The sequence below is a fragment of the Bacillus cereus group sp. BfR-BA-01331 genome (assembly GCF_022663915.1).
GTDB lineage: Bacteria > Bacillota > Bacilli > Bacillales > Bacillaceae_G > Bacillus_A > Bacillus_A mycoides.
Map to the genome: position 1 here is coordinate 115,344 of NZ_JAKUGJ010000010.1, position 57,671 is coordinate 173,014.

Here is a 57,671-nt window from a genome sequence, read left to right on the forward strand (position 1 = left end):
GTGAATTATTCTTATCACCAATCGGATTATCTATGGTAAGTGCAATCGCACCTCTTAAATTAGCATCTTTATTAATGGGTGTATGGTTAGCTGGTACTGGCTTTGCAAACTTATTAGCAGGACAATTAGCTGCTTTCACTCAATCTTTAGGATATTTAGAAGTATTCGCAAGCATCGGTGTTATCGTAATCGTGCTAGGATTAGTACTTCTTATGTTCTCTAAGAAAATTGCACATATGATGGAATAGTGAATAAAAAAGACGCTTCTACAATTAGAAGCGTCTTTTCTATTACATCTCTTCTAAAGCCGTCACATCCACGTGAACGCTCTCTCCTGGGTTGGATACGTCATACACTTGAGCACTACCCTTCTGCTCATCACAGCTCTCAATCCATACGGGGACTCCCTCGTATGTAACATCAATTCTACTTGAAGAAGATAATATCTGTTTCACACGTTTTACATCCATTATATTATTCCTCCTTTGGCTTACAACACTCCTTTCTATCTTTTCATATCCCTTCAGAATATATTCCGTCAATTTAGTACTTCAACCGATAGTTTGTTTCTTTCTAACGCGCTAATATATACGCTCTCAAATCTTCCTATTATTAGATCCTTTCCAAATAAAAAAAGACGTATATTTCACACGTCTTCTTTCCATAATATTCAAAAATTAAGAAAATAATGTTTTTACTACTTCACTTACTTTATCGTTATGAATTTGATAGTACACTTCTAACCCGCGTCTCTCAAAGCGTACTACTTTATTTTGTTTTAATTTCGTTAAATGCTGCGAAACAGTTGATTGCGGAATTTCTAATACCTCTTGTAATTGTGTTACATTACATGTTCCACGCTGCATCAGTTCCATTACTAAACGTAGACGAAGTGGATGAGCTAATGCTCTTAACATCTGTACGTCTTCTTCTGAAATACGACAGTCAAATTGGTTTTGGTTCATAAAATTCCCCTCATTTTCATTTTTTATTTTCTCTTTATTTATTTATATATCTGTTCTTATATTTCCTGTTACGACATAACTTTATCAACCTATAATGCTGAGAAAATTTTCCGACTTTTATCAGCACACAGTTCAAGAAAAAATCCCACCTGATTTTGAATATTATACTATATGATACAATAAAAAAGCAAAACAAAGGGCTAGCAATACTTTGCTTACAAACGTTGTTTTATCAGGCTTTTTGTTATATTTTCACCTTACTGAAATGTACAGTAATGATATTGTAAAATACCGTCCATAATTGATAACCTATCGTAAAGTAATTTGACCATATTTAACCACTTTGTTACGATAAAAAGGAAATTTAAGTAAGGAGGATGATGTAATATTAAAAAATGGTTTATTATTGCGTTAATTAGCATTGCCGTTGGCTGGACTATTATCGATCACTTCCTATTAGACAACAAAGAAGATATAGCTTCAAAATCAAACACCCCCATTGGAACTGAAGTTGGCAATGTTGCCCGCAATTTCCTTCTAGAAACAACCACTGGTCAAGAAGTTCGTCTTACAGACTATAAAGGAAAAAAAGTAATATTGAATTTTTGGGCAAGCTGGTGTGGTCCATGCAAAATAGAAATGCCTGATATGGAAAAGTTTTATCACGATATTAAAGATATGGGGATTGAAATTGTCGCTGTAAATGCGACAGCTACTGAAAAAGACCCGAACAATGTAAAACAATTTCTTGAAGAAAACAAATATACCTTTCCCGTCCTATTAGATCAGAAAGGACAGGCAAGTGCCGCATATCAAATTATCAGTATTCCAACATCTTTTGTCATCGATTCAAACGGTGTCATTCAATATAAGCATGTAGGACCAATGACATATGAAAAAATGAAAGAATATGTAAATAATTTATAGAAGCGTAATCAAATCAATTTGATTACGCTTTTTGTCTACTTTATGAACAAAATGTTACTTTTAATACTATTATGGAATAATTATACTTTTTCACGTTGACAATAGTGTTGAAGGAGAATATACTAAGCATGTAAGTTGATTGTGAATTGTTTCACAAATAATGTGAATTTCTTCACATATAATAGATAGGAGTTGTCATTAATATGAGTACTTGGACACAAATTTATGACCCATTAAACAATATTTGGTTATCTGCACTAATCGCAGCACTTCCAATCTTCTGTTTCATCATTTGTTTAATGGGACTCAAAATGAAAAGTTACATCGCTGGGCTTTATAGTGTGATCGTCGCTATTATTCTTGCTATATTTGTTTATAAAATGCCCGCAACTGTAGCTGTAGCATCTGCCGGATTCGGTGTTTTATCTGGATTTTATCCAATTTGTACTATCGTTATCGCAGCCATTTTCCTTTACAAATTAACTGTTAAAACAGAGCAATTCAACATAATTCGCGATAGTATTTCAAGCATTACGAATGATCAACGTTTACAAGTATTATTAATCGCTTATTCTTTCGGTGCTTTCTTAGAAGGCGCAGCTGGTCTAGGGGTTCCAGTTGCTATTACAGCTGCATTACTTGTAGGTATGGGCTTCAATCCATTAAAAGCAGCAGGTATTTGTTTAGTCGCTAACATCGCTGGTGGCGCTATGGGTGCTATGGGGATTCCAGTTACAGTACCAGCACAATTAACTGAACTTGACGCATTAACTATTGGTCGTCAAACTGTTCTTATTTTACCTTTCATTAGCATTATTTTACCTTTCTTACTTGTTTCAATGGTCGATGGAATTAAAGGTATTAAAGAAACTTGGCAAGGTATTCTTGTAAGTGGTGTTTCTTTCGCAATTACTCAGTTCCTTGTAACTTACTTCTTAGGTGCAGAACTTACTAATATTTTCGCAGCCGTTGTAAGTATGGTCTCTCTGGCATTATTCTTACGTGTTTGGCAGCCAAAATCTTCTGCTAAAGAAGAAAAACAAGAAGAAAAAAAATCTCATACATTCAATCAAATTTTATATGCTTGGTCTCCATTCGTATTCTTAACTGCATTCGTAACAATCTTTAATTTAAAACCGATTAAAGCTTTATTTGCTCCGGATGGTCCATTAGCAAACTTAGTATTTAACATTCAGTTCCCTGGTCTTCATAATATGGTTATGAAAACTACACCAATTACAAAGGCTGATACACCTTTCGCAGCGGTTTTCAAATTCGATGTATTCTCTTCTACAACTACTGCAATTGTATTAGCAATTATTGTTTCACTTATCGTTTACCGCGTAAAAGGTAAAATGGTTAAAGAATTAATAGTAGAAACAATGAAAGAACTAAAAGCTCCAGTATATACAATTTGTAGCGTTATCGCTTTAGCTTACGTAGAGAACTACTCTGGTATGTCATCTACACTTGGACTTGCATTCTCTTCTACTGGTAATGCATTCCCAGTTCTTTCTCCAATCTTAGGATGGATTGGCGTATTCATTACAGGATCAGTAGTATCAAGTGGTTCATTATTCGCACCACTTCAAGCAGTAACTGCAGATCAATTAAACATCGTTCCTTCTACACTCGTTGCATTAAACGTAGTAGGTGGTACAATGGCGAAAATGGTTTCACCACAATCTGTAGCAGTTGCTTGTGCAGCAGTTGGACTAGTTGGTCAAGAATCTGCCTTATTTAAAACAGCAATGAAATACAGTTTAATCTTCTTAGCTGTTATTAGCTTACTTCAATTAAACGCTGTATTTAATATCTTCTAAAAAAAAGCACCGATCCAAATGGATCGGTGCTTTTTACATTACATTTTTTTAGTCTTTAATAAAGAAGCACCAGCAATTTCAGGATGCGTCATTTCGTATGGATCCAAAATAATATCAAGCTCTTCTGCTGTAAGTACACCATGTTCTAAACATAGCTCCCTAACAGACTTTCCTGTCGCAATTGCTTCACGTGCAATGCGAGAAGCTGCTTCATAACCAATATGAGGATTCACTGCTGTAATAACTCCAACACTTTTTTCAACATATTGCTTAAGCAACTCTTCATTCGCTGTAATTCCCTTTATACAGTATTCACGGAATACACGGAAACCGTTATTCATAATACTGATGGATTGAATTAAATTAAATACTAATACCGGCTCCATTACATTTAACTCTAATTGTCCAGCTTCTGACGCTAAGCAAATTGTATGGTCATTTCCAATTACTTGGAAAGCAACTTGGTTAATTACTTCTGCCATAACTGGATTTACTTTACCCGGCATAATAGATGAACCTGGTTGACGAGCTGGTAATTGAATTTCCGCCAACCCAACACGTGGACCAGACGCCATAATACGAAGGTCATTTGCAATTTTAGACATATTCATCATACATACTTTTAGTGCTGCAGATACTTCTGTATATGCATCTGTGTTTTGCGTCGCATCAACTAAGTGCTCTGCACCAACAAGAGGGAAACCACTAAAAGTTCGTAAATGCTTCACAACTTGTTCTATATAAGTAGGGTTTGCATTTAATCCCGTACCGACAGCTGTCGCACCCATATTAACTTCGTATAAATGTTGACGAGACTGTTTAATTCTTTTTATATCACGCTCTAGCACTCTGCTATATGCTTCAAATTCTTGTCCAAGGCGAATTGGAACTGCATCTTGCAAATGCGTACGCCCCATTTTAATAACGTGATCAAACTCTTTTGCTTTATCATGAAAAGCAGAGTGAAGTTCTTCCATTGTAACAAGAAGTTCTTCCAGCATCATAAGAGTTGCTATATGAATCCCAGTTGGGAACGCATCATTTGTTGATTGAGCCATGTTCACATGAGTGTTTGGGCTAATTTTCGCATATTCACCTTTTTCGTATCCCATACGCTCTAGCGCTCTATTAGCAATTACTTCATTAGTATTCATATTAATTGAAGTCCCTGCTCCGCCTTGAATCGGGTCTACGATAAATTGATCATGGAACTTTCCATCAACAATCTCTTGTGCCGCTTCTGCAATTTCTTGTCCGATATCTTTAGCTAAGTAACCTGTATCTATATTCGCAAGCGCTGCCGCTTTTTTTACAATTGCCATTGCCGTAATGAGTGACGGATGAATGCGGTATCCTGTAATAGGAAAGTTTTCTACGGCACGTAATGTTTGTACACCATAATAAGCTACACTCGGTACTTCCTTTTCACCTAAAAAATCTTTTTCTATACGTATATCCTTCGTTGCTATCATTTTTCATCACCTATACTTTTCATTCTAAATCCTTATCTAAAGAATTCGCCCTATAAAATACGAGTATCATTAAATGAATTCTTCAGTATCCACTTTCACTATATAGCACCTTTTTTGAAAGCGCAAACATTTATTTTTCTATATATACTTTTTATTAAAGTTTATATAATAGAAAATCCATTCATTCTTCTACTTTCTTTATTTCAACTCGCTTAATTTGATGCATATCCTTTTCAAGAACTTTAAAAGAAAAGCCGTGTTTTTCAATAATATCTCCTTCAGCAACGATTTGCTTTTGTACCATAATCCAGCCACCAATTGTATCTACATCATCAGCGATTAAGTGTATGCCAAATAAATCATTTACTTCACTAATAAGCACTTTTCCCTCTACGATTTTACACCCTTCACTTATATGCTCTATAGGCGGGTGTTCATCTTCATCGTATTCATCTCGGATTTCTCCAACAATTTCTTCTAAAATATCTTCTAGTGTAACGATCCCCGCTGTACCACCATATTCATCATATAATACAGCTAATGGAATTCGTTTTCTTTGCATTTGTAATAGCAAATCATGAATAGGGATATTTTCTAACACTTCAATAACTGGTCTTGTATATGGCGTAATCGAGCACCCCTCGTCTCGATTACCATCCATATAACGAATAAATAAATCCTTTACATTAACCATCCCAATAATTTCATCTTTATCTTCACCAAATACGGGATATCTCGTGTACTTTTCTTGTGCGATTATTTTAATATGTGTTTCAAATGGTTCGTCCTCATATAAACCTACAACTTCCGTACGAGGTACCATAATTTCCTTTGCGACTCTATTATCGAATTCAAAAATATTATTTACATATTTAAATTCCCTTTGATTAATCTCTCCACTCTCATAACTCTCAGATAAGATTAATCGTAATTCTTCCTCCGAATGAGCTACTTCATGTTCAGAAGCCGGATGTAATCCGAATAACCCTGTTACAAGCCTTGCAGAACCATTTAAAGCCCAAATAAACGGATACATTACTCGGTAAAAGTAAATAATTGGCTTCGATAATAATAAGCTAACTTGCTCTGCCCTTTGTATAGCAAGCGTCTTTGGAGCAAGTTCACCAATGACAACATGTAAAAACGTAATAACTGCAAAGGCAATAATAAATGAAACTGTACTTGCAATTGCAGGAGATAAGTGTAGTTTTAAAAACAACGGCTCGAGTATATGTTTTATAGTGGGCTCTCCTAACCACCCAAGCCCTAAAGCAGTAATTGTAATACCTAACTGACATGCTGATAAATACTCATCTAAATTCGAAGTTACTTTTTTAGCTGCCAATGCTCCTCGTCGTTTTTCACTAACGAGTTGATCAATACGACTGCTACGCACCTTAATAATTGCAAACTCAACAGCCACAAAAAATGCTGTTAACGCAATAAGGATGGCTACCATCAGTAATTTTAAAATATCCACATATGTCCTTTAGCTTTCTTAGCTAAAGTTACACCTCCTTTAAAAAAGAAGTTTCACTTTAGTTTCTTCATTTATTTGAAAGCAACCCTATATAAAATTCACCAATTTCAAGCCTCATACAATTCTAAAGGCAAGCCATCAGGATCTTGGAAAAAGACAAATTTTTTATCCGTAATTTCATCCATACGTATCGCTTCAGTCTCCACACCGCATTGTTTTAAATGGTTTACAGCTTCTTCTATATTTGTAACAGCAAATGCTAAATGTCTAAGTCCAGCTGCTTCTGGAAAACTTGAGCGCTTAGGTGGACTAGGAAATGAAAATAATTCAATTTGATACTCTTCCCCTACACATAAATCTAACTTATAAGAATCTCGTTCTTTTCTATATACTTCATTTATCGCTTTAAAACCTAATATCCGAGTATAAAAATCCTTTGACAGTTCATAATTCGAACAAATAATTGCAACGTGGTGCACTCTACATATATTCATGCTCTCTCTATTCCTTTCTTTACCAAAGATGCATATTCTCCCTTAAAATGAAAAACATATATAGCAGAATATCTCTTTTAGGGGGCTTATTATGAAATTTATCACTTTTTTCGTTGGACTTATCGTTGTTTTTCTCCTTGCCTACATCGCTAGTAACAATAAAAAACATATTAAATTCAAGCCAATTTTCATCATGCTTATTATACAGTTAATTTTAACCTATTTATTATTAAATACAGAAATTGGCCTCATCCTTATTACGATAATTTCCAACCTGTTTACAAAGTTACTCGACTATGCTGCATCTGGTATAAATTTTGTATTTGGAGGTCTTGCAAACAAAGGTGAAATGCCATTTTTCCTTAATGTATTATTACCGATTGTGTTTATTTCCGTCTTAATTGGCATATTACAACATTTCAAAATACTACCATTATTTATTCATTGGATTGGTTTCTTTCTTAGCAAAATAAATGGTCTTGGGAAATTAGAATCTTACAATGCCATCGCTTCCGCTATTGTCGGCCAATCAGAAGTTTTTATTACGGTAAAAAAACAATTAGCTCAAATCCCAAAACATCGACTTTATACACTTTGCGCCTCTGCTATGTCTACCGTATCTATGTCCATTGTTGGTGCCTATATGACGATGATCGAACCAAAATATGTAGTAACCGCACTCGTTCTGAACTTATTTAGCGGTTTTATTATCGTACTCATTATTAATCCTTACGACGTTAACGACGACGAAGATATTTTAGAAATAAAAGGTGAAAAGCAAAGTTTTTTTGAAATGCTCGGAGAATACATCCTTGATGGTTTTCGCGTAGCAATTGTCGTCGGCGCTATGCTCATTGGATTCGTCGCATTAATGAGTTGTATTAATGACCTATTCCTCATTATATTCGGCATTACTTTCCAACAACTAATAGGCTATGTATTCGCCCCTATTGCATTTCTTATCGGCGTACCAAGTTCTGAGATTGTCACAGCTGGTAGCATTATGGCAACAAAGCTTGTAACAAATGAATTTGTAGCAATGATGGATCTTAGTAAAATTTCCAGCACTCTCTCTATCCGTACAGTTGGTATTATTTCTGTCTTCCTCGTTTCTTTTGCCAACTTTTCTTCCATTGGAATTATTTCCGGTGCTGTAAAAGGGTTAAACGAAGAACAAGGAAATGTTGTTGCCCGGTTCGGCTTAAAATTACTATACGGAGCTACTCTCGTTAGTATTCTATCTGCAATTATTGTAAGTATTATGTTGTAATTAGGTAAAATTTTATCATTTTCTTATCCTTATCTTTTGTATACAATAACGAATAGATGTCTCATAAATAATCGAGACATCTATTTTTTATACATGTACAATCCATTTTATTTAGCGTAAAATATTTTTTATGTGTTTTAATACGCTTCTAGATATATACACTTTGATAGTTTTAAAGGAGAACAAATGATGAAATCCGACGTTAACAAAAATAATCGAACCACAAAAAAACAATTAAAGAAAAAACGCCTACTTTGGTTCATTCTCATTCCATTACTTATTGTAGCAATGGGAGCAGGAGGCTATTCCTTCCATATATACAGTAAAGCAAAATCTGTCTTAAGCAATGCCTATTCTGAACTCGGCCGGGGAGATAAATCCAGCAAACGTGAAAAAGCTGTTAAACCTATGACTGACAACATTTCTGTCCTTATTATGGGTGTTGATGAAAGTGATATCAGGGAAAAAGGTTACGGAAAAGCAACTCGTACGGATGCATTATTACTTGCAACAATTAATAAAAATGATAAATCAGTTAAACTTGTCAGCATTCCACGTGACTCACGCGTCTACATTAAATCACGTGATAAATATGATAAAATCACACACGCACACGTATTTGGTGGTGTAGACAGCACAATTGATACAGTAGAAAACTTTTTAGATGTCCCAGTTGATTACTATGTAAAATTTAATTTCAAATCCTTTATCAAGATCGTTGATTCTCTAGGTGGTATAACTGTCGACGTTCCCGTTGAGTTCACAGAACAAAATAGTAGCGACGAAGCAGATGCAATTCACCTCAAAAAAGGACGTCAACATTTAAATGGAGAAGAAGCACTTGCACTAGCTAGAACTCGCCATATTGACAGTGATTATATGCGCGGTCAACGACAACAACTTGTTTTAGAAGCTATTGCTGAGAAAGCACTATCTCTCAATTCCATTAATAAAATCGGAAGCCTATTAGATGCTGTCGATACAGACTTAAAAACAAATTTAACTTTTGATGATATGATGACTATTGCAAAAAATTCAATGGATTCAAATTTAAAAATGGATAAATTGCAAGTGGAAGGTACTGATAAATATATAGGTGGTATTTATTATTACGTTCCAAACGAAAAGAGTGTTAATGATATATCGACAACACTTCAAGAACATCTCGGTGTTACGAATAAAAATGAGCATAAAAAATTATAATAAAAAGGCTGCTAGATTTTTCTAAGCAGCCTTTTTATTATAATTTTCAACATATTTCTCATTCATATTGTGACAAAAAGAGACAATTATTACAGCAGTGTAACATTTTTTATGAAAACATTACACACGTAGTGAAAATAATAGTATACTAGGACGTACATAATGTTATTTTCATCATTTTTATACAAAAAATGTAATACATATATTTATACAAATTTTTCTGGGGGGAAATAAATGAAGCTAAGCAAAATCCTGATCGGTTCCGCTTTCGCTGGTGGCATATTACTTTGCGTTGGTGGGGTTGGTGGATATCAATATGTATCCAAATTAAATAATCAACTAAATACAACTGCACTACCAAGCACTACATTTGAAGGTATTTCTCTTGATGGAAAAAATAAAGCAGATATTCAAGCCCTTGTTAATCAAAAGGTGAATGAACTAAATCAAAAACCTCTTAACTACGTATTCCAAAATGATAAGCAAAATTACACGTGGAAAGATTTAGGAGTAGATTATAAAGAGAAGGATATTGTCGACAATATCTTTAAAGAACAAGAAGGGAACGTAATGAATCGTTACAACATGCGTAAGCAAGCTGAAAACGGTGAAGTAAAACGTGACTATAAATTAACACCACAATTAAATACAACAACTTATGAAACCTTTATAAAGGATAAATATAATGAAACATTAAAAAATCCTGTCAACGCCGAATTAAGTGTTGAAGGCTCTACAGTAAATATTAGCCAAAGTCAAAATGGGGAAAAAATTGATAAAGGAAAATTAACCGATTTAACAAGCGCAGCTATTACTTCTGGCACATCCGATGTTGTATTACCAGTTACACTAATAAAACCTGAACGTTCTACAGAAGATATACAACAAATGGGGATTAAAGAAGTGATTGCTGAATACTCTACCCCAATGGCTGGCCGTAATGGAAATCAGTCCTATAATGTAAATAAGTCAGCTAATACTTTAAGTGGAGTTATTGTAGCACCTGATGAAACGTTTAGTTTTAATGGCCGTGTTGGCGTAACTGATGCTGCACATGGTTATAAATCCGCAGCAGTATATTCACAAGGTAAAGTTATACAAAGTGCAGGCGGAGGTGTTTGCCAAGTAAGTAGTACTTTATACAGCGCAGCTTTAAGGGCAGATTTAGGAATTGTTTCTCGAAGCAATCATTCTATGCCCGTAAATTATTTACCACTTGGGCAAGATGCAGCAGTAGCAGATTATGGTCCGGATTTAAAATTTAAAAACAATACAGGTAAGCATATTTACATTCAAGCATTTTCAAATGGCGGTAGTATTACTACACGTATTTTCGGTACAAATACTGGTAAAAATGTTGAAGTTTCTTCTCAAGTAGTTAGTAATACTGGTGATAAAATAACAGCGGTTACGTATAAAAAAGTAACACAAAACGGTGAAGTACTCTCAAATGGACAAATTTCAAAAAGCGTATATAAAAGTGCCCCAAAACAATGAGATAATATCAAACGGACAAATTTCAAAAAGCGTATACAAAAAGGCGTGATCTACTCACGCCTTTTTCTTTTGCAATAATAGTAAAAAATTTTCCAGATGATCTTTCGTTTCTTCTAAAGACCACACACGATTGCCTTGCTTCGCAGCTAATACGCACGCTTCTTCCCACGCGTTCTTTTTCTTCATATTTACTAATTCATCGCGTAATTTCAAAACAATCTCTTCGTCCTCTTGCTCTATAAACTCTTCCATCACGCTTACTATTTCATCCTCATGAATACTTAACGTACAGTACGATTTAAGAAAGTATTGTAATGTTGGATACATATATACTCCCCCCTTTATTTATCTGATGGATAAGAAGTAATAATCTTAAATCCTAGATTTCCTGATTTATCTCTCGCTAAAACAGTAACAGTCTTTACTAGCTTGTCTTTTACATTCATATTTTTCTTTATTACTGTTTTTCCAACTGGGAATGAATGAGTTGTATTCAATACAAGACGAGCCTCTTTAGAGTTTTTCAACCAATCCTGAATTTCTTTATCATGTTGTTTTAAACTATCTTTCACAGCCTTTGTCGCTGTTTCCTTATCATAGTATGTACTTGCCGCTGAAACTTTATCTGTCTTCAAACGATTCTTCAAATCCTCTTCCGATTTGCCTACATGCCTTTCAATCGTATGACCATTTTTAGGTGGCCCTTCCATTTCATCTAAAATATTATCACTAATTTTTTCTACTGATGTAGAATGATCCTCTTTTGGTTTTTCTGTTTTTTGTTCTTTTCCTGCACATCCACTTAAAATCAGCATTAGTGCCAATACACTACTCAAGAAAAGACTACTTAATCGTTTCATCGTATCACCTCTTCCATGATTATTATCGTAACCCCACTAAAAGTCAATTTCACAAAGAAAAAATGTATACGGTTTTAAAATCCTCATTCATTTTGCTATATTTTCCACCCCCCTTTCATCAAATCACTGTTTTTCGCCCTTTTAAAAATATACCCCCATATTTTTGAAATTATTTCCCGGATGAAAACACCAATCAAAACACTACATAAACCCTTTAAACATAGGGTTTATGTAGTGTTTTTCAAATAAGTTAAATATACCCCTATTTTTATATACCCAATACCTACATAAGGTATACAAACCCCTTTCTATCAACTGTTTTCTACATTATGTAAATTTACACTTGCCTATATAATAGAAATATGGTGTAATGCAAAAAAAGATAAAGGATTTTATAAAATGGTTGAAACAATTCAAAACTTCTTAACAGATTATTATTCGATCGCAATTCCACTTAGTATCTTAATCAACATCATCATCAGTCTTTTAGGTTTTATCCCTAGTATTTTTTTGACCGCTATTAATATACAACTCTTCGGTGTAACAAATGGTACAATCATTTCGATCGCAGGTGAGGCATTAGGGGCTATTATCTCGTTTTATATTTATCGTATAGGCCTTCAAAGGTTCACTCACGATAAAGTAAATAAGTATCCAAAGGTAGAACGCCTTCTTTACGTAGAAGGCAGAGAGGCATTTCTACTCGTCCTATCTTTTCGTTTTATTCCTTTCATTCCGTCCAGTATCGTTACTTTATTTGCAGCTCTAGGCAAGATGTCATTACTCTCTTTCAGTATTGCCAGCACAATAGGGAAAATACCGGCCTTATTGATTGAAGTATATTCTGCATATCATGTCATAAACGGAACAAATGAAGCGAAGTGGATTATAACAATCGCGGGTTGTGTTGGATTATTTTATTTGTGGAAAAAATGGAGAAAAAAATAAAGAAGGAGCATAGGCTCCTTCTTTATTTTTGAGGTATTTTATTAATAACTATCCCTTAAAGCCTTAGTTTACACCAACAGCACTAAATGATTGCTTAACTGCTGCTACTTCTGCAGAGCTAGCACCATATAAATCAGCTGCAGCTTGTACTGCACCAGCACGAGCTTGACTAAATGTAGTAGATTGCGTGAAATACTGTGTATTTGCACGGTAGTAAATCGCACCTAATTTATCTTTACCGATACCAGTTACAGTTACACCAGAATGCGTACCACCATTTGCTAATAAATAAGCTTGTTTGTTAATAATACCACTGTTTGTATGAACGCCACCGTTATCACTTGAACCAGTGTAACGCTTAGAATAATGGTCTGGATCACCATATTTCGTTGGATCACTCATAGAACGCAGTGCATCTCCTGCTTTACCAGGCGTGTAAATATCTTCACCAATCTCCCAATCCGGGTTACGGTTATCATAGAATTCTACTAACGTACCAAAGATATCAGAAATTGCTTCATTTAATGCTCCTGATTCATTTTGATAAATTAAATTCGAGCTATTTTCCGTAACTGCATGCGTTAATTCGTGACCAATTACGTCAATACCACCAGATAATGAAGTGAATGTTACACCATCACCATCTCCGTATACCATTTGTGAACCGTTCCAGAATGCATTATTATACTTACTTCCGTAATGAACAGTTGATTTTAATGGTGCTCCTGCATCATTAATAGAATTTCGGTTAAATGTATCTTTATAGTAATCATATGTTTTACCTGCATAGTAATGAGCATCTACTGCTGCTGCATCATACGCTGCATTGAAAACATTATCTGCATCTGCCCATAATGTTCCTGGTAACGTCGAACGATTTTTCGCATCATATGTGAAAATTGTTGCTCCGCGCGTATTATCTTGCAAGTAGTAAGATGATCCAGATAACGTTGTATTAAGCGATTTCGTATCTCCTAATACACCTTTACCAGTTCCTACTTTATTCGTTCCTGTTACAGGCTTTATAACCGCTTTCGCATCCTGTTTAGGAGCATCTTGTTTAACAGGAGACTTATCATCATTTGTTACATGATCAATTGTATTAAACTTATTTAATACTTTACCGCTTTCCGCCTCAATGAAATAGTAGTAATTTCCTGGGCTTGGATCTAAGAAGTTTAGATTTACAACGTATGCATATGTCGTTTCTTCACCGTTTTGATATACATATAAGTCCGCTTTTGGTTCTACCTCATATTTAGGTGTTACTCCTAAATCTTGCTGCGCGATTTCAATTGCTTTTGCGCCTTCAATCTTATTTTTGTTTTTTAACTTTTCCTTTTTGTCTAAATCAGGCGCAACTGTTCCAGACAATACCTTTAAAGAACCATCTTTACTTACGTGAGCTACTTGAGTAGATCCCCATACAGGTACTCCCTCGTAAACTTGTTGCATACGTACTACTGTTGAATCAGTTACAGCGTCTTTTTTCACTTGTTTCACTTTGAAAGAATCTTGCGCACTCTTTTCCCCTAACTTATAATCACCTTTTGCCGCGTTTAAGTAATCAAACACAACAGATTCCGCTTTCTTACCAGTCGCTCCAGTTAGATCACCAGAAATAAACTCAGGTGACTGTACCGTCTCATTGTACTTCTTAGTAGAGAGTACATTTTTAGAATCCGCAAATGCAGAGCCTGTCCCTCCGAACGTAGTAACTGCCATTCCTGTCGCTAACACTAACGCTAAACTCTTTCTTTTCATATAACCTTCCCCCTAATAAAAAATTTTTGAAAAGAGTAGTTTCATATTAGCATTATGTTTCCACTATTAATATACTAAAAATTCAATTAATTGTTTTCTCAAGTTTTGTAGAATTTTGAGGAACAAATATTGAAAAAAAAACCCTTTCCGTTGGGAAAGGGGTTTTTTTATAAATTAATTTGTTCAACTGTTTTAGCTTCTTGCCCTAGAGTATCCGGCTTCCAAGCATACTGAATATCCAATACTACAGCTGCAATTGCCATAACCACAAATGTTCCTGCAATTAACTTTTTCATACTGTCCCTCCTCTTTACTCTTCTAATAAAGTAATCGCTAATTTATAATAGCGATTACTTTCTTTAAAATCTGAGCATTCTTCTAAGTATTCAGCAAGTTCTAAGTATACTTTCTTTAAATCTTTTATATTTTCCTCTGTTTTAAAGAAAGGAACTACTTCTGTTTCTAGAAATTTTTTATAGAGGTCTCTTTCTTCAAAATATTTATATCTTAAATTTAACAATAAATATAACATCCCTTTGTATCTATCATCTTTCCTTGCGGCAAGGATACCTTTTTCAATCCATTCAGCCGCTTCCTCAAGTTCTCCTAATTGAATACACTGTAACGAGAGCTCATACATGGCATCAATATAATTCATATCCTCTTCTTTTTTATACTTTAAGCATTCTATATAATACTCTTTCGCCTTGGCATAATTTTTTTGTCGGTAGTACAGATAACCAATATTATTTAAAGCAATAGAAAGAATATTATCTTTATCAGCAAAAGAAGTTGCTTCTCTTATGATATGATTATAGATTTCCATAGCTTCATTATATTGTTTTTTTCTAGTATAACTAAACGCAATTAAAAACTTACAATTAATTATATTTCTAAATTTATATTCACTTTTAAAACCTTCTAATGCCACATTAGCAAAATATAATGTCATATGGTCTATTTCCATCTGACTATATGTCAATGCCAAATTATAATATATTCCTGTTTCATAATATCCTAACTCTTTCGCCATCGATTCCGTCTTTAACAGATATTCCAATGCCTGCGTATATTTGTACTGCACAGAATATAATAATGCCTTATTATACGTATATAACATCTTCTGAAAAGGCGAGTATTTCTTATACACTTTCTTCAATCCATCCAATTCTTCTTCAACAGCAGGGAGATCCCGCTTCATCATTAAATAACGTGTATACAGCAGTTTATAATAATTTATAATTTCAAAATCCAACACATGCTTCATTTCACCTTGCAACTCTTCGTATATGCGCTCTACTTGTTGCTTGTCCAAATGAACTAATGCATTCAACCACTCGTCCAACTTCACCTTCACATCTTCTTCTACATCTCTCAAATCCGTCACAGCAATTTCTAGTCTTGTGCAGAGCAATTGTAGAATTTCTTCTGATGCTTCAATCTTTCCATTTTCGATCTTACTTAAGTATGAGACAGAACAAATGCCCTGACATAATTCTTCTTGTGTCATTTTTTGCTGTAGCCGTTTATAAAAAACTTGCTTGCCTATTTTTTCTAATGTTTGTTGCATTGTCCTCCTCCATTCTCATTACCCCCATTACTCTAATAATACATAAAATCTCGAGAAATATAAATTGATAAATGTAAATTTTCTAAAAAATATGCATTATTTCATTTTTTTCTCCCTTGACTTCAATCCCCTATTACTTCTTTGCTACGAAAGGGGGAAAATTGGTATACTATAACCAAATTGCGGAGGTGTTTTCACAATGAATCATTATAAAGACGATAGTTACGCCTTACATACAGATTTATATCAAATCAACATGGCTTATACATATTGGAAAGATGGTATTCATACTCGCCGTTCTGTTTTTGATCTATACTTTCGAAAGCTTCCATTCGAAAACGGCTATGCTGTTTTTGCTGGTCTTGAAAAAATTGTAGAGTACATAGAAAATTTCAGCTTTACCGAAAGTGACATCGCTTATTTAGCAGAGCTGCAATTTGAAGAAGACTTCCTTCATTATTTACAAAACATGAAATTTACTGGCACGATTCGTAGTATGCAAGAAGGCGAAGTTGTTTTTAATAACGAACCATTATTACGTGTTGATGCACCGCTTGGCGAGGCACAAATAATTGAAACTGCCCTCTTAAATATTGTAAATTACCAAACATTAATTGCTACAAAAGCTGCACGTATGAAGCACGCTGCAAATAATGATGAGCTTTTAGAGTTCGGTACAAGACGCGCTCATGAGTTTGATGCTGCCCTTTGGGGAACACGAGCTGCCTTTATTGGTGGGTTTTCATCTACAAGTAACGTTCGCGCAGGGAAACGCTTTGGCATCCCTGTAGCTGGCACACATGCCCATTCTTTCGTTCAAGCATATCGCGATGAATATGTTGCATTTAAAAAATATGCTGAAACACATAAAAAATGTGTATTTCTTGTCGATACATACGACACATTAAAATCTGGTGTTCCAAATGCGATTCGTGTTGCAAAAGAGTTCGGGGATCGTATCGATTTTTATGGCATTCGCCTTGATAGTGGTGATATGGCATATTTATCAAAGGAGGCCAGAAAACAACTTGATGCAGCTGGATTTACAAACACAAAAATTATCGCTTCTAGCGATTTAGATGAATATACGATTATGCACTTGAAATCTCAAGGGGCAAAAATTGATGTATGGGGTGTTGGTACAAAACTGATTACATCCTTTGAGCAGCCAGCATTAGGGGCCGTTTATAAACTAGTCGCTATTGAAGATACTGACGGAAAATTAAATGATACGATTAAGATTTCATCTAATCCTGAAAAAATTACAACCCCAGGACTTAAACGAATTTATCGTATTATTAACCGTGTTAACGATCATGCAGAGGGCGATTATATTGCTTTAGAGTCAGAAGAACCCGGAAAAGAAGAGCGTTTAAAAATGTTTCATCCAGTTCATACATATATAAGTAAATTCGTAACAAGCTTTGAAGCACGCGAACTGCATCAAGATATTTTCATTAACGGTAACAGAGCGTATGAATTACCTAATATATTAGAGATTCAAAAGTATAATGAACGCAGCCTCTCACTATTTTGGGAAGAGTATATGCGAACTTTAAACCCAGAAGAGTACCCTGTCGATTTAAGCCAAGAATGTTGGGATCATAAAATGAATTATATTCAAACTGTTCGAGAACAAGTTGAAAAAAACATACAAAAATAAAGTGAAGCTTTAATCAGTGGGGTTTTGTCCCTCCCCCACTTCTCCATTTTTCAATACTATATAGATATTTGTAAAAAATATATTAAAATAATAAGAAGAATGTTGTTTTTTTGAAATTTTATATATTACATTATTTAAAAACAAAATAATATTTGATATTATTTTCTTGAGTCCATTTCAACAAAATAACCAATAAAAAAGAGGACGCAATTGCGTCCTCTTTTTTATAAATCTTTTACTCTTAGTACACGCATTGCATTTAATACTGCAAGTAACGTCACACCAACATCTGAGAAGACTGCTTCCCACATTGTTGCAATACCAAAGGCACCGAGTAATAACACTAACCCCTTTACCCCTAATGCAAATATAATATTTTGCCATACGATGCTACGTGTACGTTTTGCAATTTTTACTGCTGTCGCAATTTTTGAAGGCTCATCAGTCATAATAACGATGTCAGCAGCTTCAATTGCTGCATCTGATCCTAAACCGCCCATCGCAATACCAACGTCTGCCCTTGCTAGTACTGGCGTATCATTAATACCATCACCGACAAATGCAATCTTTTCTTTACCGCGTTTTGCTGCATCAATTTTTTCGATTTCTTCTACTTTTTGGTGTGGTAATAATTCGGCATGGACTTCATCTAAACCTAATTCTTTACCAACAGCTTCACCAACTGATTTTGCATCACCAGTTAACATAACTGTCTTCTTAATACCTAGTTCTTTTAACTTTTGAATTGCTTGTTTTGAATCCTCTTTTACCTCATCAGAGATAACGATATAACCTGCATATTTACCATCTACAGCAACATGAACTAGTGTACCTACTGTATTTGGTTGCTTAAATGTAATGTTTTCTTTGCTCATTAATTTAGCATTACCTGCGAAAATTTCTTTTCCTTGTACTTTTACAACCGTACCATGACCAGAAATTTCACTATAGTCTTCAATAGCATTTTCATCGATTGATTTTCCATATGCATTTCGAATAGATTGTGCAATCGGATGATTTGAATATACTTCTGCAAATGCTGCATATTCTAATAGCTCTTCAGCTGTGATACCTTCACTAGGCTCCATCTTCGTAACTTTAAAGACACCTTTTGTTAATGTTCCTGTTTTATCAAAAACGATATATTTCACATCATTCAATGCTTCTAAATAGTTACTTCCTTTTACTAAAATACCACTTTTAGATGCCCCACCAATACCGCCAAAGAATCCAAGAGGAATCGATACAACGAGCGCACATGGACAAGAGATTACTAAGAACACTAAAGCTCTATAAATCCAATCGGAGAATGTAGCACCCTCTAAAATAAGTGGTGGAATAAATGCCATTATTGCTGCTGTTATAACTACAACAGGAGTATAATAACGTGCAAACTTCGTAATAAAGTTTTCTGTTGGCGCTTTTTTGCTACTTGCATTTTGTACTAAGTCTAAAATTTTCGATACAGTGGATTCACCGAACTCTTTTGTAACTTCGACAATTAATACACCATTTTGGTTTACAAAACCACTTAATACGTCATTACCAACTTCTACTTCCCTCGGTACAGACTCACCTGTTAACGCTGAAGTATCCATCATTGATGTTCCCTCAACTACTTTCCCGTCTAACGGTACTTTTTCACCTGGTTTTACGATAATATACTCACCAATTTGCACATCTTCTGGTGATACTTGTTTCGTTTCGTTTCCAACTTTCACATTCGCATAGTCAGGACGAATATCCATTAATGACGTAATTGATTTTCGAGAACGATTTACTGCAATACTTTGGAACAGTTCCCCTACTTGGTAAAATAGCATAACTGCTACCGCTTCTGGATATTGTTGAATCGCGAAAGCTCCTAAAGTTGCAATTGCCATTAAAAAGTTTTCATCGAACACTTGGCCACGAGTTATGTTTCTTGCCGCTCTCCAAACGATATCTCCACCTATTAATAAATAAGCAAGGACGAATAATGGAATTGTTATCATTTGCGGTAATCCGGCTAATGCAGCAATTCCTGTCAAAATTCCACCGACTACTAATCGTCCTATCATCTTTTTCACATTACCATCACCATGATCATGGTCGTGTCCTTTTTCCTCTTCACGAACAACTTTTACATCAGGCTCTAACTTTTGAACAACATTTTTTATATTTTGTACAGTCGATTCAAGTTCTCGTTTATTTGCAACTTCTACTCGTAATTTCTTTGATACGAAATCAACAGTCGCTTCTGAAACCGTTGGCATTTCCTTTACCTTATTTTCAATCTTCATTGCACAATTTGCACAGTCTAAGCCTTCTAATACAAATACTTCTTTTACTGATTTTGTTTTTTGCTCTTCTTGTACTTTAATATGCGGCTCTAATTTTGTAACAAGTTGCTTCGCTTCCGTAACAACTTGATTTTCTTTATTTTGCGGTGTTTCTAAAAGCATCGTTTTTGTTGCAAAGTTTACGGAACAAGATGTTACCCCTTCTATATTCCCAACACCTTTTTCAATTTTCATTGCACAATTTGCACAATCTAAACCTTCTAGCATAAGTTTCTTTTTCACTAATGCTTCTGCCATCGTTCTCCCTCCTCGCTTTTTTATTCTTCCTCGTTTACGTGTTCAAACGCTTGCTCGAAGATATGAATTACGTGTTGATCAGCTAATGAGTAATAAACTACCTTTCCTTCTTTACGGTTCTTTACAAGCTTTGCTTGCTTTAATACACGAAGCTGATGTGAGATTGAAGATTGCGTCATTCCTAATAAATAAGCTAAATCACAAACACACATTTCAGCTTCAAATAATGCATGTAATATTCTCGTACGTGTACGGTCACCTAATACTTTAAATAATTCTGCTACTTTACTTAAACTTTCATCAGTCGGAATTGTTTGTTTTACTTGATCCACGATTTCCTCGTGAATTACCGTTTGAGAACATGCTTCCTGTTGCGTTTCTACTTTATTTTCAGCCATCACAGCTCACCTCTTTATTTGAACATATGAACAACTATTCATATGTCTTATACCTTTATTATATGAGCGTCCATTCATATGTGTCAATGAATTCTCATACATTTTTTAAAACATTTCGTTCACATTTCAAAAGAAACATATAAATATTTTCCGCATCTATCATGCTCTTCATACAAAAAGGATGCACGAAAACTACCATGCACCCCTTCTTATTTATTAACTTTTACTGCATCCACAATTAACGAAGCAAATCCTAATTTACCATCTTGATTTCTATGATCAAAACGTTTCGATCGATAAATAAATCCACCGTTCTCTTCCCAATCACTATAATGAAACTGGCCATTCTCATCACAGTATTCTAAAGGCTTTACTTGAAAACCTGCTGCTTCAAACATAGATGTAATCGTTTTGTAGTTATGTACAATTTTATGACTTGCAGCTGGATGATCTAACGGGCCAGGTCCTCCCACTTGCACACCACGCTGATACTCTTCATTTGGGAAAAATGCATCCGGCACTGCACAGCGAATATATCCATTATACTCCAAAAACTCATAACAAACTTTAGCTGCTTCTATACCTTCTTCATACGATAAATGCTCCCATACGTGCTCAGCTAAAATTACTGATAAAGAATTAGACGGAAATTTATTAATCCACGTTTCTCTTTTTAATAAATGTAATTCTTTTTCATTCGTATGTAACCACCCTGGGTTATTATTATATCCCTCTGCTCCAACGACAACTTTCGTCTCCATCTTTCCACCCCTTCTTATATTCCGACATAAAAATTCGACAACATAACATTGGTCTCCTTTATTTCCCCAAAAGAAAAAGCCTTGCGCGCTCCCTAGACGCACAAGGCTTACTAACTTTATATCCCTTTAATTAGCTTTTTCTAAACTATCTTGCGAACTTCCATCGTCTTTTAAATGACTATGTTTTTTCGAATAAACAAAGTATACAACTACTCCGATTGCTAACCAAACACCGAAGTATATCCATGTTTTTAACGGTAGATTTACCATTAAGAATAGACAGCTTGCAACTGAAATAATCGGTAAGATTGGTACAAGTGGTACCATAAATCCACGTTGTAATTTCGGGTGCGTTTTACGAAGAATGATGACAGTTACACCAACCATCGCAAATGTTAATAACGCTCCAATATTCGCTAAATTCGACAATTCTTTTAAATCGATAAATCCGGCAATTAAAGCACTACCAATTCCTGTTAACCAAACTGAAAATGTTGGTGCTTCCGTCTTCTTGTTAATTTTCGCAAAAGATTTTGGCAATAAACCGTCACGGCTCATCGCGAAGAATACACGTGTCGTAGCGTAGATGTATGCGAAAATTACAGCCATAATACCAATTACAGCTCCAATAGCGATTACACCAGCCACTTTATCTTGTCCTACAACTTCTAATACATAGGCCATCGCTTCAGGTACATCTAATTCCTTATAAGAAACCATACCTGTCATAACGAGACAAACTACAACATAAATGATTGTACAAATGACTAATGAAGCAATAATACCAATCGGCAAATCACGTTGTGGATTTTTCACTTCTTCAGCAGAAGTTGCTAATGCATCAAATCCTAAGAATGCGAAGAATACTGCTGCTCCTCCGGCAAAGACTCCACTTAAGCCGTACGGTGCAAATGGTATCCAGTTTTCTGGTTTCACGTAGAATACACCAACTGCAATGAATAAAACAACAATACCAATTTTAATTAATACCATTATGTTATTCACACGCTTACTTTCTTTTGTACCTCGTGATAATAACCAAGTTATCACCAACGTAACGATAACTGCGGGTAAGTTCACCATACCACCTTGCGATGGAATCGTTAACAACGCTTTTGGAATTTCAAGTCCCAATCCACTCACTAAATTATTGAAATAACCTGTCCATCCGCCAGCTACTGCGGCAGTCGTTACGACATATACGGATAGCAATGTCCATCCCATTAAATGGGCAACAAACTCACCAATTGTTGCATATGAATATGTGTACACACTACCTGAAACAGGAAGTGCAGATGCAACCTCTGCATAACATAAAGCTGCAAATCCACAAACAATTGCTGCAATCATAAACGAAAAAATAACTGCTGGACCAGCATCTCTTGCTGCTACTAATCCGGTTAATACTAGAACTCCTGTACCAATTATCGCACCAATCCCTAGCATTGTTAGGTCAAATGCCCCTAGCGTTTTCGTCAAAGTTTTACTTTTACTTTCCCCTAACAATTGCGTAACGGATTTCTTTTTAAATAGGTTGGCCACGATGAATGCCCCCTTTTACCAAGAAGAGCTAAGAGGTATTATCTCTTAGCTCTTATCATGTTGTTTTATATATTGTTCGATTTTGTTTTGTATAATGCTTCTATTAGCAAGATACTGTTTCTGCTTCTAATAATTCTTTAGCACCTTTGTACTCTACACCGTGAGCTTCTGCAACTGCTTCGAATGTTACATAGCCTTCTAATGTATTAATACCTTTTAATAATGCAGTGTTGCCTAGGCAAGCTTCTTTGTAGCCTTTGTTAGCAATTTGTACTGCATATGGTACTGTTACGTTTGTTAATGCAAGAGTTGATGTACGTGGAACCGCACCTGGCATGTTCGCAACTGCATAGTGAACAACGCCGTGTTTTTCATAAGTTGGGTTATCATGAGTTGTAATACGGTCAGTTGTTTCGAAAATACCACCTTGGTCAATCGCGATATCTACAACAACAGAACCTTGTTCCATTGATTGAATCATTTCTTCTGTTACAAGTTTTGGCGCTTTTGCACCTGGGATTAATACTGCACCGATTACAAGATCAGATTCTTTTACAGCTTCTGCAATATTGTAAGGATTAGACATTAAAGTTTTTACTTGGTTTCCGAAAATGTCATCTAATTGACGAAGACGTTCTGCACTTAAGTCGATGATTGTTACATCCGCACCTAGTCCAACTGCAATTTTAGCAGCATTTGTACCAGCTTGTCCACCACCGATAATTGTTACTTTACCACGTTTAACTCCTGGAACACCTGCAAGTAAGATACCTTTACCGCCTTTGTTTTTCTCAAGGAATTGCGCACCGATTTGTGCAGCCATACGACCAGCTACTTCACTCATAGGTGCAAGTAATGGTAATGAACGGTTTTCTAATTGTACTGTTTCATATGCGATAGCAACAACTTTCTTCTCGATTAACGCTTTTGTTAATTCTGGTTCTGGAGCTAAGTGTAAGTATGTGAATAAGATTAAACCTTCGCTGAAGTGTTTGTATTCGCTTTCAACTGGTTCCTTAACTTTCATAACCATTTCCATGTTCCAAGCTTCTTCAGCCGTATCAACAATTTTCGCTCCCGCTTCAACATACTGAGCATCTGTGAAACCAGATCCTACACCTGCGTCCTTTTGAATGAATACTTCGTGATTGTTACGAACTAAATGTACAACACCTGCTGGTGTCATTGCCACACGGTTTTCGTTGTTTTTAATTTCTGCTGGTACCCCAATACGCATAATGAAATGCCCCCTTATAATTAACAGAAAAAAGGAATTCTTTTTTCTTTTTTAAATAATTAATAACTTATGTCCTTATTCTAGCATAACTTAAAAGTTATGAAAACGCTAACATACTATTTTTTTAAAGTTTATATATTTAGAATAGTGTAAATATATAAAACATTGATTTTATTGGGTTCTCCGTACCACTCCATCATCTATTACTCTATTTCTATTATATCCATTCAAAATGCATAGTAATTATTTATTATTTGACAATAATGTAACAATGTAAAAAAACTAAGCAATGACGTATACATATACACTTATTACTTTGTTCAATACTTTAGAAATATATTCTTTTCACAAAAAAACAGCTACTGGCATTTAGCCAGCAGCTGGATAACTTATAAATAACTTTGAAAATAGATCTTCTGTCGTCTCACTAATTTTATCAAACATATCACTTTCACGATCTTCTTGCTCTTTTAACATCTTAATTGTTTCACGTGCATCTTCAGGATAATCGGTAATGATACCATCTACGTTTAACTTATAATATCCCTTTAACCTTTCCATATCATTTACCGTCCATACGTAAATTGGCTTGTTTAGCTTCCTTGCTTCTTTTACTAATTTCTTATTTAACATGTATTCTTCTGCTACATAAAAATCAGCCTTCACATTCTTTAAGTTAGCTCTACTCGCATACAGTATATATCCTACTTTTATATTTGGATTTGCACGTTTAAACTCTTTAATAAGCGGATAGTGTAACGTTTGAATGACACATTGCTTCTCAAATTCATTATCTTTAATCGCTTTTAATACTTTGTTTACGAAATCTTTTTCGCCACCATGAAGCTTCACTTCAATATTAAGTTTGATTTTTCCTTTTGCCAGCTTAATGATCTCATCAAGTGTACTTATTTGTCCTGAAAAACCATCTTGACTAAGGGTAAGCTGTCTTAACTCCTCCATCGTTAAATCTGACACATGAACATTAGCATTAGCAAGACGTTTTAGCTTCAAATCATGTATAACTGCTAGTTCACCGTCTTTTGTTTGCAGTACATCAATTTCAGCGTAGTCTGCTTTGGCATCAATAGCCCCCTGCACAGCTTCTTTCGTATTCTCTACACCTTTTGAAATATAACCACGATGAGCCATAATAATTGGTTCTTTATATGAATTTGAAATAAACGTTACAATGAAGGCAACGACCATTCCGGCGGTAATAATTCCTACAATATATACACCAATAAATTTCCAACGATGTTTTTGGAAGAAACATTTATCTGCTTTTGTTTTCGAATAATCTAATCCTTCTTCTAATAAAACATCTTCAACCGGAACCTTTTGTAAATACAATCGTGTTATTCCCATAATATAAAATGGCGTCACGATAAAACTAAATAAATACAATGTACTCGTTAAAAATACAGACATTGTTGATTCCGCTAATAATGCAAATGTTCCCTGTGGATTTGTAAATTCATACATGCCCCATAGACACAATAAATACATTCCCAAAAATACACCGTACACAATCCCTATTGAAATAAAAAATCCTACTAAAAAGAATAGTACTTTAAAAAAACTTTCTTTTACTAACGTTGCACTTTTACGTGCTGCTGTGCGAAACGGCTTTTGCTCTAAAACAACAATAGGTAGAACAAAAATCCAGCGAAGGTTCAAATACGCAACTACAGCAAAGAACGTGTAATAACCAACTTGTCCCATCGTTGTCTTAAACAGTTCTCCTGTAATAAAGTTAGGAATTTGAATTTGTGGAATTAATGCCGTTTCATATCCAATATTTAAAAGAGGTAACAATACGACCGCATATAAAATAAATCCTGGTAAGCAATATGTGAAAAGAGTAGGTAAATACGTTACGGTTTTATATAAAATCGGACGTAATTTCACCTTTTGTCTTTTATGAGCGAAGTACGAAATGATAATAAGCACCGCAAATTCCGTAAAGATAAGAAACAGTGCTAACAATGATAAAATGACGATTGCCAAAATGCCATATGATGTCTTTAAAAACGCTAATAATTCATCATTCGTCGCATTTGCATAACCACCAAAATACAATAACTTATTAAAAATGATCCCAAATAGCGGGACAAATACAATCGCTGCTAATAATTTATAAGCAAGTTGAAAGGTTAATACATTCCAAAAAGCAAATCTAACTGTTTGAAAGGAATGTCCCATTACTCCTGGTATAGATAGTCTTTTACGGTGTTGCATATATTCCTCCACATTCTAAAACGATATTTGAGATGGATTCCACATTTCCAATTTCAATCCATCTTTTTAATAATAATATATTCCGCTTAACATGAACACTCTTATACATATAATGAAAAAAGTGATGGCTAATCCCATCACTTTTTTCACTCACTCTATTTTTTCTCTAATCCTTGTCCAAATGCTTTTAAGAAACTAAAACCGAATGTAATCGCCCTGTTGATATCTGGATCTTTTAATACTTTAAAGAAATCCATCACTTTTGTTTTCTTTCCGTTTTTCAGCTCATCCGTTGCAAATTGTAATCCAGTGACTAAACTAGATGTTATTTGTTTCGTTATTTCTGGGTCCACTGAAGATAATGCCTCTCCTGCCCCCATCATATTGTTTAATGCATTCTTTACTGGTTCACGATTTAATTGTTCAACAGCTATTTTGGAAACATCTTCTTTTGCGGCAAGTAAACTAATTGCTGCATCTAAAATTCCAGCTTTTTGCAACTGTCCTAATAGCTGCATCGTCTCTTCTACTGCTTCTCTATTTTCAGCTAGCTCATTTAGCAGTTCATCTGTTACTTGCTGTTTTTTTTCTTCTTCTGTTACAATCTTCTTTTTAATTAAAGTAATCTCTTTTGCCATTATCTCCGCCCCCTAATTCTGGTCCACAAGTGATACGTATTGTTTTCTTTGCCACTTTCGCTCGATTTCAACACCATTTTGCGGATGACGTTTTTTATCTCTCGGGTTTGAAGATGGTAACGGACGATTTCCTTTTTCACGTAATACGCGCAGTTTCACCATTGTTTGTTTATAAGCTGGTGTACACGTATAAATGTCTGTTGCTGTTCCTGTTAAAATATTGATTGCCTCTTCATTTACTGTCGCATGCATCGGCAAATATAACTCATTTCCAGTTACACGATCTGTAACAAGCGCTTGTACTTTGATTTTTCCAAATGGTGATGCTAACTCTACAAGACCACCATCTTTCACATTGCGTTCTTTAGCAAGTTCAGGTGAAATTTCAACAAATACTTCAGACACTTTAGATAAAATACCAGCCGACTTATTCGTCATATTCCCTTCATGGAAATGCTCTAGCATACGGCCATTATTTAATAGTAAATCATACTCATCTGGTGCTATAACTGGCGGAACCCATTCATCTAGTGATAAACGTGCTAGTTTGTCTGGGAAGTTAAATCCATCTACATATAATAATGGTGTATCACTACCATCATGGCTACCCCAACATAAACTATTCCAGCCTTCTAGACGGTCGTACGTCGCTTGAGAGTATAACGGTGCAAGCGATGCAATTTCGTCCATAATTTCACTTGGACTTCCATAATTCCAGTCTCCGCCCAGTGCACGAGCTACTTTTTGTAAAATCCACCAATCTGGTTTTGAATCACCAAGCGGTTTCAATACTTCGTATAATCTTTGAATACGGCGCTCTGTATTCGTAAACGTTCCTTCTTTTTCTAAGCTTGGTGCTGCTGGTAAAATAACATCGGCGAAACGAGCTGTTTTCGATAAGAACATATCTTGAACAACAAGGAAGTCTAAATTCGCTAAAATATGTTGTACATGGTTGGCATTTGAATCTACTAAAGCCATTTCTTCTCCCATAACATACATACCACGCAGTTTTCCTTCTTCGGCCGCAAGTAACATTGCGATATTATTTAATCCCGGTTCTTTCGGAATGGTAGTACCGTATGCTTTTTCAAATTTCGCACGATGCACATCATCTGAAACTGCTTGGTAACCCGGAAGCCAGTTCGGTAATGTCGCCATATCACAAGCACCTTGTACGTTATTATGCCCGCGTAACGGATACGCACCGGCACCAGGACGACGGTAGTTACCTGTAACGAGAAGTAAATTTGAAATTGCTGCTGACGTTGTACTTCCTCCTGTATTTTGAGTTACACCCATTCCCCAAAGTACACAAGTACCATCTGCTTCATATACCATACGAGCCATTTCTTTTAACTGATCTTTAGAAATCCCTGTAATTCCCTCAGTATAATCAAGCGTATATTTTTCTAGCATTTTGCTATATTCATCAAAATTCTTTACATTTTCAGCTATGAACTTTTTATCGTGCCAATCTTGATCGATAATGTATTTCGTTATCCCAGCAAGCCATACATAATCCGTCCCTTGACTCGGGTGAACAAATATATCAGCACGCTCCGCCATTTCATGTTTACGAAGGTCTGCGACAATTAGTTTTTGTTCATGTAATTTATGAGCACGCTTCACTCTAGTTGCAAGTACAGGATGTCCTTCTGTTGGATTTGCCCCAACAATAATAACAAGACCTGCCTCAGCAATATCTTTCACTGTTCCAGCATCTCCGCCCATACCGACAGTTTTAAATAAACCGTCTGTTGCTGGAGATTGGCAATAACGGGAACAGTTATCTACATTATTTGTTCCATATATTTGACGAGCTAGTTTTTGCATAAGATAGTTTTCTTCATTTGTTACTTTCGAAGAAGAAATAAACCCAAACGCATCGCTACCATACTCTGATTTAATATGTTGCATATTAGATGCAACAACTTCAAGAGCCTCTTCCCATGAAGCCTCAACAAACATATCCCCTTGGCGAATTAACGGCTTTGTAATACGCTCTTCACTGTTCACAAAGTCCCATCCGAATTTTCCTTTTACACATGTGGAAATACCATTAACCGGTGCATCTGAAACAGGTTGCACTTTTAAAATTTGACGATCTTTCGTCCATACCTCAAATGAACAACCTACACCACAAAATGTACAAACTGTTTTTGTCTTATTAATTTTCGTCTTACGCATCGCGGACTCTACTTCTGAAACTGCTAAAATACTGCTATATCCAGGCTCCACATCTTTTACAAAATCAATCATTGGATTTAGCACATCTGGTTTTAAACCAGTCATAAATCCAGCTTCTCCTAGCATCGTTTTTTCCATTAATGCATTACAAGGACAAACTGTTACACATTGCCCACAGCTAACACAAGACGAGTCATTTATACTCACACCATTGTCCCAAATAACACGTGGACGGTCTAAACTCCAATCAATCGATAAAGTTTCATTTACTTGTAAATTTTGGCATACTTCTACACACTGCCCACAAGCAATACATTGATTTGGATCGTATCGATAGAATGGATGCGACGTATCCACTTCGCATGCACTTACTTTCGGTTCATATGGATATTTCTGTTCTTCAATCTCCATCATATGTACTGTATTATGGACTTTACAGTTACCATTATTGTTATCACATACTGTACAATACAATAAATGATTCTCTAATATTCGATCCATCGCTTCAGTTTGTGCTTCCTTTGCACGTTCCGATTGCCTCTCAATATGCATGCCATCTTCCAACTTCGTCGAACAGGCACGTAGTAAACTTCCATTCACTTCTACAATACATGTATCACAAGTTTGAATAGGATCTACCTCTGGTACATGACAAATTTGAGGATGTTCTAAATTACTTTCGTTAAACAATTGGAGTATCGTCTTTTCACCTGATACGAAAAATTCTTTACCATCAACGGTTACACGGACTGTCTGTTCTGTCATAGTTTCCCCTCTCCTTACAACTAACTGTACAACACAATTATGAATCCGTTTTCATAATTGTGTTGTACATATTTTTGAAGCGCCCTGTTGAAATACTTTCCTTTGGAAGTCGATTCTAGATGTTATAAGGTATAACTACGAAAGCTTGAAAATGTCGCTATTCTACAAATCTATTATATCGTACATATACAATAATAACCAAAATAATCTGCCATCTTCTTGTTAGTAGATGCTTTTGTTTTTTCGATGTTTTATGATAAATATGGAGAAAAATACATATAAAGGGGAATTTAATATGGGGCCTATTCAAGAAACATATACAATTGTACGTTATCAATCTGGTACATTTTCAAAACAAACCGATGAGGTTGTTACGGAATCTCCTATTACAATTAAATTAAATAGCGAAGAATACGTAACAGTTGTATGCACTCCTAATTACATTGAAGATATGGTAACCGGTTTTTTAATTTCTGAAGGAATTATTTCTTCTTATAAAGATATTGAAGAATTATGGATCCAAAAAGAAAACGGAATTGTCCATGTAAAATCATCAAAAATTAATCCGCTCTATCAAACTTTATATAATAAACGGTACGTAACTTCTTGCTGCGGGAAAAGTAGACAAGGTTTTGTTTTCGTCAACGATGCAGCAAAAGCAAAAAAGTTACATGATATACATATAACTATTACTCCGGAAGAATGTTTTCACCTAATGACTTCCTTACAACAATCTTCAACTACATTTCGCCAAACGGGTGGTGTGCATAATACCGCTTTATGTGATCGAAATAACATTCTTTTATCAAGAATGGATATCGGAAGACATAATGCGCTAGATAAAATATACGGTCATTGTTTACGAAACAATATCTCTGTTCAAGGGAAAATCATTGCGTTTAGCGGACGCATCTCATCTGAAATTTTGTTAAAGGTTTCAAAAATAGGTTGCGAAATTGTTCTATCTAAATCAGCTCCAACTAAACTAGCTCTGCAACTCGCCCACGATTTAGGTATTACCGTAGTAGGATTTATTCGAAATGGATCTTGCAATATTTATACACATCCGGAACGAATCGATGGCTACAAAATAAACGATTGAATACGTAAAAGAAAGTGAAAATTTAATCAGTGGAGGGTTTCCCCTCCCCACTGATTATTAGCCCAACCAATCGGGCTTTTACGGGCAATCCGACTCCCACGAATAGTTGGATAAAAATGACTCCTTTACAAAGCGGGAATTTTAGTTATGAAAATGTAACATATTAAAACCTTGAATAGTTAATAAAGTTAATATATAATTTCATTACATAAATAAAATGAAAACATAGTAGCATAATCTTTTCATTCTTTTACAAATTAAGAAAGAATAGTCACAGAATACATTTAACTAAACTTAATCTTACAAAGTTAATGAATTAAATTTGAATCAATCTAGGAGGTTACAACTATGGAAATTCGCTTATTAACAACAGAGGATGCAGAAATTTATTTGAAAGTGTGTATGGAAGGTTTAATGAAAAACCCTGAGGCTTTTAGCTCTTCTTATGAAGATGTTCTTAAACAGGAAAACCCTGTCGCTGCTATGGCAAAGCGATTAAGCAATCCGGATAAGTATACTCTAGGTGTCTTCAAAGATAATGATTTAATCGGTATTGCTACTCTAGAAACAAAGCCATTTATTAAGCAAGAGCATAAGGCAAAAATCGGCTCAGTTTTTGTTTCTCCAAAAGCGCGTGGCCTCGGTGCAGGACGAGCTTTAATTAAAGCGATTATTGAAAATGCCGATAAATTACATGTAGAACAGCTTATGCTTGATGTTGTCGCTGATAACACTGCTGCAAAAAAATTATATGAGTCCCTCGGCTTCCAAACTTACGGTGTGCAAGAACGGTCCTTAAAACATAATGGTCAATATTGGGACGAAGAGCATATGGTTTTATTCTTAAACAATTAACATTTTAATATAATTTTTCAAAAGCATCTTCTTATTAATTAAGATGCTTTTTTCATTACAACAATGTAATCTTCATGTCACCTTTATCGATCGTTCCAATCCTTTCCATTCGTTATACTAAAAATATAAAGTGAAACTTCACTCAGCGAGGAGGATCCGTCTCCCGCTAATTATTAAATGAACGTATAGCATGCAATTGATATGTAGAGGAGAATGTAACATGAAACAAAACAAACAAGCTATCTTTTTAATATTTGCTACAGCAATTGTAACTTCTGGACTGGCAATTCTACCTTGGTTTATTATATAGAACACATTAAAAAAGCTTATTGCTTCTTAAGAAGCAATAAGCTTTTTTTCTATTATAAAATCCCGAAAAATTTATTTACACAACTTATCATAATAAGCATAGATACCGCAACACACATTACAATCGCATTACGATCTTGCTTTTCTTTTTGTAAAAGTTCTACTTTTTTACTCATGTGTACAATCCCCTTTATATTAAAAAAAGTGTGAGATAGGAAATTTTTCTTATCCGATGCGAGGTGAATACGAAAACCCTCTCTATCTCACATACACAATAGAATGGAATTGTCATTTTATAAATAAAATGACATGACGTTATGTCGCAACATAGGGTATTTGTGTCGCTACGTTTTCTATTATAAAAAATAGTTGTGCAAAACTAGTGCATTTTTTATGTCAATTGCCCTGATTGAAAAAATCAGCCATCCATTCAATCACATAAAAAGAGTTTTTTATTATTTTCATGTAAACTATACAAGTAGAATGAATAGTTTGGGGTGCACAAGATTATGGTGAAAATTTTATTAGTAGACGATGAAGAACGTATGTTACGATTGTTAGATTTGTTCTTAAGCCCTCGTGGCTATTTTTGTATGAAAGCTACTTCTGGCCTTGAAGCGCTAGAATTAATCGAACAAAAGGACTTCGATATTATTTTATTAGATGTTATGATGCCGAATATGGATGGGTGGGATACTTGCTATCAAATCCGTCAAGTTTCCAACGTTCCAATTATTATGCTAACAGCTCGCAACCAAAATTATGATATGGTCAAAGGCCTGACCATGGGAGCAGATGACTATATTACAAAACCATTTGATGAGCATGTATTAGTCGCACGAATTGAGGCCATATTACGCCGTACGAAGAAAGACGGATTTGTTAGCTTCAATGGTATTGAGTGGGATAAAACGAAACATACTGTTACCGTTTATGGTGAAAGAATCTCACTAACTCCTATTGAATTCTCGTTACTTGGACTCTTTTTACAAAATACAAACCGCGCTTACAGCCGTGATGATTTAATTGAAAAAATTTGGGGATATCAAACAGACATCGAATACAGAACTATCGATTCACATATTCGTAATATCCGTGATAAATTACGCAAAAAAGAATTTCCAGTTGAAGATTACTTAGAAACCGTCTATAAAGTCGGATATAAATGGAAAAGTGAATAATTACTTCGGTCAGTGGGGATTGATAAAACCCCACTGATTAAAGTTTCACTTTATATGAAATAAGGTATGGTGAGAAAATGAGCAAACTTTCCCTTAAAGTTGGGACATACTTTTTAATATTAGCTTTATGTATTGAGACAATTGCTTTCGTATCTTTTTATAAAAGTCTTTCAAAAATGCGGGTTGAAGAGGAAACCGTTGCTCTATTAGAGAAAGGCAATCGGTATCGTGACAAAATTGTAAACCGAGCAAAATGGAATGAACATTCTAAACAAACTCCAAACACCGAACGTCCTAAACGCCCTTGGTATCAAGAATTCACTATCGAGCATGCAGCTGAAGAATTAATTGGATCAGAATTAATTGCTAATACCGATATCACTATCATTATAACTGACAATAACGGCAAAATCATTTCCACCTCAGAACCCGTAACGAAAGAAATGCAAAAACAACTTACTTGTAAAACGGAAACTATTCCTAAAAGTGGGTTGATTGTAGAAAAAAACTGGAAAAAATCGAAATTCATCTCAACAGTAAGCCCACTTGAAATAAATGGATTTCAAGGTAACTTACATATGTTATTAAAAACATCCTTCTTAGAAAATATGCTACTTAAACTCATGGATCAATTCATTATCGTGAGTATTTTAACACTTATTTTAACAACTATTTCTGTCTTTGTTTTTTCTCGTGTTATTACAGAACCGCTTATAAAAATGAAGCGGGCGACAGAAAAAATGTCGAAATTAAATAAGCCGATTCAATTAGGAATTAAACGAAATGATGAACTTGGAAGCTTAGCAAAAACGATTGAAGATTTATCTAGTGAACTTACGTATATGAAAAAAGAACGAAACGAATTTCTCGCTAGTGTAGCGCATGAATTACTAACTCCATTAACCTATATGAAAGGTTATGCAAAGGTAGCAAAAAGAGATTCTCTAACGAAAGAAGAACGTGAAGAATACTTACAAATCATTGAAGACGAAACGGATAGTGTAACTGATCTCGTACAAGATTTATTTATGCTCGTACAATTAGAGCAACATCAATTCGTTATTAAAAAACAAAAAATGCTCCTGAGGCCATTTTTAGAACGCATGGTTGAAAAAACAAAAACAACATTAACGAACAAACAAATGCAAATTCATGTATACTGTAAAAATGATTTAGAAGTTTGTATAGATGAAAGGCGTATGGAACAAGTGATGTTAAATTTATTGCATAATGCTTATCAACATTCGCTAGAAAACACTTCTATAACAATACGTGTACTAGTAGCCAGTGCGAATACTTTTACAATAAGTATACAAGATGAAGGTGAAGGTATTCCTGAAGAAGATATCCCACACATTTTCGATCGCTTTTATCGTGTCGATAAATCTAGAACACGAGCTACAGGTGGAAAAGGTATCGGACTGGCTGTTGCAAAAGAAATTGTAGAACTTCATAATGGTTCTATTGAAGTTAAAAGTGAAGTAGAAGTCGGAACAGAATTTATAATTGAATTACCATTTGAATAATATATGCGTGAAATCACCAGTAGTAGTCAACACTACTGGTGCTATTTTATTTATAAAACCAGCTCATATAAGCTAAGCTTTTGAAATTATTCTTATTTCAATATAAAATATAGGTATAACTGTCAAAGATTTGGAGGGTGATACAATTGGATATCCATGTATTAACAAAAGACGAAGCAGAAATTTACTTAGAACTTCGAGTAGAAGGATTAAAACAAAATCCGGAAGCTTTCAGCTCTTCTTATGAAGATATTATTAATAAAGAGTGTGCTATTGAATATAAAGCCCAAAAATTAGCACAAGATGAGAACTATACGCTAGGTGCATTTAAAGATGGCACTTTAATCGGAGTTGCAACACTGGAAACGAAACCATATGTAAAACAAGAACATAAAGCAAAAATCGGTTCAGTATACGTGTCTCCAAAAGCACGCGGACTTGGAGCGGGAAAAGCACTTATTAAAGAATGTCTTGAGCTTGCTAAATCTTTAGAAGTAGAGCAAGTTATGCTTGATGTTGTTGTCGGAAACGATGGTGCAAAAAAACTTTATGAGTCATTAGGCTTTAAGACATTTGGTGTGCAAGAACGTTCATTAAAATATAACGGACAATATTGGGATGAAGAGCATATGGTTCTTTTCCTAGATGAAGAAAAATAATAAAAAAACATCCTCCATTTATGAGGATGTTTTTTTACTTTCTTGTAAACCATGCTGTATATAATAATTGAATGGCCTCTTCAATTTCTTCCTCTAATAAAGTCGCAAATCCAAGCAATACTGTACTTTTGGGAGAAGTCCCTTCCTTATAATATATCGAAGCAGGATACACTTTAATACTCCTTTCAGCTGCAACTTCCATTAATTCTTTCTCTTCCATCCCATTATGCACTTTTAATAAAATATGTAGGCCGGAATCTTCCCCTATTACTTCAATGCGATTAGAAAAATATTTTTCTAATACCGAAACAAGACGGTCTCTCTTCTTTCGGTACACAACACGCATTTTATGAATATGTTTTTCCCAATGCCCGTCATTTAAAAATTTCCTAATGATCTCTTGATCCATTCTTGAAACGCTTTGTGTGTAAAATAAATATTGCTCTTGATACTGCTTAATAAGGGATTTTGGTAACACCATGTAACTCATCCGTAATGATGGCAATAGCGCTTTAGACAGCGTCCCCATATAAATAACTTTCCCATCTCTATCTAAACCTTGCAGCGCTGGAATTGGCTTTCCTGAATAGCGAAATTCACTATCATAATCATCCTCAATAATATATCTTCCTTCTTCTTTTTCCGCCCATTGTAACAGCTGCAGTCTTCTCGTAATTGGCATAATCATCCCGCAAGGAAACTGATGCGAAGGTGTAACAAACACAATATTAGCTGAACTATTTTCTAACTCTGAAATACAAATACCATCTTTATCTAAAGATAACATTTGAACATTTTGTTCACCCTGCTCGAAAACAACCATCTTTCGGTGGTAGCCTGGATTTTCAACTGCATAACCACTTCCTTTTAACAATTGAAATAACAACTTCACTAATATTTGCGTACCAGCTCCGATTACAATTTGACTAGCCGAACATCGCACACCTCTTGATTCATATATATAGCTCGCTATTTCTTCACGCAAGCTCACTTCACCTTGTGGATGTCCAAGAAAAAGTAATTCTTTATTCTCTAATTGCCATACCTCGTTTGTAATTTTTCGATATACATGAAACGGAAAAGTACTAGTATCCACACCCGTTTGAGTGAAGTCAAATTTATACTCCTTATCTTGAAAAGGCGCTTCTCCTATTACCTCTTCACTGCCTTCCACATGAATCATTTGCTCGATTTCACATACAAAATAACCTTTTCTAGAAATCGACTCAATATATCCTTCGGCAAGAAGTTGCTCATAAGCAGCTTCAACTGTATTTTTACTCACTTGTAAATATGTCGCCAGCTTCCTCTTAGCCGGTAATTTCGTAAAGGCCGGAATCGTTCCATCTTTAATCTCTTTTTTTATATACTCATACAATTGTACATACAATGCTGTCTTACTATTTGCATTCAAATTAGGCGTTAATTCTAACACAATAACTGACCCCTTTCAAAAACACATAACTGATACTTTTTACAGTATCAGAAGTTCTATATAATTCCTTTTATCATGTAACGCATTAATAATCAAATACTAGAGAGGAGATGCATGATAATGAACAAAAGTAGACGTATTGGACTTATTATGATTATTACAGGAGCCACATTATGGGGATTATCTGGACCGATGATTCAATGGCTATTTCAACATACTAACGTATCATCACTTGATTTTTTAACAATTCGCTTGTTGCTTGCAGGAATATTTATTTTGTCTTTCTTACTAATAAAGAAACAAAACATATTTCAAATTTGGAAACACCCTAGACATTCTATACAGCTTATTATTTTCTCTATTCTTGGCATGCTTGGTGCGCAGTACGCTTTTATCGAAACAGTTCATATTAGTAATGCGGTCACGGCAACACTATTTCAATTTCTAGGTCCTGTTCTTATTACCATTTACGTTGCGTTTGAGCAAAAGAAATTCCCTGCTTCTATGCAAATACTCGCAATTATAACTGCTCTAACAGGGACATACTTTATTATTACAAACGGTTCAATTGAAAATATTGTTTTATCTAAAGCAGCTATTACTTTCGGCCTGTTAACAGCGATTGGTTTTGCGTTTTATACCCTTCATCCGGCTTCTCTTATTAAAGAATGCGGAACAACTATAGTAATTGGCTGGGGGATGTTAATTGGAGGGATTGCACTGCTTATTTGTAATCGTTCTTTTGGGTGGAATCAGATTTTGCAAACTTTCACACTTCAAACTTTTTCTATGCTTATTCTTATCATTATAAGTGGCACTCTTTCTTTCCTTCTTTATATCGGGAGTCTTAAATATTTAGCAGCAACAGAAACAAGTATTTTATCTAGCATTGAACCACTTGTAGCTGCCATCGTTTCAATCGCTTGGCTTAATGAGTCTTTTGGAGCATATCAATTATTAGGCGGAGTATGTATTGTTCTTTCTGTTATTTTCTTAACAATGCCTCAAAAAGAGAGAGAACCAACCTTTTCAACTGAGCAAATATAAAGTGAAACTTTAATCAGTGGAGGTTTTGTTCATCCCCACTGATTATTAGCCCGCACCAATCGGACGTTTACGGGCAGTTAATGCGGGATAGAAAATGTCAAAAGAGGTCGTACAAAACTTACGACCTCTTTTTATGATTTAAAGGAATTGTCCCGCCTGCTAGCAAATACAATTACACTAACAATAAAAATTAGGAGTGTGGCACTATGAAAAAAATCGGAACTATGCTACTTTTCTCCTTCCTCATTACTGGCTGCGCGCAAATGCAACCCGATTCAAATGCACCTAAAAAAGAAGTAATAGAAACGTCATCCTCTCAAATTAACGCACCTTCCTTTTTTCACCTTAGTGTCTTAAAAGATGTAAATTGGGAAGAAGCACCATCATTCGTAGAAGGAAAAATACCGTTAAAAGGCATTGAAAGAAAAATTGCAATGGCTGATAGCTCTATTATCGCAAATGAGCAAAATGAAATAATGTGGTTCTTCCTGGATCCTGAAATGCCAACTGGAAAACTATCTATTATCGCGTTAAAACAAGGAACTACAACTCCAACACCAGTACTCTTTCAAAAAGAAACTTCCAAACAAACTTGGACTACTTCAAATACAGTCGATACAACCATAAAGGAACTCCCTCTCGTAATGTCACTACCTTCATCTGGATTATGGGTATTAAACATATATGTGAATGAAAAATATTATGATCAATTTGTAATCAATGCCGAATAAAGTGACAAAACTGAAACACTTCCTTACAACAATGTAATTTCTACGTCACGTACTTCGATAGTTGGATTATCTCTCTTCTCTTATACTTAAAATAAGAAATGAAGCGAGGAGAGATGAGAGATGAAAAAAATGATAGAAGTGATCGTAGCAGTAACTGAGGTTTTAGTAAATGGTAAACAAGTTGCAATGGAATTAAATAAATAATGAAAGGGGCTTGAATAAATTTACACTTCTTCATTTTTTTAATTTCTTATCTCAAAAAAAGCAGTGCCTTTTTAAGGCGCTGCTTTTGACTATTTATAACTTGGCATTTTCGTAATTTGCGCCACTCCTGAATCAATGGCTGCTTTTGCTACCGCTTCTGCAACACTTGGAACAACTCTTTTATCTAATGGATTTGGAATTACATAATTCGCATTACGCTCTTCGTCCGTAATTATGTTAGCGATCCCATATGCTGCCGCTAATTTCATCTCTTCTGTAATATCAGTCGCACGAACATCTAACGCACCACGGAATATTCCAGGGAACGCCAATACATTATTTACTTGATTCGAATAATCAGAACGTCCAGTTCCTACTACAGCTGCCCCAGCTGCTAATGCGTCCTCTGGGAATATTTCTGGGATTGGATTCGCCATTGCAAACACAATTTGTTCCTCGTTCATCGTCTGTATAAGTTCTTTCGTTAATACGTTTGGAGCAGATACACCGATGAAAATATCAGCTTGATGAATCGCTTCCTTTAATGTTCCACGTACATATTCTCGGTTTGTCTTCTTTGAAACTTCGATTTGCGCTTCGTTCATCCATGTTTCACCTTCACAAACAATACCTTCTAAACTAACTAACGTAATGTGTTTTGCGCCAGCTTTTAATAATAATTTTCCAATTGCAATTCCTGCCGAACCCGCACCGTTAATAACAATTTTCACATCGTCCATTTGTTTACTTACAACTTTTAGTGCATTAATAACAGCTGCTAAAACGACAATAGCCGTCCCATGTTGATCATCATGGAATACAGGAATATTCGTTTCTTCTTTTAATCGTCTTTCAATTTCAAAGCAACGTGGTGCTGCAATATCTTCTAAATTAATTCCTGCAAATGTAGGCTCTAAATTTTTAACAAGGGTAACGATTTCATCCACATCAGTCGTCCCTAAACATAACGGGAAAGCATCTACATTCGCAAATGTCTTAAATAAAATACTTTTCCCTTCCATAACAGGCATAGCCGCTTTCGGTCCAATATTCCCTAAACCAAGTACTGCAGTTCCATCTGAAACAACTGCAACCATATTACCACGTGCTGTATAGTCATAAGCTGTTTCCTCATCTGCCGCAATTGCTTTGCAAGACTCCGCTACACCTGGTGTATAAGTCAGGCTTAAATCATCCGCTGTATTTACTTCTACCTTACTTGTAATCTCAATTTTCCCTACTAACTCTTTATGCAATAACAATGATCTTTCATTAATTTGATTTTCTAACATACTTATAATCTCCCCTTAATTTGACAAGCTAGCTATATGAATATAGCTAGCTTGTTTGATCATGAAAACATTGTTAATAAGATTGTCGCTGTTACAACCATTGCTGCCCCGCCTAAACGCGTCGAAATTTGCGCAAATGGCATTAATTCCATACGATTTGAAGCTGATAAAATTGCAACATCTCCAGTTCCACCTAAACCGCTATGACATCCAGTTACAATCGCTGATTCAACTGGATACATTTTCATCACTTTTCCTATAAGAAAACCTGACGCTACCATTGTAAGAACAACCGATGCACAAACAACAACATATCCTACAGAAAGAACTGCTGCTACGTCTTTTAACGGAATATATAGCAATCCTAATCCGACCATTAATGGCCAAGTTAAATTCTTTGAAATAAATTTATATAAATGGAATGCTCCTTGTTCCATTTTTGCTGGCATTAATTTAAAGTATTTCACAAGTGCCGCTGAGAAAATCATAATGATTGCTCCTGGAATACCGATGAACTTAGAAGCAAATCCTCCAAAGATGAAGAACGTACACGCAATTAATAAACCTGCTCCCATTAATGAGAAGTCAATTGGCTTCTCTGTATTTTGTTCTTTTAATAACTCTGCTTGATTATCTGTTTTCACTAATACACCGTTACCACTAAGCTCAGGTCTCTTCTCACCTAAACGCTTCATATACCCTGCACTCACGATTGCAAACATATTCCCAATAATAGCTGCCGGAATAAGCTGTGATACAAACGTTGCTGATGATTCGTTTAAAATATCGCTGTAAGCTAGTGACAATGGTAAAATCCCTTCTCCAATACCACCACTCACAATAGGTACAATGATAAAGAAGAATGTCTGCTTCATTTCAAATCCAAATAGTGAGCCGACTAATAAGCCTACTGCTACAGAAGCTAACGTTCCTACTACTAAAGGAATAAACATGCGAACGAAACCTTGTACTAACACTTTCCGGTTCATTCCTAAAATACTTCCAACTACTAAACAAGAAATATATAAATATAAAAAGTTCGATTTTTTCATTAACATAGTCGCAGCTTCCATTGAAGCTGGATTCATCCAGTTAAAAAATACAAGTAACGATGGAATAAATAATGAGAGAATTGCTGGACCACCGATATTTTTTAAAATTGGAATTCTCATCCCAATGTCACCTAAGAAAATACCCATGATCATAATAACTGCAAAACCACCAATCATATCTGCTGGTAATTTATTATATACAGATGCTCCATAAATAATAGCAGCCAATACTACATATAACGGTAAAGGTATAACACCGATTTTAACGTTCATAATTTTAGAAGCGAAAGATTCACTTTTCAATTCATTGCCTTCAGAAAATGATACCGCTTCCACATTCTTTTGAATTCCCATATGGCACCCCCTTGTTTTCTTAATAACAATATTAAAACGCTTTCAATAGTAAAAATAGTTTTTGTAAGTTTTGTAATTGGTTTTGTAATTAAAAAAAGTATAAGCGACTTATAATAAGTCGCTTATACGTAAAAACTTATTTTATTTTGGTCAATACACCTTAATTTACTCACCGGTCTTCCCACATTTTGATACACCATTTCATTCTCTAATACTCCAATTTCAGTCAAAAACATTACATACTTTCGAATAGAAACTCTCGAAACCCCTACTAATTGCGCCATCTCATCTGTTGTGAACGCTTGTCCATGAAGCGATTCGATTTTCTGCCAAATTAGTTGCAACGTTTGCTTTGTTAACCCTTTTGGAAGCTCTTTAGTAACAAGAGCCTCTCTTTTGTCTTTTTGTAAAATTAGTGAATCTAGTTCCGATTGACTAATTTTTTGTTGTTCTTTCATGAAAGTAAATTTTTCTCGATACACCGTTAATGCTTCCTTAAAGCGTTCAAATGTAAATGGTTTAATTAGATAGTCTACAACTCCATATTGTAATGCTTTTTTAATACTTCCCATATCATGCACAGCTGAAATCATCATAATATCAATTTCTTTTTCTTGATTTCGAATATACATTAAAAGCTCAAATCCAGTCTCCTCAGGCATAAAAATATCAAGTAATATGAAGTCTACTCGTGACTTCTCTAATACTTGTATCGCTTCTTTAACTGAGTTAACTGCATGGACAAGCTCAAATCCTCCCACTTGCTCTAAATAATGCGTATTTAACATCGCAACCATCGGATCATCTTCTACAATCAAAACTTTGATCATTTTATCTCTCATCCCTACTTTTAGGTATTTCAATCGTTATTGTTGTTCCCGTTCCTAACAATGACTGCACATAAATTTCCCCATTTATTCGCTGTATACTTTCTTTTACAAGATACAAACCATAACCGCGATTATCCCCTTTTGTGGAATAACCTTTTGTAAATAATGCATCCACTGCGTCTTCTTCTATACCTTTCCCCGTATCTTGCACTGTAATAGTTAATGTATTCTGATATTGTATCCCAACTTCAACTTGTTTCTTTTTGCAATGTATCACTGCCTCTAATGCATTATCTATTAAGTTCCCTACAATCGTAATAAGTTCATGAGTAATACTTTCATCATATATTTCCGGCAAGTAAGAATCTTCACTTATAATTAACTTTATATTTTTCTCCCTAGCATAACTAAGTTTACCTAGTAAAAATCCAGCAAATACTGGACTTTTTATTCTTTTCATAACCCCACCAATTTCATATTGATGCTCTGATACCATGCCGCTTATATACTTTTGTAATTCTTCATATTGTTTCATATGTGTAAGCCCTAATACGACATGCATCTTATTCATAAACTCATGAGATTGTGCCCGTAATGCTTCCGCATATAGCCTAATACCAGTTAGTTCCTCGGCTAGTTTTCTAATCTCTGTTTTATCACGAAATGTTGCAATTGCGCCAACTATTTCTCCTTTTACATATAAAGGAACACGATTCGTCACAATCGTAATTCCATAAATATTTTGTTCTTCGTTTAATTGTACCTCTCCCGTTTGCAACACTTCTTTTATACGCGAATTTGGCATATACAACTCAACATCTTTACCAATAAAATCTTCTTCCAGTCCACTTTTTTTAAATAGCCGTTTCGCTTCATTATTAATTAATGTTACTCTCGCCTCTTTATCTACAGCAATAATGCCTTCTTTTACAGATTGTAACATCGTATTTCTTTCTTCAAGAATTTTCGCTATCCTGTGCGGCTCAAGACCGAATAAACTTTTCTTTATATGCCTAGCTAGCAATATTGCTCCTATAAGTCCGACTAATACTCCAACTCCGACACCGATATAAATAATATGTCTACTTTCCTTAACTCTCTCTTTTACATTATCTGCCGAGATACCAACGGCCACCGCGCCAAGTTGTTCACCTGTTTCAGAAAATATTGGTACAAACACTCGCATTGAAATACCTAAAGTTCCTTCTGCTAGCGATACATGTTCCTTTCCTTTCAATGCAGGCCCTTCATCTCCCCCAATAAAATGATGACCTATTTTTTGAGGATCTGGATGTGATTTTCTTATTCCATTCATGTCCATAACGACAATAAATTGAACACCTGTGTTTTTTAATATTCTATTTGTATACGTTTGAATTGCAGAAGTATCTGCTTTCCCAATCAAACCATCGATTACAATCGAATCATTCGCCACAATATGTGCAATTGTTTTCGCTTTCTCTGCCTGGCTATCCTCCGTTGTCCGCTCTACATTATGACTAATTAATATATCTGTAACAAGTAAAGAAAAAATTACAACTGTACAAACTAACAATGTAATCGTTTTCCATAAATTCCATAGTCTTTTTCTTTTTTTCATCCCGTTAATGACTCCCCTAATTACTGAATATAAAAATAAGTAAGGTGATATTATTTTCACCTTACTTATTTGCTGTTATTATACTTTAAATTTACTAATCATTTCTTATAGTTCTTCTGTAGCCTTTGCAATTTCATCAATAGCATTCGTTACTTCATTTTCATCGCAGCTAAACCTTTCATTGTTTCTGCTGCTCGATTAATTTCGGAAACAAAATATAATAATAACACGTATTTTTTTTTGCTGATTATGCATTTTTACATATGTAATTATTCTTAAAAGTTTAAATTACAAAATAAGAGAACTTCCATACATAGAAGTTCTCTTTCTTCTTATCAATTTTTCTTCTTTAAAACACTTCTCACAAAACCTTCTTTATAATCCGTATACTCTTATTCCCTTACTTCACTTTGAACTTTTCACATAACTAATTGCTTGGCTCCCCATCTGTATCCAAGCCTTTTCAAAATTCTCCCTCGGTACGCTTATATTCGGACTATCATTAAGAGGATCTTGAATATATACAGACTCCTTATCATATCCAACAAGAACAACACAATGTTCATTATAAGTAATAGAAACATCTCCACCATTTGTTTCCCATATAGTGAATTCATCCTCATCTAGCGGTGCATATGTTGCATTCGTAATCATGACTACCGGTTGTCCTGCTTTTACACTCTTATAAATTTCTTCTATACTTTTTCCTGTTAAATCTATAGCTTCATTCGGTAAATATTTTTTTGCTAATTGAAAAAGCGGTCCATGATATACACCGTATCCCGATTCAGAAAACGTATAAATGTTCCCCACAAATCCTTCATTCGGATTTCCTCTTACACCATCGTCTAAAAAATCTACCTTTTTGATGTCACTCGCTAATTTCATCTTATCTATAGAAACACCCGCATATTGTAACATCATCGCTAAACTTGTTACTTCGCAGCCTCTATCTAACTCTGGTAACTGCTGAATTAAAGGCACATTTGATAACATGACTTTTTCATCGTTATTACTAAACTCTATTCGTTTTTGACTTTGTATACTTGATAATAGTAATCCCTTTACTTTCTCCACATACTCTGTAATCCCATTTGTATATGCACCCCATACCCCTATACATAGTACGGACATACATATATACCACTTCCATTTCCGTATCACTCTCACGCCCTTTTTAATTCGTTAAATACGAATAAAACGCATCAGCATCTGTTTGAATCATCGGTACAAATTTTAATTCATTTCCTTTTTCAGGTTGTTCTCGTTTTATTTTTTCCGCTAGCTCTTGAATGCCTATATTCGTTCTATCCATATTAAGCTCATCTGCCATTTCTACTACTTTTTGTTCATTAATTTCTCTTAATACTTGATATATATCTTTGCCGTATAAATCAATATGATATTTTTTTGCTTCTCCCTGCACTTTTTGTTCGTACACTTCTTGTGCTAAATCTTCCATCTCTTTTCCTTTTTGAGAAATACCTAACTTTCCTGCTTCTTCTCTTACTTTCGTTCCATAGATTTCTTCCGCAATGTCTTCTATTTCTTTTCCATTTGTCGAAATACCTAATTTATCCGCTTCATCATTAATTTTAATCGTATTAATTTGAGTAATCAAATTCACAATCGATGTATTATCTATAGATATGCCTAGTTTTGACGCTTCTTGCTTCACTTTTGTTTCATAGATTTCTTCTGAAAGAGTTCCGACATCTTTTCCTTCTGCCGAAATACCTAATTGTTCTGCTTCTCTTCCTACCTCAGTCTCATGAATTTCTTTTTCTAGCGTAATTTGTTCTTTCCCATCCGTTTCAATGCCTAACTTTTCCGCTTTTTCTTCCGTATGCATTGCATGTATTTTCCCATCATTTAATTGTTCTTTACTACGCTGCGTGTAATCTGTCTTTCCTTTTTTCATTCCAGAAGGAGAGGCACCCCCTAATATACTTAAACTCATTACTCCAATAGTGAATACCGTCATCATTTTCTTTTTCAAGACTTCTTCCTCCCTCTCACGCTCTCTTTTCCCAGCTTTCCCATAATTTTTTTTATACTATACATAAACTTCATCTCTGTTAGAAATAACCTTATGATTTATCCAGTTCATTCAAAAAAACTTACAACTTTTCTTTCCATCACAGGTTTCCATTATGTAATACATGATACAAGTCGTTTCTTAACTTTCCCTTAAAAAAAAGACGACCTTGTAAAAACAAGATCGTCTTCTCACTTATATTCTTTGGTTTTTAGGTAAAATCACTTCAAAACAAGTTCCTTCTCCCCATTTGCTCTCTACCGATATTTTTCCATAATGCTTTTCTACAATCCAATTAGCGATTGAAAGACCTAACCCCGCTCCTTCTGATGGACTTCTTGCTTTATCTCCTTGATAAAAACGATCAAATAACTTTGGAATATCCACTTCTTTAACTCCTATCCCGTTATCCTTCACTTGTATGCGAATCGAACTACTCGTTTGCATACAAGTAATTTGAATATGTCCACCTTCATTCGTATACTTCATTGCATTATCTAGCAATATGACCATCAATTGATGAATTCTCTCTCTATCGCCAATAAACGATATGTCACGTTCTACTTTTAATATCATCTCTTTTTCTTGATAAGAAGCAATCTCTTTATATGGATCTACTATTTCTTCTAACAATTTATCCACTTCAAATGTTTTCTTATCCATCTCGATTTGATTAGAATCCGAACGTGCTAACAATAATAAATTGTTAACTAGTTTTGATAGCCGTCTACATTCCTTTGAAATTGTAGAAATATCCATCGCCTTTTCTTCTATCGTCGCAGATGGTGACTGGAATAATACATCTGTTTTTGATTGAATAACCGCAAGTGGTGTTCTTAATTCATGCGATGCGTCCGAAACGAACTGCTGCTGTTTCTCCCATGAATTTTGAATCGGTATGAGTGCTCTACCCGCTAGGAAAAAGCCGATTCCTATTGCACATAGACTTCCTATGCTGCAACCTATAACGAGAATTAAAAATAAAGTATTTATCATTTCTTTTTCGGCTGTTGTATCACGTACGATTTGCACAATTTGTCCGTCATCCTGAAACGCTAATGTTCTGAAATAATGCCCCTTTACTTCTATATCCTGAAGAACTCCTAATTTCTTTGGCGCAAAAGCTGGAATATTCTCTGTAAAAATAGAGAAAAATCTAGGGTTTTTCTCATCCATTGAGATTGTATTTCCCTTCCAGAACAACTTCATGACTCTTGGATCCCCAATTTGAATATTTTTCATGCCTCCCTTTGGAGGATTCTTAGATTTAACCCCATCTTTATATTCAATTATTTTTTCAAATGATTTATCTACTGCACCATAAATTCGATTATATGTGTATAAATAAATTATACTGCCTAATACCCCAATTAATACGATAAAAACTAATGAATTTACTATAGTCAAACGAATGCGTGTTTTTTGAAACATACTTCCCTTTTTCATTGTTCTTTTAATATATATCCAATACCACGAACGGTTTGAATATCTTTCTGATAACCGAATGGTTCTAATTTTTTACGTAAATGATGTACATACACTTCTACAATTGCTACTGTCGTATCTGAATCAAATCCCCAAACACGATCGAAAATTTGTTCACGCATTAAAATTTTACCGCTATTTTGAATGAGGTACTCTAGTAGCTCGTATTGTTTTAATGTCAGCTTAATACCTTGTCCATCTACTTGAATGTCTTTATCTTTTCCGAACAATTCAATTCCTTTATAGCGAATGGTCTGCTGTGTTGTTAAACTACCACTTCTGCGTAGTAATGCACGAATTCTCGCTTTTAATTCAGGGGCCTGAAACGGTTTAACAATATAATCATCTCCACCAAAGTCCAACCCTTTCACTCGATCTTCTAAAGAATCCCTCGCTGTCAAAAACAGGACTGGTGTTTCAATCTTTTCATCACGTATTTTTTGAATCACTTCAAAACCGTCCATTTCTGGCATCATCACATCAAGCAAAATGGCATCATATATATTCTGTAAAGCTAGAAATAATCCATCTTCTCCATTCAATGCTGTATCTACTTCAAATTCATCGCGTAAAATTTGTACGATAGACTCTAATAACGAGGCATTATCTTCTACTACAAGTAAGCGCATATTCTCACCTTCCACAATCTATTTCAACTCTCTTTATTATTGCATCTCTTCTCTTCATAACGAAATAATGTAATCATATTATGTAATTTCATTTTCAACTATTTCCTTCTAAAGTTTTGCTCGATATAAAATTTTGAACCTTTATTATAAAGGCTCTTTCTTAAATTTTGCTTAATAAAAAATTGAAAGAAATAAGATTCCTCTTATCTCTTTCAATTTTTTACTACATATACCTTTTTACTTGGCAACTCCAAACAATTTAACTGACCACCATACACAGCCCCGCCATCAATTCCAATAATACGATTACTACCAAAATACACTCCGCAATTCTCACTACCATGAAGCGTTTTTGTTTCCGTATGGCCAAATACAACAACCTTTTCGCCGCTATATCCATTATGAAATTCATTACGGATCCACATTAATGTATATGGTTCAGATTCAGAAACTCGGTTCATCGGCTCAACACCAGCATGTACAAAGATATACTCTTCTGTTTCAATGTAATGATCTAATTCTTGAATAAACGTTACATGTTCCTCTAATATATGAGATTGTAAAATCGGTTTTTGGAAGTTTTCCTCATTAACCGCAATGTCTTCTTCTACAAATCCATAGCTATATAACGTTTTATCTCCACCATTCCTTTTTACCCAATGGTTCCATGAACGTTCCTCATCAGTCGTTAACGCCTTGATCATCATATCTTCATGATTGCCCTTTAGAACGAGGGCTCCCTCTTCTTTTAACTCTTTTACCTTTTCAATTACTGCACGCGCATTTGGACCACGATCTACATAATCCCCTAATAAAATCAATTGATCCTGTCTTGCATCGTATTGAGCTTCTTCCAATAACTGTTCGAACTTTTCTATTTCTCCATGAATATCACTAATAACGAGTATTCTCTTCATTTCTTCTCCTTCTTTCTAAACCATTCTCTTTCTAATTATAGATTAAAATGAAGGAAATTTCTGAATACTAATCTGAAATAGCATTTATTACAAATAAAACTATTATCCTTACAACACTGTAAGTCTCTTGTCATCCAATTCGATAGTTGCAATTACTATATTTCTTTATACTAAAAGTAAGAAATGAAACAAAAAACAAGGAGAGATGAGTTATGAAAAAAGTGATGGAAGTTGTAGTAGCAGTGGCAGAGGTTTTCGTAAATGGTAAACAAGTTGCAATGGAGTTAAACAAATAATGAAAAGGACAATATTCTTTCTAGACCCTTTACTCATATAAAATAGATAAGAATTCATCATTTCTTTGATCCCTTATCTCCTTATAAAGAAAGCCGTATCCCTCATAAGGATACGGCTTTCTCTTATTTTTGATTCGTACGGGCTGAAATACTAATTGCTCTATCTGTTGCTTTTGCAGCTTCATCTAAAGCTTCTTTACTATTCTTTCCGTCATACATTGCTTCTAATGCTTTTACAACTGCATCTCTTGATTCTGGGAATACACTAATTAATGCCCCTTGAGTTGCTGGAGATTGCTTCGTCGCTTGCAATTGTTCTACTGTTACTTTTAACTGTGGATATTTTTCGTATTGATCTTTTACTAACGGCTCATTATATGCATCTGGATTAATTGAGAAATATCCTGTTGCTGTATGCCATTTTGCTTGTACATCTGGCTTCGTTAAATATTTCATAAAGTCCCAAGCACCTTGCTGCGTTTCTTCTGAAACCATATTCGTCATCCATAATGATGCACCGCCAATAACAACACCATTTTGTTTCGAATCTTCTGGATACGGAATATACGAAACGCCTACATTAAACTTAGATGCATCAATTAAATCACGAATACCAGCTGAAGAATCTAAATACATAGCAACTTGTCCAGACTGGAACGCAGCACGAATATCATCCCAACTTGCTCCATACTTTCCAAGTGCACCAGCTTTATTTAGTTCATCTAACATTCCAAATACTTTCTGTCCTTCTTTACCGTTAAATACCGCTTTCTTTGCAGCATCTTTACGGCCGTTTTCGTTGTCTACATATAAAGCACCTTGTGTCGCTAACAATTCTTCAAAGAACCAACCATAATTCAGCATTGAAAATCCATACTGTTTTACATTTCCGCCTTCTTTAATCGTTAACTTTTTCGCCGCTTCTTTTAATTCTGCATATGTTTTCGGAGCTTTCTCTGGATCTAATCCAGCCTTTGCGAAAGCATCTTTATTATAAATTAATACTGGTGTAGATGAATTAAACGGCATAGAATACATTTTTTCATCAACTGAATAATAGTTCGTAATTGCTTTTTCTAATTTTGATGTATCGTACTTATCTTTTTTAATCCAGCTATCGATAGGCGTAATCTTTTTGCTATCAATCATATACTTCGTTGTAATTTCACTCGATTGAACAAGAGCTGGCGCTTCTTTCGTTGCAGACATCGTTTTAAATTTCGTTAAAGATTCTTCGTATGTTCCTTGGAACTCTGCCTTTATCTCGTATTTATTCTGCGACTTATTATAGTCTGCAACAAGCCCATCTAGTACACCTTGTGTTTTTCCACCCATTGCATGCCAGAAACGAATTACAGTTTTATCACCATTCTTTTCAACTGGAGCTACTTTTGCCTGTGCTTCAGGCTTCCCCTCTGTTTTACTATTTGAACAAGCTGCGCCGGTTAATGCCATTGTGGCTGCCATTAAAAGAGCAGCACTTTTTTTCAATAAACTCATCTCAATCCCACCTTTTCCTATGTATGCTTATTTAATTGCACCTTTTGTTAATCCTTTTTGTAATTGCTTTTGCCCTAAAAATAATAAAATCAATGTTGGAATGACGATAACCGTAACACCGGCCATTACACTGCCCCAATCAGTTGCAACTTCTTGAGATTGAAGCTGCTTTACACCAATTTGAACCGTTCTTACTTTTTCATCAGTGGTTACTAAAAGCGGCCACAAATACATATTCCACGTTGTTAAAAAGCTATATACTCCAAGAGTAATAAAACTCGTTTTACAATACGGCATTACTACGCTAAATAAAAACCTTACATTTCCAATACCTTCAATAAAAGCAGCTTCTTTCAGTTCATTCGGAAGCGTCATAAAATGTTGACGTAGTAAGAAAATACCGAAAGCTGTTGCAAAAAACGGCACCGTCATCCCAGCAAAACTATTAATCCATCCGAAGTTTTGAATCGTTAAAAAGTTCGGTACCATCGTTGCTTCCCACGGAATAAGCATTGTTGAAATAAACAAGAAGAAAATTAAGTTTCTGCCTTTAAACTGAAGAAAAACAAAAGCATAAGCTGCTAAACTGGATACGATAAGTTGTCCAAGCATAACAACTGTCGATACAATTAAACTGTTATATAAGTATGTAAAAAGAGGTACTTTTTGAAAAATATTAATGAAATTATCAAAAGTAAATTGAGTTGGAAATAACCTTCTCATTTGAATATCGTCTGGTGTCATAAAGCTTATTAAAAACGCATACAGTACAGGAAAAAACACCATTACTGCACTAATAATGAGCAGCATGTATAATAGGAAATTTTGTTTCCACTGTTTAACGATCATTTATAATGCACCTTTCTCTCAGCAAACTTAAATTGAATCAATGTAGCAATAAAAATGAAAATAAATAATACCATCGCTTGTGCACTTGCTGTTCCAAATTGATGATTCACAAATGCCTCTTTATAAATCGAGTACACAATTAAATTCGTTGCATCATTTGGTCCACCGTGCGTTAAAATATCAATTTGTCCAAAGCTTTGGAATGCACTAATTAACGTTACTGTCACGATAAAAAATAAAGTTGGTGATAGCATCGGTAATGTAACGCGGCGAAGCTTATATAAATAACTAGCACCATCTATAGATGCACTCTCATATAAAGACGTATCAATATTTTGTAAACCACCTAATATAACTAAAAATGCAAATCCTGTATTCACCCAAACCGTTGTAACCGATACAGAAAACAGTGCCCATTCTGGACTCGTTAACCATGCGATTGCAGGAAGATTCATAGAGGCTAATATATTATTAAATAACCCTACACTTGGATGAAATAAAAATAGCCAAATCACTGCACTAGCAGCTACTGATATTCCCATCGTTGAAGAAAACAGTACTCGGAATAACCCGATCCCTCTTACTTTTTCATTTGCAATTAATGCAAGAAATAAGGCGAATACAATGCTAGTAGGAACTGTATATAAAACAAATAATAAAGTTGACTTTATACTTTTGTAGAAAGCAGGATCCGAAAATAAATATTGATAATTTTCTAAGCCAACGAAAAGATTAGCTTCTCCGTGTATATCTGTTAAATAAAAGCTATAGTAGATCGTCCTAAACAATGGATAGAAAAGAAAAATTGAAAATAACAAAATAGATGGCGCCAAAAACAATAATCCTATTCTTAAATCTTTCGTTCTGCCCCATAAACTCTTCTTTTTTGACACTGTTGTTTGAACTGGTAACTTACCTACTTCAATCATTATTTCGCCACCACTTTCAACTCTTCTTCAGCCACCACTTTTAATCGTTCATTCTTATTTTGATGAAAGAAGCATAGTTTTTCTTGCGAGAATAATAATTTTACTTTGTCACCTTTGTTCAGGAGTAACTGTCCGATGACTTTCGCACTCCAAGTTGTTCCATTTACCGCAAAGTTTAATATAGATTCATTCCCTAATACTTCTACAGATTGCAGCGTCACTTCTTGTCCTTCCTCAGACAGTGCAATATGCTCAGGACGCATACCTATTCGAATAGTTCCTTCTGGTAATTGCTTTAGCTGTCCAATAGATAATGGGATTTGCAATTGCCCTATATGTAATATGCCTTTTTCTTTATCCACTTCCCCATCATTTATATTCATAGAAGGAGAACCTATAAAACTTGCAACAAATTCGTTTGCTGGTTCGTTATATATATCAAGCGGTGTTCCAACTTGTTGTATACTTCCTTTATTTAAAACCATAATACGATCTCCCATAGTCATTGCTTCTATTTGATCGTGAGTAACGTAAATCATCGTAATTCCTAATCGTTGCTGAATTTCTCTAATTTCAATCCTCATCTGTGCACGTAATTTCGCATCTAAATTCGAAAGTGGTTCATCCATTAAACAAATCGGTGCTTGACTGACGATGGCCCTAGCAAGTGCAACACGCTGTCTTTGCCCGCCTGATAATTGGCCCGGTTTCATTTTCACATACTCTTTCAGTCCTACCATTTCAATAGCTTCCATTAATCGCTTTTGTCGCTCTTCTTTTTGTACCTTCCTTACCTTAAGTCCAAATAAAATATTTTCTTCTACAGTTAGGTGTGGATATAATGCATAATTTTGAAATACCATTGATAGATTACGGTCTTTCGGCTCTAAATCATTTGCAACATGTTCATTAATAATTAAATCTCCCGAAGAAATTTCTTCTAAACCAGCCAGCATTCGTAATAATGTACTTTTTCCACATCCCGAAGGTCCAACTAAAACAAAAAATTCTCCTCTTTTAATATGAACCGATACGTCTTTAACTGCTGTCTCTTCCGCATTTTTATATACCTTTGAAACATTTTTCAATTCAATCACAAGGTTGCACTCCTTTTTTCTTCTTGTATCCACACTTCATAATGACTCGTTGAAATTGCACTTGCTCCTGCACGAATTGCGATTTCTGCATCCTCTCGCGTTTGAATCAATCCGCCTGCAATAATAGGGAATTTTATTTCCTCCGCTAGCTGTTTAATAATAGAAGGCATAATGCCAGGCATAATCTCTACTGCATTCGGTTTAGTCGTTTTACAATTTTCAATTGATTTTGTAAGAGATAAAGTATCAACAATAAAAATGCGTTGAATCGTTTTCAATCCAATTTTATTGGCATTTCGAATTGTCGATCCCTTTGTCGAAATAATACCTTGTGCTCCGATAACATCTTGAATATATAAAAGTGCTTCCTCTGTGTTCGTATTTAAGCCTTGTATAAAATCACAATGAAGAAATACATCGTGTCCATGTTTCTGTAGTTCATATACACGCTCTGGTAACTCCAGCATTGAACCAGTCATAAGAAAAACTGTTTTCGGTAATTTTTTGTATGTTTTGTACCCTTTCCAATCCTTTATCATCGCAATATAAGGTTCTTTAAACATTTATTCCACCTAGCTTTTCTATTTTTATCCAAACTAAAAACACCTACTTACATAGAACACCTTTCTCCTTATTTGAACTCTAGGGAATAGAGCACACTTAAGAAAGCGGCACGTTATATGTAAGCGGGTGTTCTCAAATGTTCTCTACCCTAGTTATTTTGTTACCTTTACTATATTACGCATTTATTAAGTCAGTTTTGATAAATTGTTAATTAGATGTTAATCGAATGTTAATATTCACCATATTACCTTTACAATAATCTAGATATACGAATAAACTCCAACAGCAAACAACTGTGTTTAAAATTTAAGTGATATGCAAATTCATTCCATAATTAATCAATTCTAGTTTTCTTGCCACTGCTTGCGAAGCAAAGTTATCCCAAGAAGTACTATAAAGCGGAATGCGCTTTTCCTCTTGTATTGATAGTGCCCAGGCTGTAACGACATCAGCACCATATCCATTCCCTTGAAACTCCACTAAAGTTTCCACACTTGCCTCAGCAGCTACGGGCGTACTTCTGGCACTGCAACATATAGAAACTACCTTTTCATTTTTTACAATTGCAAAATAAGGTTGCCTCCATTCCATCTGTTCTATTAGATTAGAAAATTTTTCTCGCAAAAGCTCTTTATTCTTCTCTGTTATTTGTATTGTTCTAGTTGGCTTATGTAAATTATTAGGGAACATGAAAGCAGGACCCACCCAAATATTCTCCACCGTTCTCTCTTCATTTAATACTTTAATGATCTTTGCTATCTCAATGTGATTTGAGCATTCTCGAATTAATTTCTCAATCTTACTTATCATTTCACCATGCAGTTTATAATGATACCTCGTTATATTCCCTTCACGAGTTCTGCTAAGAAAAAAACGTGGTGCTTTCAGATTTCCATTTTCATTTACACACTTTATTCTTCCTACTTGATTATGAACAAATAAAACTTCTGCTTGAATTGCTATTAACTCAAGTTCTGAAAATCGCATTTATACCCTCCTTAATTACTATTTGTAGCCTTCTCGATATAGCATCCATCCATTTTTTCAAAACAAAAATCCCATTTAAATACACATTACTGAATCCATCATACTAAAATGACTTCTTCATTCTGTCTATCTAAATGGGATTATTTCGTGCTTTTTATTTCTTCAGCTTGTTATTCCGCCAGTTGTGGTTGCGGCTGTACTACTTCATTCGCTCCAGCTATCCTCAACATATTCGCAATATCTTTAAAACCTCTTTTTTCAGCATATTGCAGCGGCGTAATATTTTCCTTATTGGCCATATTTACATCTGCCCCGTGGTCAATAAGCATTTGAATTACTTTCTTATGACTTTCACTACCATTTCCTAATACAATTGCTTCTAATAAAGCTGTTCCACCACGTTCATTCTTATAATTCACATCAATATCTGTATGCTCTAATAATTCTTTAACAACCTCTACATGGCCACGCTCAGATGCAGAAATAAGTGCTGTTCCACCTGACTTAGTCGTTTCCTTCGTATTAACTCCTGCATTAATTAATACTTTTACAATATCCGTATATCCTTCTCTACTTGCATAAAGAAATGGATTACTTTGTTTTTCGTCTTGAATTTCAATATCAGCACCCGCATCAATTAATGCTTTAACTGTCTCTACATGATTTTGATACGTCGCTGCAAGGACAGGCGTTTCTCCGTTGTCACCTTCTACATTGATATTCGCTCCATCTTGGATCAGCTTCATAGCTGTTTCTGTGTCTCCAAGCGTCGCAGAAAGTAGCAACTGTTTGTCCATTAAATTTATACTTTTTTCTTCTTTAGATTCTTCCTGTTCTTTATGCTTTTCTTTTTTCTTTTCGTTTTTCACATGAACCGGTTTTGATTCTGGCTCTTCTTGCTTATCGCAAGCCACTACCGTCATTAAAAGTCCTAATAAAATACATAATAAAATTTTTTGTTTTCTCACAACTACAGCTCCTATGAAAGATAATGTTTTCTTAACCATTCCTCCATCACATACAATAACTCTTCTTGAGTACATTTATCCATAAGCCCTTTAGATTCCTTCTTTAATCGGATTATCTTAAACTTATACTATGTTTCTCAACCTATTGGAATGATACGCCTGATGGCCTCATCATTAACATTATGAAGCAATTAGTTTAGCACGTTTTTACCGCATTTGTATACATTTCTAAAAAGTACATAAAGTGAAACTTTAATCAGTGGGGGTTGTTCATCCCCCACTGATTATTAGTTGAACCAATCGGGCATTTACGGGCAGTTGATCTCCCACCTAACTTCTTCGCTCCAGCCACATTTTGAGGTGGGAGTTTTACTGCCCGGCAAATAGCGGGGTAAATGATTGCTTTAGTTTACTATATTCCATTGTAACCGTTCTTCTAAAATTTTTACACCTTTTCTATATTTGCACCTGAGTAATAATAGAAAAAGACAACTATATAGTTGTCTTTTTCTATTATTAATGATGCCCACCGTGATTCCCTGTTTTCGGTTTTCCCATCATCTCTTTATTCATTTCCCATTTATGCTCTGATAACTCTTTATACGAAAGAACTTTCCCCTTATAGTTAGATACAAAACTCTCTGCATCTTTTTTATTTTTAAATGAAATGACATTATAAGCCATCGGTGTCGTTATTGTTTTATCATATACGTAAGTAGCATCTTCCAACGAAACCCAATCTTTCGAATCATAATCTCGAACAAATTTTTCTTTCGTCTTTTCACCTGAATTGATCTCCATCCATTTATACATGCAACCAATATCATCAAACTTTAATGCTTTTCCATTTTCTAAAATAATTTCGGTTGCGAATTGATTATCGATTACCCCAATTTGGCAAATGTCACACTTATCATTTTTCTCATTAATCGCAACAGCTGTTAGTTC

At 34.9% G+C, this 57,671-nt stretch carries 52 protein-coding genes (2 of these 52 cut by a window edge); 15 read left to right on the forward strand and 37 right to left on the reverse strand.

Going from position 1 to position 57,671, the window contains the following annotated elements; translation table 11 throughout:
* A protein-coding gene (locus MR155_RS18925) for a peptide MFS transporter (RefSeq protein WP_061674012.1) crosses the window boundary here: on the forward strand, nucleotides 1–248 show its 3' end. Its footprint begins 1,102 nt before the window's first position; 248 of the gene's 1,350 nt are visible here — the last part of the coding sequence; the start codon falls outside the window, past its left edge; it ends in the stop codon at nucleotides 246–248.
* Between the two features lie 42 nt (nucleotides 249–290).
* On the opposite strand, the gene MR155_RS18930 is transcribed toward MR155_RS18925, so the two are convergent.
* Nucleotides 291–470 (reverse strand): acid-soluble spore protein H, encoded by a 180-nt coding sequence (locus tag MR155_RS18930; RefSeq protein ID WP_002010492.1) that lies wholly within the window; start codon nucleotides 468–470, stop codon nucleotides 291–293.
* A 207-nt stretch (nucleotides 471–677) separates the two neighbouring features.
* Complete coding sequence (locus MR155_RS18935; RefSeq protein ID WP_001075217.1) at nucleotides 678–965, reverse strand: ArsR/SmtB family transcription factor; 288 nt, start codon at nucleotides 963–965, stop codon at nucleotides 678–680.
* Between the two features lie 498 nt (nucleotides 966–1,463).
* Between MR155_RS18935 and MR155_RS18940 the strand changes: the two genes are divergently transcribed.
* Nucleotides 1,464–1,892, forward strand: coding sequence for a TlpA disulfide reductase family protein (locus MR155_RS18940; RefSeq protein ID WP_242310867.1), 429 nt, complete (start codon nucleotides 1,464–1,466; stop codon nucleotides 1,890–1,892).
* 203 nt (nucleotides 1,893–2,095) lie between these two features.
* On the forward strand, nucleotides 2,096–3,715 hold the full coding sequence (locus MR155_RS18945) for a lactate permease LctP family transporter (protein WP_098635241.1): 1,620 nt from the start codon (nucleotides 2,096–2,098) through the stop codon (nucleotides 3,713–3,715).
* A 38-nt stretch (nucleotides 3,716–3,753) separates the two neighbouring features.
* On the opposite strand, the gene aspA is transcribed toward MR155_RS18945, so the two are convergent.
* From aspA to gloA2, 3 genes are all read right to left on the reverse strand, one after another.
* Complete coding sequence (gene aspA / locus MR155_RS18950; protein WP_002029742.1) at nucleotides 3,754–5,187, reverse strand: aspartate ammonia-lyase; 1,434 nt, start codon at nucleotides 5,185–5,187, stop codon at nucleotides 3,754–3,756.
* A 181-nt stretch (nucleotides 5,188–5,368) separates the two neighbouring features.
* Nucleotides 5,369–6,667 carry a hemolysin family protein gene (locus MR155_RS18955; protein ID WP_016093357.1) on the reverse strand — a complete coding sequence of 433 codons (1,299 nt, stop codon included), beginning with the start codon at nucleotides 6,665–6,667 and terminating at the stop codon, nucleotides 5,369–5,371.
* 107 nt (nucleotides 6,668–6,774) lie between these two features.
* On the reverse strand, nucleotides 6,775–7,161 hold the full coding sequence (gene gloA2 / locus MR155_RS18960) for an SMU1112c/YaeR family gloxylase I-like metalloprotein (protein WP_242310843.1): 387 nt from the start codon (nucleotides 7,159–7,161) through the stop codon (nucleotides 6,775–6,777).
* 91 nt (nucleotides 7,162–7,252) lie between these two features.
* Between gloA2 and MR155_RS18965 the strand changes: the two genes are divergently transcribed.
* The 3 genes from MR155_RS18965 to MR155_RS18975 all read left to right on the forward strand — a co-directional run bounded on the left by MR155_RS18965 (nucleotide 7,253) and on the right by MR155_RS18975 (nucleotide 11,131).
* Nucleotides 7,253–8,431 carry a NupC/NupG family nucleoside CNT transporter gene (locus MR155_RS18965; protein ID WP_113937884.1) on the forward strand — a complete coding sequence of 393 codons (1,179 nt, stop codon included), beginning with the start codon at nucleotides 7,253–7,255 and terminating at the stop codon, nucleotides 8,429–8,431.
* 186 nt (nucleotides 8,432–8,617) lie between these two features.
* Nucleotides 8,618–9,634 (forward strand): LCP family protein, encoded by a 1,017-nt coding sequence (locus MR155_RS18970; RefSeq protein ID WP_242310844.1) that lies wholly within the window; start codon nucleotides 8,618–8,620, stop codon nucleotides 9,632–9,634.
* Between the two features lie 234 nt (nucleotides 9,635–9,868).
* Complete coding sequence (locus MR155_RS18975; RefSeq protein ID WP_242310845.1) at nucleotides 9,869–11,131, forward strand: VanW family protein; 1,263 nt, start codon at nucleotides 9,869–9,871, stop codon at nucleotides 11,129–11,131.
* 54 nt (nucleotides 11,132–11,185) lie between these two features.
* Here the strand turns inward: MR155_RS18975 and MR155_RS18980 are convergent, their stop codons facing one another.
* Entirely contained in the window at nucleotides 11,186–11,458 is a 273-nt protein-coding gene (locus MR155_RS18980; RefSeq protein ID WP_016097207.1) for a hypothetical protein, read from the reverse strand.
* Nucleotides 11,459–11,472: 14 nt separating this feature from the next.
* Nucleotides 11,473–11,991, reverse strand: coding sequence for an RNase A-like domain-containing lipoprotein (locus MR155_RS18985; RefSeq protein WP_242310846.1), 519 nt, complete (start codon nucleotides 11,989–11,991; stop codon nucleotides 11,473–11,475).
* A gap of 399 nt (nucleotides 11,992–12,390) precedes the next feature.
* Between MR155_RS18985 and MR155_RS18990 the strand changes: the two genes are divergently transcribed.
* Nucleotides 12,391–12,939: a TVP38/TMEM64 family protein gene (locus MR155_RS18990; RefSeq protein ID WP_242310847.1), complete on the forward strand. Its 549-nt coding sequence runs from the start codon at nucleotides 12,391–12,393 to the stop codon at nucleotides 12,937–12,939.
* A 63-nt stretch (nucleotides 12,940–13,002) separates the two neighbouring features.
* On the opposite strand, the gene MR155_RS18995 is transcribed toward MR155_RS18990, so the two are convergent.
* From MR155_RS18995 to MR155_RS19005, 3 genes are all read right to left on the reverse strand, one after another.
* Complete coding sequence (locus MR155_RS18995) at nucleotides 13,003–14,703, reverse strand: M4 family metallopeptidase (RefSeq protein ID WP_219300249.1); 1,701 nt, start codon at nucleotides 14,701–14,703, stop codon at nucleotides 13,003–13,005.
* A 167-nt stretch (nucleotides 14,704–14,870) separates the two neighbouring features.
* On the reverse strand, nucleotides 14,871–14,999 hold the full coding sequence (locus tag MR155_RS19000) for an NprX family peptide pheromone (protein WP_000733136.1): 129 nt from the start codon (nucleotides 14,997–14,999) through the stop codon (nucleotides 14,871–14,873).
* A gap of 14 nt (nucleotides 15,000–15,013) precedes the next feature.
* Entirely contained in the window at nucleotides 15,014–16,273 is a 1,260-nt protein-coding gene (locus tag MR155_RS19005; RefSeq protein WP_002010467.1) for a tetratricopeptide repeat protein, read from the reverse strand.
* 199 nt (nucleotides 16,274–16,472) lie between these two features.
* Here MR155_RS19005 and MR155_RS19010 point away from each other — a divergent pair, with 199 nt between their 5' ends.
* A complete protein-coding gene (locus tag MR155_RS19010; protein ID WP_078178067.1) occupies nucleotides 16,473–17,936 on the forward strand; it encodes a nicotinate phosphoribosyltransferase in 1,464 nt (487 codons plus the stop codon).
* A gap of 224 nt (nucleotides 17,937–18,160) precedes the next feature.
* On the opposite strand, the gene MR155_RS19015 is transcribed toward MR155_RS19010, so the two are convergent.
* The 8 genes from MR155_RS19015 to fdhF all read right to left on the reverse strand — a co-directional run bounded on the left by MR155_RS19015 (nucleotide 18,161) and on the right by fdhF (nucleotide 30,287).
* Nucleotides 18,161–20,515: a heavy metal translocating P-type ATPase gene (locus MR155_RS19015; RefSeq protein ID WP_242310848.1), complete on the reverse strand. Its 2,355-nt coding sequence runs from the start codon at nucleotides 20,513–20,515 to the stop codon at nucleotides 18,161–18,163.
* Between the two features lie 20 nt (nucleotides 20,516–20,535).
* On the reverse strand, nucleotides 20,536–20,913 hold the full coding sequence (locus tag MR155_RS19020; RefSeq protein WP_002010461.1) for an ArsR/SmtB family transcription factor: 378 nt from the start codon (nucleotides 20,911–20,913) through the stop codon (nucleotides 20,536–20,538).
* A 209-nt stretch (nucleotides 20,914–21,122) separates the two neighbouring features.
* Nucleotides 21,123–21,674 carry a class I SAM-dependent methyltransferase gene (locus MR155_RS19025; protein ID WP_219300253.1) on the reverse strand — a complete coding sequence of 184 codons (552 nt, stop codon included), beginning with the start codon at nucleotides 21,672–21,674 and terminating at the stop codon, nucleotides 21,123–21,125.
* 126 nt (nucleotides 21,675–21,800) lie between these two features.
* A complete protein-coding gene (locus MR155_RS19030) occupies nucleotides 21,801–23,216 on the reverse strand; it encodes an amino acid permease (RefSeq protein WP_002063741.1) in 1,416 nt (471 codons plus the stop codon).
* A gap of 103 nt (nucleotides 23,217–23,319) precedes the next feature.
* Complete coding sequence (ald, locus tag MR155_RS19035) at nucleotides 23,320–24,453, reverse strand: alanine dehydrogenase (protein ID WP_002125150.1); 1,134 nt, start codon at nucleotides 24,451–24,453, stop codon at nucleotides 23,320–23,322.
* Nucleotides 24,454–24,822: 369 nt separating this feature from the next.
* On the reverse strand, nucleotides 24,823–26,694 hold the full coding sequence (locus MR155_RS19040) for a glycerophosphoryl diester phosphodiesterase membrane domain-containing protein (RefSeq protein WP_219300255.1): 1,872 nt from the start codon (nucleotides 26,692–26,694) through the stop codon (nucleotides 24,823–24,825).
* Between the two features lie 155 nt (nucleotides 26,695–26,849).
* Complete coding sequence (locus tag MR155_RS19045) at nucleotides 26,850–27,332, reverse strand: helical membrane plugin domain-containing protein (protein WP_242310849.1); 483 nt, start codon at nucleotides 27,330–27,332, stop codon at nucleotides 26,850–26,852.
* 12 nt (nucleotides 27,333–27,344) lie between these two features.
* A complete protein-coding gene (gene fdhF, locus MR155_RS19050; protein WP_242310850.1) occupies nucleotides 27,345–30,287 on the reverse strand; it encodes a formate dehydrogenase subunit alpha in 2,943 nt (980 codons plus the stop codon).
* Between the two features lie 295 nt (nucleotides 30,288–30,582).
* Here fdhF and fdhD point away from each other — a divergent pair, with 295 nt between their 5' ends.
* Entirely contained in the window at nucleotides 30,583–31,389 is an 807-nt protein-coding gene (gene fdhD, locus MR155_RS19055) for a formate dehydrogenase accessory sulfurtransferase FdhD (RefSeq protein ID WP_002125147.1), read from the forward strand.
* A gap of 348 nt (nucleotides 31,390–31,737) precedes the next feature.
* Nucleotides 31,738–32,244 (forward strand): GNAT family N-acetyltransferase, encoded by a 507-nt coding sequence (locus MR155_RS19060; protein WP_002010444.1) that lies wholly within the window; start codon nucleotides 31,738–31,740, stop codon nucleotides 32,242–32,244.
* Between the two features lie 362 nt (nucleotides 32,245–32,606).
* Here the strand turns inward: MR155_RS19060 and MR155_RS31825 are convergent, their stop codons facing one another.
* Entirely contained in the window at nucleotides 32,607–32,729 is a 123-nt protein-coding gene (locus tag MR155_RS31825) for a hypothetical protein (protein ID WP_002010441.1), read from the reverse strand.
* Nucleotides 32,730–33,062: 333 nt separating this feature from the next.
* Between MR155_RS31825 and MR155_RS19065 the strand changes: the two genes are divergently transcribed.
* The 3 genes from MR155_RS19065 (at nucleotide 33,063) to MR155_RS19075 (ending at nucleotide 35,919) form a co-directional block, all read left to right on the forward strand.
* Nucleotides 33,063–33,734 carry a response regulator transcription factor gene (locus tag MR155_RS19065; protein WP_242310851.1) on the forward strand — a complete coding sequence of 224 codons (672 nt, stop codon included), beginning with the start codon at nucleotides 33,063–33,065 and terminating at the stop codon, nucleotides 33,732–33,734.
* 77 nt (nucleotides 33,735–33,811) lie between these two features.
* The gene (locus MR155_RS19070; RefSeq protein WP_016093368.1) at nucleotides 33,812–35,260 is read left to right on the forward strand and encodes a sensor histidine kinase; all 1,449 of its coding nucleotides are present in this window, start codon (nucleotides 33,812–33,814) and stop codon (nucleotides 35,258–35,260) included.
* Nucleotides 35,261–35,406: 146 nt separating this feature from the next.
* The gene (locus tag MR155_RS19075; protein ID WP_002029700.1) at nucleotides 35,407–35,919 is read left to right on the forward strand and encodes a GNAT family N-acetyltransferase; all 513 of its coding nucleotides are present in this window, start codon (nucleotides 35,407–35,409) and stop codon (nucleotides 35,917–35,919) included.
* A 34-nt stretch (nucleotides 35,920–35,953) separates the two neighbouring features.
* Here the strand turns inward: MR155_RS19075 and pdxR are convergent, their stop codons facing one another.
* Nucleotides 35,954–37,354, reverse strand: coding sequence for a MocR-like pyridoxine biosynthesis transcription factor PdxR (pdxR, locus tag MR155_RS19080; RefSeq protein ID WP_242310852.1), 1,401 nt, complete (start codon nucleotides 37,352–37,354; stop codon nucleotides 35,954–35,956).
* 120 nt (nucleotides 37,355–37,474) lie between these two features.
* Between pdxR and MR155_RS19085 the strand changes: the two genes are divergently transcribed.
* Both MR155_RS19085 and MR155_RS19090 read left to right on the forward strand, forming a co-directional pair.
* Nucleotides 37,475–38,401 (forward strand): DMT family transporter, encoded by a 927-nt coding sequence (locus MR155_RS19085; RefSeq protein ID WP_242310853.1) that lies wholly within the window; start codon nucleotides 37,475–37,477, stop codon nucleotides 38,399–38,401.
* Between the two features lie 206 nt (nucleotides 38,402–38,607).
* Nucleotides 38,608–39,132 carry a DUF4871 domain-containing protein gene (locus MR155_RS19090; protein ID WP_113937871.1) on the forward strand — a complete coding sequence of 175 codons (525 nt, stop codon included), beginning with the start codon at nucleotides 38,608–38,610 and terminating at the stop codon, nucleotides 39,130–39,132.
* Between the two features lie 293 nt (nucleotides 39,133–39,425).
* Here MR155_RS19090 and MR155_RS19095 read toward each other — a convergent pair whose 3' ends face one another.
* From MR155_RS19095 to MR155_RS19175, 17 genes are all read right to left on the reverse strand, one after another.
* The gene (locus MR155_RS19095) at nucleotides 39,426–40,628 is read right to left on the reverse strand and encodes an NAD(P)-dependent malic enzyme (RefSeq protein WP_219300272.1); all 1,203 of its coding nucleotides are present in this window, start codon (nucleotides 40,626–40,628) and stop codon (nucleotides 39,426–39,428) included.
* A 59-nt stretch (nucleotides 40,629–40,687) separates the two neighbouring features.
* Complete coding sequence (locus MR155_RS19100; RefSeq protein ID WP_016093372.1) at nucleotides 40,688–42,034, reverse strand: 2-hydroxycarboxylate transporter family protein; 1,347 nt, start codon at nucleotides 42,032–42,034, stop codon at nucleotides 40,688–40,690.
* 122 nt (nucleotides 42,035–42,156) lie between these two features.
* Complete coding sequence (locus MR155_RS19105; RefSeq protein WP_219300275.1) at nucleotides 42,157–42,864, reverse strand: response regulator; 708 nt, start codon at nucleotides 42,862–42,864, stop codon at nucleotides 42,157–42,159.
* A 1-nt stretch (nucleotide 42,865) separates the two neighbouring features.
* Nucleotides 42,866–44,464: a sensor histidine kinase gene (locus tag MR155_RS19110; protein WP_219300277.1), complete on the reverse strand. Its 1,599-nt coding sequence runs from the start codon at nucleotides 44,462–44,464 to the stop codon at nucleotides 42,866–42,868.
* Nucleotides 44,465–44,869: 405 nt separating this feature from the next.
* Complete coding sequence (locus tag MR155_RS19115; protein ID WP_242310854.1) at nucleotides 44,870–45,598, reverse strand: C39 family peptidase; 729 nt, start codon at nucleotides 45,596–45,598, stop codon at nucleotides 44,870–44,872.
* 43 nt (nucleotides 45,599–45,641) lie between these two features.
* Nucleotides 45,642–46,463, reverse strand: coding sequence for a transporter (locus MR155_RS19120; protein ID WP_242310855.1), 822 nt, complete (start codon nucleotides 46,461–46,463; stop codon nucleotides 45,642–45,644).
* Nucleotides 46,464–46,697: 234 nt separating this feature from the next.
* The gene (locus MR155_RS19125; protein WP_242310856.1) at nucleotides 46,698–47,948 is read right to left on the reverse strand and encodes a sensor histidine kinase; all 1,251 of its coding nucleotides are present in this window, start codon (nucleotides 47,946–47,948) and stop codon (nucleotides 46,698–46,700) included.
* A complete protein-coding gene (locus MR155_RS19130) occupies nucleotides 47,945–48,616 on the reverse strand; it encodes a response regulator transcription factor (RefSeq protein WP_113937945.1) in 672 nt (223 codons plus the stop codon). The genes MR155_RS19125 and MR155_RS19130 overlap by 4 nt, the downstream gene beginning before the upstream one ends.
* Nucleotides 48,617–48,828: 212 nt before the next feature.
* The gene (locus MR155_RS19135) at nucleotides 48,829–49,533 is read right to left on the reverse strand and encodes a metallophosphoesterase family protein (RefSeq protein WP_219300285.1); all 705 of its coding nucleotides are present in this window, start codon (nucleotides 49,531–49,533) and stop codon (nucleotides 48,829–48,831) included.
* A gap of 419 nt (nucleotides 49,534–49,952) precedes the next feature.
* Nucleotides 49,953–51,329 (reverse strand): ABC transporter substrate-binding protein, encoded by a 1,377-nt coding sequence (locus tag MR155_RS19140; protein WP_242310857.1) that lies wholly within the window; start codon nucleotides 51,327–51,329, stop codon nucleotides 49,953–49,955.
* Between the two features lie 27 nt (nucleotides 51,330–51,356).
* Nucleotides 51,357–52,178 carry a carbohydrate ABC transporter permease gene (locus MR155_RS19145; RefSeq protein ID WP_113937864.1) on the reverse strand — a complete coding sequence of 274 codons (822 nt, stop codon included), beginning with the start codon at nucleotides 52,176–52,178 and terminating at the stop codon, nucleotides 51,357–51,359.
* Nucleotides 52,175–53,107 (reverse strand): carbohydrate ABC transporter permease, encoded by a 933-nt coding sequence (locus tag MR155_RS19150; protein WP_000573576.1) that lies wholly within the window; start codon nucleotides 53,105–53,107, stop codon nucleotides 52,175–52,177. Before MR155_RS19150 ends, MR155_RS19145 begins: the two co-directional genes overlap by 4 nt.
* Entirely contained in the window at nucleotides 53,107–54,204 is a 1,098-nt protein-coding gene (locus tag MR155_RS19155) for an ABC transporter ATP-binding protein (RefSeq protein WP_113708913.1), read from the reverse strand. Before MR155_RS19155 ends, MR155_RS19150 begins: the two co-directional genes overlap by 1 nt.
* Complete coding sequence (locus MR155_RS19160) at nucleotides 54,201–54,767, reverse strand: glycerol-3-phosphate responsive antiterminator (protein WP_002010401.1); 567 nt, start codon at nucleotides 54,765–54,767, stop codon at nucleotides 54,201–54,203. Before MR155_RS19160 ends, MR155_RS19155 begins: the two co-directional genes overlap by 4 nt.
* Nucleotides 54,768–55,074: 307 nt before the next feature.
* Entirely contained in the window at nucleotides 55,075–55,755 is a 681-nt protein-coding gene (locus MR155_RS19165) for a GNAT family N-acetyltransferase (RefSeq protein ID WP_242310858.1), read from the reverse strand.
* A gap of 170 nt (nucleotides 55,756–55,925) precedes the next feature.
* Nucleotides 55,926–56,798 (reverse strand): ankyrin repeat domain-containing protein, encoded by an 873-nt coding sequence (locus tag MR155_RS19170; protein WP_242310859.1) that lies wholly within the window; start codon nucleotides 56,796–56,798, stop codon nucleotides 55,926–55,928.
* Between the two features lie 441 nt (nucleotides 56,799–57,239).
* Nucleotides 57,240–57,671 carry the 3' portion of a nitrous oxide reductase accessory protein NosL gene (locus tag MR155_RS19175; protein WP_044444442.1) on the reverse strand. It continues 72 nt past the right edge of the window, so 432 of the gene's 504 nt are visible here — the last part of the coding sequence; its start codon lies beyond the right edge, outside the window; its stop codon occupies nucleotides 57,240–57,242.

Coding starts and splice junctions, on each gene's coding strand:
- ald (WP_002125150.1), bottom strand. CDS start 24,453: ATGCGTATTGGGGTACCAGCAGAAATTAAAAACAACGAAAACCGTGTG.
- MR155_RS19165 (WP_242310858.1), bottom strand. CDS start 55,755: ATGCGATTTTCAGAACTTGAGTTAATAGCAATTCAAGCAGAAGTTTTA.
- MR155_RS19005 (WP_002010467.1), bottom strand. CDS start 16,273: ATGCAACAAACATTAGAAAAAATAGGCAAGCAAGTTTTTTATAAACGG.
- MR155_RS19090 (WP_113937871.1), top strand. CDS start 38,608: ATGAAAAAAATCGGAACTATGCTACTTTTCTCCTTCCTCATTACTGGC.
- aspA (WP_002029742.1), bottom strand. CDS start 5,187: ATGATAGCAACGAAGGATATACGTATAGAAAAAGATTTTTTAGGTGAA.
- MR155_RS19140 (WP_242310857.1), bottom strand. CDS start 51,329: ATGAGTTTATTGAAAAAAAGTGCTGCTCTTTTAATGGCAGCCACAATG.
- MR155_RS19045 (WP_242310849.1), bottom strand. CDS start 27,332: ATGGCAAAAGAGATTACTTTAATTAAAAAGAAGATTGTAACAGAAGAA.
- MR155_RS19085 (WP_242310853.1), top strand. CDS start 37,475: ATGAACAAAAGTAGACGTATTGGACTTATTATGATTATTACAGGAGCC.
- MR155_RS19020 (WP_002010461.1), bottom strand. CDS start 20,913: ATGGCTGAAAATAAAGTAGAAACGCAACAGGAAGCATGTTCTCAAACG.
- MR155_RS19015 (WP_242310848.1), bottom strand. CDS start 20,515: ATGGCAGAAGCATTAGTGAAAAAGAAACTTATGCTAGAAGGTTTAGAT.
- gloA2 (WP_242310843.1), bottom strand. CDS start 7,161: ATGAATATATGTAGAGTGCACCACGTTGCAATTATTTGTTCGAATTAT.
- MR155_RS19130 (WP_113937945.1), bottom strand. CDS start 48,616: ATGCGCTTACTTGTAGTAGAAGATAATGCCTCGTTATTAGAGTCTATC.
- MR155_RS18945 (WP_098635241.1), top strand. CDS start 2,096: ATGAGTACTTGGACACAAATTTATGACCCATTAAACAATATTTGGTTA.
- MR155_RS18935 (WP_001075217.1), bottom strand. CDS start 965: ATGAACCAAAACCAATTTGACTGTCGTATTTCAGAAGAAGACGTACAG.
- MR155_RS18995 (WP_219300249.1), bottom strand. CDS start 14,703: ATGAAAAGAAAGAGTTTAGCGTTAGTGTTAGCGACAGGAATGGCAGTT.
- MR155_RS19060 (WP_002010444.1), top strand. CDS start 31,738: ATGGAAATTCGCTTATTAACAACAGAGGATGCAGAAATTTATTTGAAA.
- MR155_RS19010 (WP_078178067.1), top strand. CDS start 16,473: ATGAATCATTATAAAGACGATAGTTACGCCTTACATACAGATTTATAT.
- MR155_RS19125 (WP_242310856.1), bottom strand. CDS start 47,948: ATGAAAAAGGGAAGTATGTTTCAAAAAACACGCATTCGTTTGACTATA.
- MR155_RS19170 (WP_242310859.1), bottom strand. CDS start 56,798: ATGTACTCAAGAAGAGTTATTGTATGTGATGGAGGAATGGTTAAGAAA.
- MR155_RS18975 (WP_242310845.1), top strand. CDS start 9,869: ATGAAGCTAAGCAAAATCCTGATCGGTTCCGCTTTCGCTGGTGGCATA.
- MR155_RS19110 (WP_219300277.1), bottom strand. CDS start 44,464: ATGAAAAAAAGAAAAAGACTATGGAATTTATGGAAAACGATTACATTG.
- MR155_RS19160 (WP_002010401.1), bottom strand. CDS start 54,767: ATGTTTAAAGAACCTTATATTGCGATGATAAAGGATTGGAAAGGGTAC.
- MR155_RS19070 (WP_016093368.1), top strand. CDS start 33,812: ATGAGCAAACTTTCCCTTAAAGTTGGGACATACTTTTTAATATTAGCT.
- MR155_RS31825 (WP_002010441.1), bottom strand. CDS start 32,729: ATGAGTAAAAAAGTAGAACTTTTACAAAAAGAAAAGCAAGATCGTAAT.
- MR155_RS18970 (WP_242310844.1), top strand. CDS start 8,618: ATGATGAAATCCGACGTTAACAAAAATAATCGAACCACAAAAAAACAA.
- fdhF (WP_242310850.1), bottom strand. CDS start 30,287: ATGACAGAACAGACAGTCCGTGTAACCGTTGATGGTAAAGAATTTTTC.
- MR155_RS19150 (WP_000573576.1), bottom strand. CDS start 53,107: ATGATTGAAGTAGGTAAGTTACCAGTTCAAACAACAGTGTCAAAAAAG.
- MR155_RS19000 (WP_000733136.1), bottom strand. CDS start 14,999: ATGAAAAAGTTAATTGCAGGAACATTTGTGGTTATGGCAATTGCAGCT.
- MR155_RS19040 (WP_219300255.1), bottom strand. CDS start 26,694: ATGCAACACCGTAAAAGACTATCTATACCAGGAGTAATGGGACATTCC.
- fdhD (WP_002125147.1), top strand. CDS start 30,583: ATGGGGCCTATTCAAGAAACATATACAATTGTACGTTATCAATCTGGT.
- MR155_RS19145 (WP_113937864.1), bottom strand. CDS start 52,178: ATGATCGTTAAACAGTGGAAACAAAATTTCCTATTATACATGCTGCTC.
- MR155_RS18965 (WP_113937884.1), top strand. CDS start 7,253: ATGAAATTTATCACTTTTTTCGTTGGACTTATCGTTGTTTTTCTCCTT.
- MR155_RS18990 (WP_242310847.1), top strand. CDS start 12,391: ATGGTTGAAACAATTCAAAACTTCTTAACAGATTATTATTCGATCGCA.
- MR155_RS19135 (WP_219300285.1), bottom strand. CDS start 49,533: ATGAAGAGAATACTCGTTATTAGTGATATTCATGGAGAAATAGAAAAG.
- MR155_RS18930 (WP_002010492.1), bottom strand. CDS start 470: ATGGATGTAAAACGTGTGAAACAGATATTATCTTCTTCAAGTAGAATT.
- MR155_RS18985 (WP_242310846.1), bottom strand. CDS start 11,991: ATGAAACGATTAAGTAGTCTTTTCTTGAGTAGTGTATTGGCACTAATG.
- MR155_RS19115 (WP_242310854.1), bottom strand. CDS start 45,598: ATGTCCGTACTATGTATAGGGGTATGGGGTGCATATACAAATGGGATT.
- MR155_RS19100 (WP_016093372.1), bottom strand. CDS start 42,034: ATGGGAATTCAAAAGAATGTGGAAGCGGTATCATTTTCTGAAGGCAAT.
- MR155_RS18980 (WP_016097207.1), bottom strand. CDS start 11,458: ATGTATCCAACATTACAATACTTTCTTAAATCGTACTGTACGTTAAGT.
- MR155_RS19105 (WP_219300275.1), bottom strand. CDS start 42,864: ATGATCAAAGTTTTGATTGTAGAAGATGATCCGATGGTTGCGATGTTA.
- MR155_RS19065 (WP_242310851.1), top strand. CDS start 33,063: ATGGTGAAAATTTTATTAGTAGACGATGAAGAACGTATGTTACGATTG.
- MR155_RS19095 (WP_219300272.1), bottom strand. CDS start 40,628: ATGTTAGAAAATCAAATTAATGAAAGATCATTGTTATTGCATAAAGAG.
- MR155_RS19025 (WP_219300253.1), bottom strand. CDS start 21,674: ATGGAGACGAAAGTTGTCGTTGGAGCAGAGGGATATAATAATAACCCA.